The sequence below is a fragment of the Kutzneria sp. NPDC051319 genome, assembly GCF_040682195.1.
Classification (GTDB): Bacteria; Actinomycetota; Actinomycetes; order Mycobacteriales; family Pseudonocardiaceae; genus Kutzneria.
In genome coordinates this window covers 54,338-111,351 of sequence record NZ_JBFBAM010000009.1, presented here as the reverse complement: position 1 = coordinate 111,351, position 57,014 = coordinate 54,338, and the positions used below count along the sequence as shown (strand labels likewise).

Annotated in this window: 53 protein-coding genes and 1 pseudogene (2 of these 54 running past the window's edge); 16 read left to right on the top strand and 38 right to left on the bottom strand. The window is 70.3% G+C overall.

The window, feature by feature from the left end:
* On the bottom strand, positions 1 to 114 hold the 5' end (the start) of the coding sequence (locus tag AB0M73_RS11575; protein ID WP_363889986.1) for a cache domain-containing protein. Its footprint begins 591 nt before the window's first position; the window shows 114 of its 705 coding nt (coding positions 1-114); its start codon is at positions 112 to 114; the stop codon falls past the left edge of the window.
* Between the two features lie 39 nt (positions 115 to 153).
* Complete coding sequence (locus tag AB0M73_RS11570) at positions 154 to 882, bottom strand: GntR family transcriptional regulator (RefSeq protein WP_363889984.1); 729 nt, start codon at positions 880 to 882, stop codon at positions 154 to 156.
* Between the two features lie 223 nt (positions 883 to 1,105).
* Here AB0M73_RS11570 and AB0M73_RS11565 point away from each other — a divergent pair, with 223 nt between their 5' ends.
* Genes AB0M73_RS11565 through AB0M73_RS11545 form a run of 5 tightly spaced genes read left to right on the top strand, consistent with a single transcriptional unit; the run spans position 1,106 to position 6,578 of the window.
* Complete coding sequence (locus tag AB0M73_RS11565; RefSeq protein WP_363889983.1) at positions 1,106 to 2,527, top strand: gamma-aminobutyraldehyde dehydrogenase; 1,422 nt, start codon at positions 1,106 to 1,108, stop codon at positions 2,525 to 2,527.
* A 37-nt stretch (positions 2,528 to 2,564) separates the two neighbouring features.
* On the top strand, positions 2,565 to 3,641 hold the full coding sequence (locus AB0M73_RS11560) for an ABC transporter ATP-binding protein (RefSeq protein ID WP_363889981.1): 1,077 nt from the start codon (positions 2,565 to 2,567) through the stop codon (positions 3,639 to 3,641).
* Between the two features lie 10 nt (positions 3,642 to 3,651).
* Entirely contained in the window at positions 3,652 to 4,851 is a 1,200-nt protein-coding gene (locus tag AB0M73_RS11555; RefSeq protein ID WP_363889979.1) for an ABC transporter substrate-binding protein, read from the top strand.
* 58 nt (positions 4,852 to 4,909) lie between these two features.
* The gene (locus tag AB0M73_RS11550) at positions 4,910 to 5,761 is read left to right on the top strand and encodes an ABC transporter permease (protein WP_363890279.1); all 852 of its coding nucleotides are present in this window, start codon (positions 4,910 to 4,912) and stop codon (positions 5,759 to 5,761) included.
* A gap of 10 nt (positions 5,762 to 5,771) precedes the next feature.
* On the top strand, positions 5,772 to 6,578 hold the full coding sequence (locus AB0M73_RS11545) for an ABC transporter permease (RefSeq protein ID WP_363889977.1): 807 nt from the start codon (positions 5,772 to 5,774) through the stop codon (positions 6,576 to 6,578).
* A 528-nt stretch (positions 6,579 to 7,106) separates the two neighbouring features.
* Here the strand turns inward: AB0M73_RS11545 and AB0M73_RS11540 are convergent.
* The 12 genes from AB0M73_RS11540 to AB0M73_RS11485 all read right to left on the bottom strand — a co-directional run bounded on the left by AB0M73_RS11540 (position 7,107) and on the right by AB0M73_RS11485 (position 17,489).
* Positions 7,107 to 9,401, bottom strand: a complete 2,295-nt coding sequence (locus tag AB0M73_RS11540) for a DNA internalization-related competence protein ComEC/Rec2 (RefSeq protein ID WP_363889974.1) — start codon at positions 9,399 to 9,401, stop codon at positions 7,107 to 7,109.
* Positions 9,394 to 9,606 carry a hypothetical protein gene (locus tag AB0M73_RS11535; protein WP_363889970.1) on the bottom strand — a complete coding sequence of 71 codons (213 nt, stop codon included), beginning with the start codon at positions 9,604 to 9,606 and terminating at the stop codon, positions 9,394 to 9,396. The genes AB0M73_RS11540 and AB0M73_RS11535 overlap by 8 nt, the downstream gene beginning before the upstream one ends.
* Positions 9,603 to 10,346 (bottom strand): ComEA family DNA-binding protein, encoded by a 744-nt coding sequence (locus AB0M73_RS11530; protein ID WP_363889967.1) that lies wholly within the window; start codon positions 10,344 to 10,346, stop codon positions 9,603 to 9,605. Before AB0M73_RS11530 ends, AB0M73_RS11535 begins: the two co-directional genes overlap by 4 nt.
* 172 nt (positions 10,347 to 10,518) lie before the next feature.
* The gene (locus tag AB0M73_RS11525) at positions 10,519 to 11,379 is read right to left on the bottom strand and encodes a DegV family protein (protein WP_363889964.1); all 861 of its coding nucleotides are present in this window, start codon (positions 11,377 to 11,379) and stop codon (positions 10,519 to 10,521) included.
* Between the two features lie 11 nt (positions 11,380 to 11,390).
* Positions 11,391 to 12,107 (bottom strand): diglucosylglycerate octanoyltransferase, encoded by a 717-nt coding sequence (gene octT, locus AB0M73_RS11520; protein WP_363889962.1) that lies wholly within the window; start codon positions 12,105 to 12,107, stop codon positions 11,391 to 11,393.
* Positions 12,104 to 12,712, bottom strand: coding sequence for a histidine phosphatase family protein (locus AB0M73_RS11515; protein ID WP_363889960.1), 609 nt, complete (start codon positions 12,710 to 12,712; stop codon positions 12,104 to 12,106). The genes octT and AB0M73_RS11515 overlap by 4 nt, the downstream gene beginning before the upstream one ends.
* Positions 12,709 to 13,086 carry a ribosome silencing factor gene (rsfS, locus tag AB0M73_RS11510; RefSeq protein WP_363889957.1) on the bottom strand — a complete coding sequence of 126 codons (378 nt, stop codon included), beginning with the start codon at positions 13,084 to 13,086 and terminating at the stop codon, positions 12,709 to 12,711. The genes AB0M73_RS11515 and rsfS overlap by 4 nt, the downstream gene beginning before the upstream one ends.
* 267 nt (positions 13,087 to 13,353) lie before the next feature.
* Positions 13,354 to 13,944: a nicotinate-nucleotide adenylyltransferase gene (gene nadD, locus AB0M73_RS11505; RefSeq protein WP_363889954.1), complete on the bottom strand. Its 591-nt coding sequence runs from the start codon at positions 13,942 to 13,944 to the stop codon at positions 13,354 to 13,356.
* A gap of 115 nt (positions 13,945 to 14,059) precedes the next feature.
* Entirely contained in the window at positions 14,060 to 14,290 is a 231-nt protein-coding gene (locus tag AB0M73_RS11500) for a ferredoxin (protein ID WP_043717976.1), read from the bottom strand.
* A 41-nt stretch (positions 14,291 to 14,331) separates the two neighbouring features.
* On the bottom strand, positions 14,332 to 15,534 hold the full coding sequence (locus tag AB0M73_RS11495) for a cytochrome P450 (RefSeq protein ID WP_363889951.1): 1,203 nt from the start codon (positions 15,532 to 15,534) through the stop codon (positions 14,332 to 14,334).
* 76 nt (positions 15,535 to 15,610) lie between these two features.
* Positions 15,611 to 16,201 carry a TetR family transcriptional regulator gene (locus tag AB0M73_RS11490; RefSeq protein ID WP_363889948.1) on the bottom strand — a complete coding sequence of 197 codons (591 nt, stop codon included), beginning with the start codon at positions 16,199 to 16,201 and terminating at the stop codon, positions 15,611 to 15,613.
* A 22-nt stretch (positions 16,202 to 16,223) separates the two neighbouring features.
* A complete protein-coding gene (locus AB0M73_RS11485; RefSeq protein WP_363889945.1) occupies positions 16,224 to 17,489 on the bottom strand; it encodes a glutamate-5-semialdehyde dehydrogenase in 1,266 nt (421 codons plus the stop codon).
* A gap of 95 nt (positions 17,490 to 17,584) precedes the next feature.
* Here AB0M73_RS11485 and AB0M73_RS11480 point away from each other — a divergent pair, with 95 nt between their 5' ends.
* Positions 17,585 to 19,672, top strand: coding sequence for a RecQ family ATP-dependent DNA helicase (locus tag AB0M73_RS11480; RefSeq protein ID WP_363889942.1), 2,088 nt, complete (start codon positions 17,585 to 17,587; stop codon positions 19,670 to 19,672).
* A 7-nt stretch (positions 19,673 to 19,679) separates the two neighbouring features.
* On the opposite strand, the pseudogene AB0M73_RS11475 reads toward AB0M73_RS11480, so the two are convergent.
* Positions 19,680 to 20,328: pseudogene (locus AB0M73_RS11475) on the bottom strand (pyridine nucleotide-disulfide oxidoreductase); the annotation flags it as partial.
* 10 nt (positions 20,329 to 20,338) lie between these two features.
* Here AB0M73_RS11475 and AB0M73_RS11470 point away from each other — a divergent pair.
* Both AB0M73_RS11470 and AB0M73_RS11465 read left to right on the top strand, forming a co-directional pair.
* Positions 20,339 to 21,121 (top strand): DUF2891 family protein, encoded by a 783-nt coding sequence (locus tag AB0M73_RS11470; RefSeq protein ID WP_363889941.1) that lies wholly within the window; start codon positions 20,339 to 20,341, stop codon positions 21,119 to 21,121.
* A gap of 218 nt (positions 21,122 to 21,339) precedes the next feature.
* Positions 21,340 to 22,065, top strand: a complete 726-nt coding sequence (locus AB0M73_RS11465; RefSeq protein ID WP_363889939.1) for a G1 family glutamic endopeptidase — start codon at positions 21,340 to 21,342, stop codon at positions 22,063 to 22,065.
* Positions 22,066 to 22,567: 502 nt separating this feature from the next.
* Here the strand turns inward: AB0M73_RS11465 and proB are convergent.
* From proB to AB0M73_RS11435, 6 genes are all read right to left on the bottom strand, one after another.
* Positions 22,568 to 23,983: a glutamate 5-kinase gene (gene proB / locus AB0M73_RS11460; protein ID WP_363889936.1), complete on the bottom strand. Its 1,416-nt coding sequence runs from the start codon at positions 23,981 to 23,983 to the stop codon at positions 22,568 to 22,570.
* A gap of 4 nt (positions 23,984 to 23,987) precedes the next feature.
* Entirely contained in the window at positions 23,988 to 25,454 is a 1,467-nt protein-coding gene (obgE, locus tag AB0M73_RS11455; RefSeq protein WP_363889934.1) for a GTPase ObgE, read from the bottom strand.
* A gap of 155 nt (positions 25,455 to 25,609) precedes the next feature.
* Complete coding sequence (rpmA, locus tag AB0M73_RS11450) at positions 25,610 to 25,879, bottom strand: 50S ribosomal protein L27 (protein ID WP_043717995.1); 270 nt, start codon at positions 25,877 to 25,879, stop codon at positions 25,610 to 25,612.
* 15 nt (positions 25,880 to 25,894) lie between these two features.
* Entirely contained in the window at positions 25,895 to 26,203 is a 309-nt protein-coding gene (gene rplU, locus AB0M73_RS11445) for a 50S ribosomal protein L21 (RefSeq protein WP_043717997.1), read from the bottom strand.
* A gap of 274 nt (positions 26,204 to 26,477) precedes the next feature.
* Positions 26,478 to 29,231, bottom strand: coding sequence for a translation initiation factor IF-2 N-terminal domain-containing protein (locus AB0M73_RS11440; protein ID WP_363889930.1), 2,754 nt, complete (start codon positions 29,229 to 29,231; stop codon positions 26,478 to 26,480).
* 148 nt (positions 29,232 to 29,379) lie between these two features.
* The gene (locus AB0M73_RS11435) at positions 29,380 to 30,216 is read right to left on the bottom strand and encodes a TIGR03936 family radical SAM-associated protein (protein ID WP_043718003.1); all 837 of its coding nucleotides are present in this window, start codon (positions 30,214 to 30,216) and stop codon (positions 29,380 to 29,382) included.
* Positions 30,217 to 30,422: 206 nt separating this feature from the next.
* Here AB0M73_RS11435 and AB0M73_RS11430 point away from each other — a divergent pair, with 206 nt between their 5' ends.
* The gene (locus tag AB0M73_RS11430) at positions 30,423 to 32,012 is read left to right on the top strand and encodes a S8 family serine peptidase (protein ID WP_363889928.1); all 1,590 of its coding nucleotides are present in this window, start codon (positions 30,423 to 30,425) and stop codon (positions 32,010 to 32,012) included.
* Here the strand turns inward: AB0M73_RS11430 and AB0M73_RS11425 are convergent.
* On the bottom strand, positions 31,995 to 33,962 hold the full coding sequence (locus AB0M73_RS11425; RefSeq protein WP_363889926.1) for a TIGR03960 family B12-binding radical SAM protein: 1,968 nt from the start codon (positions 33,960 to 33,962) through the stop codon (positions 31,995 to 31,997). The two genes, AB0M73_RS11430 and AB0M73_RS11425, sit on opposite strands and share 18 nt — an antisense overlap.
* A 71-nt stretch (positions 33,963 to 34,033) precedes the next feature.
* On the opposite strand from AB0M73_RS11425, the gene AB0M73_RS11420 reads away from it, so the two are divergent.
* Complete coding sequence (locus tag AB0M73_RS11420) at positions 34,034 to 34,309, top strand: type II toxin-antitoxin system prevent-host-death family antitoxin (RefSeq protein ID WP_363889924.1); 276 nt, start codon at positions 34,034 to 34,036, stop codon at positions 34,307 to 34,309.
* Complete coding sequence (locus tag AB0M73_RS11415) at positions 34,302 to 34,703, top strand: type II toxin-antitoxin system VapC family toxin (protein ID WP_363889922.1); 402 nt, start codon at positions 34,302 to 34,304, stop codon at positions 34,701 to 34,703. Before AB0M73_RS11420 ends, AB0M73_RS11415 begins: the two co-directional genes overlap by 8 nt.
* A gap of 6 nt (positions 34,704 to 34,709) precedes the next feature.
* Here the strand turns inward: AB0M73_RS11415 and AB0M73_RS11410 are convergent, their stop codons facing one another.
* From AB0M73_RS11410 to AB0M73_RS11400, 3 genes are read right to left on the bottom strand one after another with little or no spacing between them, the layout of a single operon-like run.
* The gene (locus tag AB0M73_RS11410) at positions 34,710 to 35,483 is read right to left on the bottom strand and encodes an ABC transporter permease (RefSeq protein WP_363890277.1); all 774 of its coding nucleotides are present in this window, start codon (positions 35,481 to 35,483) and stop codon (positions 34,710 to 34,712) included.
* A 32-nt stretch (positions 35,484 to 35,515) separates the two neighbouring features.
* A complete protein-coding gene (locus tag AB0M73_RS11405) occupies positions 35,516 to 36,283 on the bottom strand; it encodes an ABC transporter permease (protein WP_363889921.1) in 768 nt (255 codons plus the stop codon).
* Positions 36,283 to 37,245 (bottom strand): ABC transporter ATP-binding protein, encoded by a 963-nt coding sequence (locus AB0M73_RS11400; protein ID WP_363889920.1) that lies wholly within the window; start codon positions 37,243 to 37,245, stop codon positions 36,283 to 36,285. Before AB0M73_RS11400 ends, AB0M73_RS11405 begins: the two co-directional genes overlap by 1 nt.
* A gap of 11 nt (positions 37,246 to 37,256) precedes the next feature.
* Here AB0M73_RS11400 and AB0M73_RS11395 point away from each other — a divergent pair, with 11 nt between their 5' ends.
* Positions 37,257 to 37,790: a TOPRIM nucleotidyl transferase/hydrolase domain-containing protein gene (locus AB0M73_RS11395; protein WP_363889918.1), complete on the top strand. Its 534-nt coding sequence runs from the start codon at positions 37,257 to 37,259 to the stop codon at positions 37,788 to 37,790.
* A gap of 46 nt (positions 37,791 to 37,836) precedes the next feature.
* On the opposite strand, the gene ndk is transcribed toward AB0M73_RS11395, so the two are convergent.
* The 9 genes from ndk to AB0M73_RS11350 form a co-directional block, all read right to left on the bottom strand.
* Positions 37,837 to 38,247, bottom strand: coding sequence for a nucleoside-diphosphate kinase (gene ndk, locus AB0M73_RS11390; RefSeq protein WP_211762810.1), 411 nt, complete (start codon positions 38,245 to 38,247; stop codon positions 37,837 to 37,839).
* Between the two features lie 52 nt (positions 38,248 to 38,299).
* A complete protein-coding gene (locus AB0M73_RS11385; RefSeq protein WP_363889915.1) occupies positions 38,300 to 38,998 on the bottom strand; it encodes a hypothetical protein in 699 nt (232 codons plus the stop codon).
* 57 nt (positions 38,999 to 39,055) lie between these two features.
* A complete protein-coding gene (locus AB0M73_RS11380; protein ID WP_363889912.1) occupies positions 39,056 to 39,232 on the bottom strand; it encodes an AbrB/MazE/SpoVT family DNA-binding domain-containing protein in 177 nt (58 codons plus the stop codon).
* A 2-nt stretch (positions 39,233 to 39,234) separates the two neighbouring features.
* Positions 39,235 to 39,600: a DUF4233 domain-containing protein gene (locus AB0M73_RS11375; RefSeq protein WP_363889910.1), complete on the bottom strand. Its 366-nt coding sequence runs from the start codon at positions 39,598 to 39,600 to the stop codon at positions 39,235 to 39,237.
* Complete coding sequence (locus AB0M73_RS11370; RefSeq protein WP_363889908.1) at positions 39,597 to 40,958, bottom strand: folylpolyglutamate synthase/dihydrofolate synthase family protein; 1,362 nt, start codon at positions 40,956 to 40,958, stop codon at positions 39,597 to 39,599. Before AB0M73_RS11370 ends, AB0M73_RS11375 begins: the two co-directional genes overlap by 4 nt.
* 62 nt (positions 40,959 to 41,020) lie before the next feature.
* Entirely contained in the window at positions 41,021 to 41,410 is a 390-nt protein-coding gene (locus AB0M73_RS11365) for a type II toxin-antitoxin system VapC family toxin (protein WP_363889905.1), read from the bottom strand.
* Entirely contained in the window at positions 41,407 to 41,700 is a 294-nt protein-coding gene (locus tag AB0M73_RS11360) for a type II toxin-antitoxin system prevent-host-death family antitoxin (protein WP_363889902.1), read from the bottom strand. The genes AB0M73_RS11365 and AB0M73_RS11360 overlap by 4 nt, the downstream gene beginning before the upstream one ends.
* Positions 41,701 to 41,712: 12 nt before the next feature.
* Entirely contained in the window at positions 41,713 to 44,190 is a 2,478-nt protein-coding gene (gene valS / locus AB0M73_RS11355) for a valine--tRNA ligase (RefSeq protein WP_363889899.1), read from the bottom strand.
* Positions 44,191 to 44,197: 7 nt separating this feature from the next.
* Entirely contained in the window at positions 44,198 to 46,819 is a 2,622-nt protein-coding gene (locus AB0M73_RS11350; protein ID WP_363889897.1) for a valine--tRNA ligase, read from the bottom strand.
* An 87-nt stretch (positions 46,820 to 46,906) separates the two neighbouring features.
* Between AB0M73_RS11350 and AB0M73_RS11345 the strand changes: the two genes are divergently transcribed.
* Positions 46,907 to 47,824 carry a hypothetical protein gene (locus AB0M73_RS11345; RefSeq protein WP_363889894.1) on the top strand — a complete coding sequence of 306 codons (918 nt, stop codon included), beginning with the start codon at positions 46,907 to 46,909 and terminating at the stop codon, positions 47,822 to 47,824.
* Positions 47,825 to 47,867: 43 nt separating this feature from the next.
* The gene (locus AB0M73_RS11340; RefSeq protein WP_363889891.1) at positions 47,868 to 50,168 is read left to right on the top strand and encodes an FdhF/YdeP family oxidoreductase; all 2,301 of its coding nucleotides are present in this window, start codon (positions 47,868 to 47,870) and stop codon (positions 50,166 to 50,168) included.
* Positions 50,169 to 50,351: 183 nt separating this feature from the next.
* Here the strand turns inward: AB0M73_RS11340 and AB0M73_RS11335 are convergent, their stop codons facing one another.
* Positions 50,352 to 51,707: an OFA family MFS transporter gene (locus AB0M73_RS11335; protein ID WP_363889889.1), complete on the bottom strand. Its 1,356-nt coding sequence runs from the start codon at positions 51,705 to 51,707 to the stop codon at positions 50,352 to 50,354.
* Positions 51,708 to 51,855: 148 nt separating this feature from the next.
* Here AB0M73_RS11335 and fdhD point away from each other — a divergent pair, with 148 nt between their 5' ends.
* Positions 51,856 to 52,680, top strand: a complete 825-nt coding sequence (fdhD, locus tag AB0M73_RS11330) for a formate dehydrogenase accessory sulfurtransferase FdhD (protein ID WP_363889887.1) — start codon at positions 51,856 to 51,858, stop codon at positions 52,678 to 52,680.
* 127 nt (positions 52,681 to 52,807) lie between these two features.
* Positions 52,808 to 54,208 carry a dihydrolipoyl dehydrogenase gene (gene lpdA, locus AB0M73_RS11325; RefSeq protein ID WP_363889885.1) on the top strand — a complete coding sequence of 467 codons (1,401 nt, stop codon included), beginning with the start codon at positions 52,808 to 52,810 and terminating at the stop codon, positions 54,206 to 54,208.
* Positions 54,209 to 54,308: 100 nt separating this feature from the next.
* On the opposite strand, the gene clpX is transcribed toward lpdA, so the two are convergent.
* From clpX to tig, 3 genes are all read right to left on the bottom strand, one after another.
* The gene (gene clpX, locus AB0M73_RS11320) at positions 54,309 to 55,589 is read right to left on the bottom strand and encodes an ATP-dependent Clp protease ATP-binding subunit ClpX (protein WP_043718043.1); all 1,281 of its coding nucleotides are present in this window, start codon (positions 55,587 to 55,589) and stop codon (positions 54,309 to 54,311) included.
* A 208-nt stretch (positions 55,590 to 55,797) separates the two neighbouring features.
* On the bottom strand, positions 55,798 to 56,427 hold the full coding sequence (locus tag AB0M73_RS11315) for an ATP-dependent Clp protease proteolytic subunit (RefSeq protein WP_043718046.1): 630 nt from the start codon (positions 56,425 to 56,427) through the stop codon (positions 55,798 to 55,800).
* Between the two features lie 147 nt (positions 56,428 to 56,574).
* Positions 56,575 to 57,014 carry the 3' portion of a trigger factor gene (gene tig / locus AB0M73_RS11310; protein WP_043718048.1) on the bottom strand. The gene runs 931 nt beyond the window's last position, so the window shows 440 of its 1,371 coding nt (coding positions 932-1,371); its start codon lies off the right edge, out of view; the stop codon is at positions 56,575 to 56,577.

Genomic DNA, 57,014 nt, shown 5'->3' with positions numbered 1-57,014 from the left:
CACCTCCACCAGCAGCGACTCCACCGCCACCAGCACCGGCTTCAGCCGGTCGAAGACGTTTTCCACGATCGCCGCGACCTGTTCGACGACCTCGTCACCAGCGTGAGAGCCCATGATGCCCACCTCGGCTGCGCGATTGGCCCGCGCTTAGGGTTACAGCAGGTTCAGGTGCATGTCCACGAGCCGGTCCACCGCTTCCAGGATGTGCTCCTCCGTCAGCTTCCGGGCCAGCTCCCCGTCCTGCCGCGCGATCGCCTCCGTGATCGCCCCGTGCTCCGCGTGCCCGTTGCCGCTCTGCGGTAGCCACAGCAGGCCGCCCTGCTCCCCCTGGAGCTGGATTTCTTGGTGGGTAAGCCTCGGCGACTGCGCCGCCGCCGCGACTTCGAGGTGGAACTGCCGCTCCGCCCTCGCCTGCCCCCGGCTGCCCTGGTCGTTCGTCGCAGCTCCGGCATTGCGCAGGTCTTCGGTCGCCAGCCACAGCCGCTCCACGTCCTCCGGCGAGCTCCGCTCCGCCGCCAGCCTCGCCGCCGCCCCCGCCACCGCCAGGTAGTGGTCCCCGATGTCCCTCAGCTCACTCAGCGACACCGCCCTCAGCCGCTGCTGCCACGACGCCGGCGCCTCCTGGTCCGGCGTGATCACAAAGCTCCCGCCCCCGCGCCCCCGTCTCGTGGCCACCAGGCCCTGCTGTCTCAGCGCCACCAGCGCTTCCCGCACCGTCACCGTGGCCACCCCGAACTGCCCCGCCAGCTCCGCCTCGCTCGGCAGCTGCTCCCCGTCCCCCAGCAGCCCCATCGAGATCGCGTCCGTCAGCCGCGCCGTCACCGCCTCCGCCCGCCCGAGGTCGCCCAGCGGCGCAAACACGTGCGACCTCGCCTGCCCCATGCCCACCCTCACCCTTTCGTCCTCCGACGCCCCGCCCGCGCATTCTCCCGCCGACCCCTTCACCGACGGGCCGAACACCCGCCCACCCGCGCTCCGCTCCCCCGCCTTGCCCAGCCGCTCTCGGCACCCTCAATCCTCCCCCAGACCCTTGCCATATGACATATGGACTCATATGTTTACGTCCATCCCGCTCCTCCGCCACCCGGGACCGCAGGGAGTCGCCATGCGACAGCTGCACCACTTCATCGACGGGGCCCAGGTCGACTCCGCCTCCGGACACCGCGCGGACGTCATCGACCCGGCGACCGGACAGGCGTACTGCACGGCGCCGGTGGCCGAGGCGGCCGATGTCGACGGCGCCCTGCACGCCGCGCAGGCGGCCTTCGACTCCTGGCGGGACACGACCCCGGCTCTGCGCCAACTGGCCCTGCTGAAGATCGCCGACGCGGTCGAGAAGCGTTCCGACGAGCTGGTCCGTGTGGAGTGCGAGAACACCGGGAAACCGTTGGCGCTCACGGCATCCGAGGAACTGCCGGTGGTCGTGGACCAGCTCCGGTTCTTCGCCGGCGCGGCCCGAGTGTTGGAGGGCAAGTCGGCCGGCGAGTACATGCCCGGGCACACCTCCTTCGTACGGCGGGAGCCGGTCGGGGTGTGCGCGCAGGTGACGCCCTGGAACTACCCGCTGATGATGGCGGTCTGGAAGATCGCGCCGGCCCTGGCGGCGGGCAACACGGTGGTGCTGAAGCCCGCGGACACCACGCCGGCGTCCACGCTGCTGCTGGCGGAGATCGCCGCCGAGCACCTGCCGCCGGGCGTGTTCAACGTGATCTGCGGCGACCGGGACACCGGCCGTGCGCTGGTCGGCCACGAGATCCCGGCGATGGTGTCGATCACCGGCTCGGTCCGTGCCGGCACCGAGGTCGCGAGCGCGGCCGCCGCCGACGTCAAGCGTGTGCACCTGGAACTGGGCGGCAAGGCCCCGGTCATCGTGTTCGCCGACGCCGACATAGAGGCCGCCGCCGAGACCATCGCGACGGCCGGCTACTTCAACGCCGGCCAGGACTGCACCGCCGCGACCCGAGTGCTCGTCGCCAACGAGGTGCACGACGACTTCGTCGCCGCCCTCACCACGCATGCCCTGGCGACCAGAACCGGCGGCCCCGACGACGCCTCCGCCGACTACGGGCCCCTCAACAGCGCCGGCCAGCTCGACCGCGTCGCCGGCTTCCTCGACCGGCTGCCCCCGCACGCGACCGTCCACAGTGGCGGCAGCCGCATCGGTGACAAGGGCTACTTCTACGGCGCCACCGTGGTTTCCGGTGTTCGACAGCAGGACGAGATCAGCCAGCACGAGATCTTCGGCCCGGTGATCACCGTGCAGCGCTTCGCCGACGAGGCCGAGGCCCTCGGCGCGGCCAACGGCGTCCCGTACGGGCTGGCGTCGTCGGTGTGGACCACCGACCACCAGCGGGCCATGCGCATGGCCGCCCGCCTCGACTTCGGCTGCGTGTGGATCAACACCCACATCCCGCTCGTCGCCGAGATGCCCCACGGCGGCTTCAAGAAGTCCGGCTACGGCAAGGACCTCTCGCTGTACGGGCTGGAGGACTACACCCGGATCAAGCACGTGATGAGCGCCCTGTAGGCCGTAGACCATCTCCGCAGAGCACCGGAGGCCCGCGATGCCCCACCAAGCCCCCGACGTCGCGCTCGGCGACCACCCGCCGGCCGCCTCCGCCGTGCCCGCGGTCCGGCTGCGCGGCCTGCGCAAGAACTTCGGCCCCGTCACCGCGGTCGACGGCGTCGACCTCGACATCCGACCGGGTGAATTCTTCGCCATGCTCGGCCCGTCGGGCTCCGGCAAGACGACAGTGCTGCGGATGATCGCCGGCTTCGAGCAGCCCACCGACGGCACGGTCGAACTCGGCGGCCAGGACGTGAGCCGACTGGCGCCGTTCGACCGCGACGTGAACACCGTCTTCCAGGACTACGCCCTGTTCCCACACATGAACGTCGCCAGGAACGTCGAGTACGGGCTGCGGGTCAAGGGCGTGCCCAGGGCCGACCGCCGGCGCCGCGCCGCCGACGCGCTCAGGTCCGTGCGCCTCGACGACTACAGCCGGCGCCGACCGTCCCAGTTGTCCGGTGGCCAGCGCCAACGCGTCGCGCTGGCCCGCGCCCTGGTCAACCGGCCCAAGGTGCTGCTGCTCGACGAACCGCTCGGCGCGCTCGACCTGAAACTCCGACACGAAATGCAGGGCGAACTCAAGCAACTACAGAGAGATGTCGACATCACCTTCGTGTTCGTCACCCACGACCAGGACGAGGCGCTGACCATGAGCGACCGGATCGCGGTGTTCAACGCCGGCCGGATCGAGCAGGTCGGCACCCCGCAGGAGGTCTACGAGCGGCCGGCGACCGCGTTCGTCGCCGGCTTCGTCGGCCCCTCCAACCTGCTCGGCGGGCGCGCGGCGGAGACGGTGATCGGCATGGCCGGGCTGTTCAGCATCCGTCCCGAGAAGATCCGCATCGACGGCGACCTGGCCCGCCCGGCCGGTCCCGGCGAGACCGTCGCCACCGGCGCCGTCACCGACGTGGTGTACGCCGGCGCGACCCTGCGCTTCGAGGTCGCCCTCGACGCCGGCGGCCGGTTGTCCGTGGTGCGGCAGAACACCGACGGCGTGCCCGGCTTCACCGACGGCCGGGTCCGCCTGACCTGGCGGCACGAGCACAACTTCCCGGTCACCGGTAGCGAGTGAAAGGTCGATCATGAAGAACACGGCGCTGTTGGCCGGACTGCTGGCGGCGGGCCTCGTGCTCACCGCGTGCGGCACCACCAGCGGCAATACGGCGGCGAGCGGCGGCGGCACCGCCTTCACCCCGCCGTCGCTGCCCGCGCTGGGCAAGCTCGGCGCGGGCGAGGGTCAGCTGTCCGTGCTGGCCTGGCCCGGCTACGCGGAGAACGGCTCCAACGACCCCAAGGTCAACTGGGTCACCCCGTTCGAGCAGGAGTCCGGCTGCAAGGTCAACGTCAAGCCCTTCGGCACCTCCGACGAGGCCATCAGCCTGATGAAGACCGGCCAGTACGACGTCGTCTCCGCCTCCGGCGACGCCTCGCTGCGCCTGATCGCCTCCGGCGACGTGGAACCGGTGAACACCTCGCTCGTGCCCAACTACGCCGACGTGTTCGGGTTCCTCAAGAACCAGTCGTGGAACAGCGTCGCCGGCGTCGCCTACGGCATTCCGCACGGCTGGGGCGCCAACCTGCTCACCTGGCGCTCCGACAAGGTGAGCCCCGCTCCCACCTCGTGGTCGGCGCTGTTCGACCCCAACTCCAAGTACAAGGGCAAGATCACCGCCTACGACTCGCCGATCTACATCGCCGACGCCGCCCTGTACCTCAAGGCGCACCAGCCCGACCTGGGCATCAGGAGCCCCTACGCGCTGGACAGCACCCAGTTCCAGGCCGCCGTCGACCTGCTGAAGAAGCAGCGCCCCCTGGTCAGCGAGTACTGGTCGGACTACCTGAAGGAGAGCCAGTCCCTGACCAGCGGCGACGCCGTCCTGGGCACCGCGTGGCAGGTGACCGTCAACGTCGCCAAGACCGGTGGGGCCCCGGTGGAGTCGACCGTGCCGTCCGAGGGCGCGACCGGATGGTCGGACACCTGGATGGTGGCGGCCAAGTCGCAGCACAAGAACTGCGCCTACCTGTGGATGAACTACATCATCAGCCCCAAGGTCAACGCCCAGGTCGCCGAGTACTTCGGCGAGGCCCCGGCCAACTCCAAGGCATGCGCCCAGACCAGCGACACCAAGCACTGCGAGACCTACCACGCCGGTGATTCGGCCTACGCGTCGAAGATCGCCTACTGGACCACGCCGATCTCCCAGTGCCTCGACGGCCGCACCGACGTCAAATGCGAGGACTACGGCGCGTGGACCCAGGCGTGGACCGAGATCAAGGGTTGACCCGGTGACCACCGCGATCACGAACACGCCGCGGCCCGCGGCTTCCCCGCGCCGCCGGTTGTCGGCGTACCTGCGCCGCACTCCGAGGCTGCGGTTGGGCATCCTGCTGTCCGCGCCCCTGGCCTGGCTCGGCGTCGCCTACCTCGGCGCGCTCGTGGCGCTGTTCGTGACCGCGTTCTGGAGCACCGACGTGTTCACCGGGCGGGTGGTGGTCGGCTGGTCCCTGGACAACTTCGCCACCCTCGCCCGGGACGCCGTCTACCGCACCATCACCGTCCGCACGGTCGGTGTCGCCGTGATCGTCACCCTCGTCGACGCCGTGATCGCCTTCCCGATGGCTTTCGCCATGGCCAAGTTCACGTCCCGGCGCACCCAGCGCCTGCTGGTGATCGCCGTGATGACCCCGTTGTGGGCCAGCTACCTGGTCAAGGCCGACGCGTGGCGGTCCATGCTGTCCGGCAACGGCGTGCTGCACTGGCTGCTCGCCCCCGTCGGCCTCGACGGCCCCGGCTACGGCCTGCCCGCCACCGTGATCACCCTGTCCTACCTGTGGCTGCCGTACATGATCCTGCCCATCTACGCCGGCCTCGACCGCCTGCCCGACTCCCTCCTCGACGCCTCCGGCGACCTCGGCGCCCGCTCCGTGCGGACTTTCCTCTCCGTCGTGCTCCCCTTGGCCCTGCCGGCCGTTATCGCCGGCTCGATCTTCACCTTCTCCCTGTCTCTGGGCGACTACATCGCCGTCAAGATCGTCGGTGGCACCAGCCAACTGCTCGGCAACGTCGTCTACGACAACATCGGCGCCGCCAACAACCTCCCCTTCGCCGCCACCGTCGCCACCGTCCCCGTCATGATCATGCTTGTGTACCTGGCCGCCGCCCGCCGCACCGGCGCTGTCGACACCCTCTAGGAGGCCGGTCGTGACGTTCTCCCGAACCACCAGGCGAGTGTTGTTGGTCGCGCTGGCGCTGGGACTGGCGGTGATCTACTTCCCGCTGCTGGTGGTGTTCCTCAACTCCTTCAACTCGGACACGACGTTCGGCTGGCCGCCGGGCGGCTTCACCCTGGAGTGGTGGGGCCGGGCCGCGGCCAACGACGGGGCGCTGGCGGCGCTGCGCACGAGCGTGGAGGCCGGCCTGGCGGCCACGGCCATCGCGCTGGTGCTCGGCACCATGGCGGCGTTTGCCCTCCAGCGCTACAAGTTCATCGGTCGCAACCCGATCTCGCTGCTCATCGTGCTGCCGATCGCGCTGCCCGGCATTGTCACCGGCATCGCGCTGAACAACGCCTTCCGCACCATCCTGGGCATCAACCTCGGCCTGTTCACCGCGATCGTCGCCCACGCCACGTTCTGCATAGTCGTGGTGTTCAACAACGTCGTGGCCCGCCTGCGGCGCCTGGGCAACAACCTGGAGGAGGCGTCGATGGACCTCGGCGCCGACGGCATCACCACCTTCCGACTCGTCACGTTCCCGATGCTGCGCTCCGCCCTCCTCGCCGGCGGCCTCCTCGCCTTCGCCCTCTCCTTCGACGAGATCATCGTCACCACGTTCACCCTCGGCGCCGGCCTGGAGACCGTGCCGATCTGGATCTACGGCAACCTCTTCCGCCCCAACCAGGCCCCGATCGTCAACGTCGTGGCCGTCGTCCTGATCCTGGCCTCCACCGTGCCGGTCTACCTGGCCCAGCGGCTGTCCGGCGACAGCGCCTCCGGCGGACGACTCTGACTCAGTGGCCGGAGCCCATCACCTCCCGATCTCCGCGCTACCGGTGAGGCACGTAAGGCCGATGAAAGTGCGCCGACAGCCCACAGTCCCGACGGACCGGTCGAGGCGGATCAGACGCACACCGCGCCAGAAACCAGCTGTCGGCCAAGGCCTCTCGGTGCAATCATCGGACCATGACCGCTGTCCGAAGGGCCGATGCCCCGTAGGCCGCCGGCGCGGGTGCGCGCCCAACTCCCCTTCAGCCATCCCGAGTCGCACATTTCGGCCGTGCCCGGGATGTCCACCCGCGGCCGGTGGGCTGTCGAACGGCTGGAGCGGACTCGCTGGTCGCCGGGCGAGGTGTCGAGGAAGCTCCGCCAGTGGGAGGGCTTCGTGCGTGCACCGGCCCACCGGATCTGGGACCACGATGGTCCGGGTTGCGGTGTCGAGGAATGCTGTCCGGACTACCGAATCCTGAGGGACCAGTTGGAAGGCGTGCTCGCCGTGCTCCCTCCTCGCGATGCCAAGCGCTTGCGCCGGCGGTTGGCGCTAGTGGACGACTCGTGGTGATCCACGGCGGGCGATGAGCGGGCCGTCCCGGCTCGCGACGACGGCGACGTCGCCGTCCTCATCGGTGCGCAACACCGTTGCTCCTTCCCGTTTCAGGGCGTCCAGGATCAGCGAACTGGGGTGCCCGAAGGGATTGCCGGCGCCGACGCTGACCATGGCGACGCGGGGATGCACCCGTTCCAGGAAGCGCGGGAGCGAATAGCGGCTGCCGTGGTGGGGCACCTTGAGCACGTCGGCGGAGAGGTCCTCGTTGGTGGCCAACAGGTTGGCCTGGCCCTCCAGTTCGATGTCGCCGGTCAGCAGGATGCGGCCGGCGGCGGTGTCGGCGCGCACGACGAGAGACGCGTCGTTGACGGGGGTGCCCTCGGCGTTGGGGCCGAGATGGCTCGGCGCCTCCTGGGGCGCGATCACGGTCATGTTCACTCCGGGTAACTCGAAGCGTTGTCCGGCAACGATGTCCACCACCCGCACGCCGGCGTCCGAGGCCTGTCGGCGGACCTGGTCCCAAGCCCACGCCGGCTCGTGCAACGGCCCGACACCGACGGCGCCGACGGGATAGTCGCTGAGCACCGAGGACAAGCCGCCGACGTGGTCCGCATGCAGGTGGCTGAGCACTATCAACGGGATGCTGACCACGCCGAGCCGGCGCAGACAGCCCACTATTGAGCTGAGGTCGGGGCCCGTGTCGATCAGCACCACCCGTCCGGGCTGGGATGTCGCCAGCACATGCGCGTCGCCCTGGCCCACATCGCAACTCACCATTGCCCATCCTGTCGGCGGCCAGCCGGAGCCGGTGAGCCGGGCCGGCATCAACACCAGCACGGCACCGACCACGACCACCGTTGCCACGACTCGCAATCGCCGTGACCGCAGCGCAGCCCAGCCGACGACCATCACCGCGGTCAACAGGGCAGCGCCGAGCAAGCCACTCGGCCACCGCACCGTCGCCAGCGGCATCGAGGAGGTGTAGCGGGCGACGTGGATGAGCCACCACGCCTCCGGACTCGTGGCACGGGCCAACATCTCGCCCAACCACTGGTTCATCGGCGTCACCATGGTGGCCAGCACGCCGATGACCGTGGCGGGCGCGACCACCGGCTCGGCCGCGAGGTTGGCGACCACCGCGACCACGCTGACCTCGCCGGACAGGCCGGCGATCACCGGCGCGGTCACCAGGTGAGCGGCAAGCGGCGCTGCTACGGCCTCGGCGACGCCCGGCGGCACACCCCGGCCTCGCAGCCACACCGCCCATCGCGGCGCGACCAGGACCAGAGCCCCGGTGGCGAGCACCGAGAGCGTGAAGCCGGCGCTGAGACCGAGTGACGGATCGATCGGCACCAGCACCACCACCGACCAGGCCAGCGCCGGGAGCAGCGATCTCTCCCGGCCCAGCACCAGGGCCAACAGCGCAAGGCCACCCATCACCGCCGCCCGCAGCACGCTGGGTTCCGGGCCGGCGAGGATGACAAACCCGATCACCGCAAGGCCGGCGCCCACGCCGGCGATGCGAGGTCCCATACCCAGCAATCGGATCGCGAACAGCACGGCGCCGGCAATGATCGCCAAGTTGGCCCCGCTGACCGCGAGCAGGTGGGTCATGCCGGCCACCTTGAACTCGTCGGACACCCGCGGCGACAGGTTCGCGGTGTCGCCGACGATCAGTCCGGGCACGAGGCCCGCCTGCTCGTCCGGCAACACCGAGGTTGCTCGGCGTAGCCCGTTTCGCAGTACGGCCGCGACTTTCTGCCAGGGCGGCGCCGGTGTCACCTCCGTCGGCGATCCGCGGGCCTGCACGACCGCGACCGTCAGGTCGCCGGTCCGAGCCGGCGCGGCCCGACCCGTGACGGTGAGCCACTGGCCCGGCAGCAGGTCGGCCCACCCGGCGGCCTGAGCCAGCACGATCACGTCGCCCGCCGGGACGAGCACGCGATCGGCGCCACCCTGGCGGCTACCGAATCCTTGCGTGCGAAGCGGTTTCGGTCGCTCTGACACCTCGACGCGAAGGGTGACCGTGGCGCCGTGGTCCGCGTCCGACCGTAGCGGGTGCGTTGCCGACGCGTGGATCACGATGGCGATCCAGCAGGTCGCCAACGCTCCGAGGGCGATCACCAGCACCGCCTGTGGGCGCCAACGCAGAGATCGCACGGCCACCACGAAGGCCGTGACCACGGCGACGCCACCGAGCAACCAGCTGAACTGCCAGCCCCAGGCCAGGCCGACGGTCGCGACCGCCCACACCACCAGGGCGACCGGCACCATGCGGGTGTCATTCATGACGGTCCCTCGGCTCCAGGCGGATGCGCATGAACGGCGGCGAGCGAAGGAACCGGACGATCTCGATGCCGACCGCCACCACCGCGACGACGAGCGACCACCAGAACCGTTGCCCGCACAGGAGAGCGATCGGCAGGGCCACCACCGCGACGTGCCGGCGGAATGCCCGCGCGAACCGCGCCGGGCCGGTCCGAGCAGGAGTCATGTCTGCACCAATTCCTTCAGATGGTCGAATCTGGTGGCGCCGATGCCGTCGACCTCGCGGAGCTGGTCGACGGACTGGAAGCGGCCGTTCTTGGTCCGCCACTGGAGAATCCGTTGCGCCATGGTCGGTCCGACGCCGGGCAGCGTCTCCAGGTCGGTCTGCGTCGCGGTGTTGAGGTTGACCTTGCCGGGCGGCTGCCCGGGCGCCGCCTCGGGCTGTGGCACCCCGACGGCGATCTGCTCGCCGTCGGAGAGCTTGCGAGCCAGGTTGAGCTGCGTCAGATCGGCGTCGGGCAGCGGGCCGCCGGCGGCGCGTAGCGCGTCTGCGACTCGGGAGCCGTCGGGCACCGTGACCAGGCCTGGCCTGGCGACCTTGCCGACGACGCTGACGACCAGCGGCCCGGGCCTGCCCGTCCCCGCGCTGTGCGCGGCGGTTGGGGTCGCGGGGACGGGCAGGGCGGGTGGCTGTTCCAGCACGGGCCGGTTCAGCCACATGCCCAGGGCAGCGGCCACCGCGGCGACGAGCACCGCGGCGGCGAGGGCGAGTACCGCCGTTCGGGGTCGGCGGACCCGGGCGCCTCCGGGCAACCAGCGCTCGACCAACGGACCCGCCCGCCCTTCGGCCGTGTCACCGTCGGGCGTGTCCTGCGGTTCGGGCACGGCGTCGCCGAACACCTCGGCCAGACGCTTTCGCACCTGTGCCGAGTGGTCGGTGGCGCTTGGGCGCAGTCGATCGAGCACGGCGTCGACGCTAGGGCGCGGCGGGGCGGGGCCGGGGCGGTTGAAGATCCAGATGTGGACAACTCGGGGGCTGTGGACAACTAGGGCTGAGACGATCTTGGAACGGCCCAGGCGGGCCGGGGCGTGTCATGCTGACGGGTTGGGCGGCCTCGCCCCGACCCCCGGAAAGACGTCAGCCCTGGGGGTTCAGACCGCCGGGGACGACGACGACACCGAGCACCCCGAGGCCGGTGTGGGCGCCGATCACCGGGCCCACCTCTGAGATCAGGCAGCCGGGCGAGTTGGGCAGGCGGGATTCCAGCTTGGCGGCGAGTTCCGCGGCCCGTTCGGGGGCGGCGAGGTGGTGCACGGCGAGCTCCACCGGCCCGCGGCCGGCGGCATTGGCGGCGAGGTCGACGAGGCGGGCAATGGCCCGGCTGGTGGTGCGAACCTTCTCCAGCGGCACGATCCGCCCGTCCTCGACGTGCAGGAGGGGCTTCACCGACAAGGCGGTGCCGACCAATGCGGCCGTGGCGCCGATACGGCCGCCTCGTCGCAGATGCTCCAATGTCTCGACGGAAAAGAACGTCCGCGCCCGGGCGGCCACGCGCGTGGCGGCGCGCTCCACCTCAGCCGGGGAAGCGCCGGCCGCGGCGGCGTCGGCAGCGGCGAGGACGGCGAAGCCGAGGCCCATGGCCGTGGAGCGCGAATCGACGATCCGCACCCGATCGGGCCCGACCTCCTCGGCCGCCATCCAAGCGGCGTTCCACGTGCCGGAGAGCTCCCCGGACAGATGCACGGCGACGACGGCCTCCGCGCCGTCCTCCAGCGCCTTGCGGTATTCGGCCGCGAGCTCGGCGGGGTTGGCCCGAGAGGTGGTGACTGTCCGCCGGTCGCCGAGGGCCCCGGCCAGCTCGGCCGGCCCGAAGTCGACGCCGTCCAACCGCCCGACCCCGTCGACCAGGACGTGCAGGGGAATCACCCGCACCGAACGCCGATCGGCGAAGCCCTCTGGTAGGTACGCGGTGGAGTCGGTGACGACTGCGACGGACACGGCCGCCCAGCCTACGGGTTGACGGGGTCCAGGTGGCGGACCGTGTCCGCCAAGGCCTGGCCCACGGCCCGATGTGCGTCGAACCCCCAATGGATGCCGTCGGGGTTTCCGTGCCCGCCGCGCACGTGCGCGCCGATCAGCGACGGCAGGTCCAGCAGCGGAACGCCGTGCCGACCAGCCCACCTCCGCACGGCGGCCTCCCCAGCGGGGCGGCCGCTGTGCACGTACCCGTACACGGCGGCGCGGTGCACGGGCGGCACCATGCCCACCACGGGCAGCCCCGGCCGCAACGCCCGCACGGCCCGCACGCAGTCGTCCAGGTACCGCTCCGTGAGGTGCGCGGGCAGTGCCACGGGGCGCCCGCCGAGCAGTCGAGCCAGATGCGGCTGCGCGGCCAGGTAGAGCGTCCGCGCACGCCGCCGCAACGAGTCGGGGCGCAGGAATCGGAGCCCCTCCCGCAGGTACGTCGGCAGCGGCGACGGCAGCGTGTCCATGCCCCCGACCGCCAGCACCAGCACGTCAGCGCGCGCCAACGCCGCCCAGAACCGAGGATCCCCCGTCACCGCCCACCACGCGTCCCGGGCGGTCCACCCGAAGCCGGCGATCAGCTCCGAGCGGCCCTCCAGGGACGACGCGGCCACCGACGGCCACAACCGTGGATCATCGGCGGCCAGCGGCCCGACCGGACCGTGGAAGCACAGCGAATCCCCGACGACCAGCAGGTTCACGCGCCGGCGTTGTACGTGAGCAGCCGCCAGCGGCCGTCACCGCCGGGCCGCCGGGCCAGCACTGCCCAGTGACAGTTGCTCAACCCGCCCAGCTGGGGCCAGATCGGCACCGGCATGGTGAGCAACTGCGCGGTCAACGCCGTGATCAGGCCGCCGTGCGCGCACAGCAGCACCGTGCCGGACTGCTCCTCGTCCAGCTCGTTGACGAGCTCATGCGCCCGCGTCGCCACCTCCACCCTGGACTCGCCGCCGGGCGGGGCCCACGTGGGGTCGGACTGCCAGGTGCTGATGCCACCGGGGTAGCGGGCGTCCACCTCGGTGGAGGTGAGGCCCTGCCAGTGCCCGATGTCGGTCTCCCGCAGCCGCTTGTCCAGCCGCAGCGGCAGCCCGCCCGCCTCGACCAGGATCTTCGCCGTGTCAGTGGCCCGCCGCAGGTCGGAGGCCACCACCAGGTGCGGCTCGTACGCCAGCAGCGCGGGCGCCGCCGCCCGCGCCTGCTCCCGGCCCCGCTCGGTGAGCGGCGAGTCCAGGTGTCCCTGCCAGTGGCCGCTGGCGTTGTGCTCGGTCTGCCCGTGCCGCCACAGCAGGAGTCTGCTCAGGGTCATGAACCGTCCTCACTGGACCCGTCGTCGAACGGGATCTCCGGGCAGTCCTTCCACAGCCGCTCCAGGCCGTAGAAGACGCGCTCCTCGGTGTGCTGGACGTGCACCACGACGTCGACGAAGTCGAGCAGCACCCAGCGGCCCTCGCGGGCGCCCTCGCGGCGGACCGGCTTAGTGCCGGCCTCCCGCATCTTCTCCTCGACGCCGTCCACGATGGCGCCGACCTGACGCTCGTTGGGCGCCGACGCGATCACGAAGCAGTCCGTGATCACGAGCTGGGCGGAGACGTCCAGCACCTTGATGTCGTGCGCCTTCTTGTCGGCGGCCGCGTGTGCGGCCACGAGCGCCAGCCGTCGTGCCTCGTCGGTGGCAGCCACGTCACTCCTTGCGTTCTTCACTTACGGGATGAGTGGTTAGGGTACCGTCCCGCGTCCGTCGAAAAACCCGTTGACCTGGGTGGGGCGCGAACGATCAGATATGGGCACACGGCCGCAGTGGGTGGCCCAACCGAAGGGAGGTGTGCGAATGCTCGGGAAGTCTCTCGGCGCGATCGCGCTTCGTCCCGTCGGGCGTACGCGATAGCGCGCCAGGACTGACGAGTACGGGTCCCCCGATCCAGGCGCCGGATCGGGGGATTCCCGTCTTCAGCACTGGTAGAGGCCGCGCTTGGAGATGTACTGCACCACCCCGTCCGGCACCAGGTACCACACCGGCTGACCGGCGCAGACCCGGTCGCGGCAGGTCGTGGACGAGATCGCCATGGCCGGCACCTCGATCAGGCTCACGGACCCGGCCGGCAGGTCGTGGGGGTCCAGCCGGAAGCCCGGCCGGGTGACGCCGATGAAGTGGGCGCGGGTGAACAGCTCGTCGACCCGCTTCCACGACACGATCTGCGAGAGCGCGTCCGCGCCCGTGATGAAGAACAGGTCGTCGTCGGGGTACCGGTCGGCCAGGTCGGCCAGCGTGTCGGCGGTGTAGGTGGGGCCGCTGCGGTCGATGTCGACGCGGCTGACCGAGAAGCGCGGGTTGGACGCCGTCGCGATCACGGTCATCAGGTAGCGGTCCTCGGCCGGGCTGACGTCACGCCCGGTTTTCTGCCAGGGCTGCCCGGTCGGCACGAAGATCACTTCGTCCAGCTCGAACTTGGCCTGGACCTCGCTGGCCGCCACCAGGTGGCCGTGGTGGATCGGGTCGAAGGTGCCGCCCATGACCCCGACCCGGCGCTTGTCGGTCATAACGGCCCAGCGTAGGCAGCCATCACCCGTTCGGCCTGCGGCAGCGCCGAAGTGTGAGCAACGGCTATCCGAGCGGACGGGAGGCGCCGACCGGCAGCCGGCGCCCCCGCGCCCCTCAGTCCAGCGGGGCGACCACCTTGTCGGTGCCGACCTCGCGCACCAGGATCGCCTCCATCGGGCACGACTCGGCGGCGGTGACCACCTCGTCGTCGGCGTCGACCTCGTCGGCGACCGGCGTGCCGTAGCCACCGTCGAGCGTGAAGTACTTCGGCGCGGTGCCGGCGCACACGCCGGACCCGATGCACGTGCCCGAGTCGATCGTCACATTCCAGCGGCCGTCTGCCACCGTGTCCTCCTCAGCCAGTTCAGGAACCCGTCAATCCTGCATCACCAGGTGACGGGCAGCGTCCGCAGGCCTCGGACGAGCCGGCCCTCCTTGAACGGCACCTCCTCGACCGGCACCGCGAACCGCACGGCGGGCAGCCGGCGCAGCACGGATCCGACCGCGACCTGGAGCTCCAGCCGGGCCAGCTGGGCGCCGAGGCAGTGGTGCACGCCGTGACCGAACGCGATGTGCGGGTTGTTCTCCCGGTGGAAGTCGATCTCGTCGGCGTTGTCGAACACGCCGCCGTCGCGGTTGGCCGACGCGGTCTGCGTGATCACGGCCTCGCCCGCCTTCACGAGCGTGCCGCTGAGCACGATGTCCTCGGTGGCGATGCGCGGCAGGCCGGCGGTGTTGCCGAGCGGCGTCATCCGCAGCAGCTCCTCGATCGCGGCGTCGAGCCGGTCGGGGTGCAGCTGGAGGTCGCGCTTGAGCTCCGGCTTGCTGAGCAGGGTGTAGAGGAAGTTGCCGGTCTGGTTGGCGGTCGTCTCGTGCCCGGCTACCAGCAGCGTGACGCCGAACGTGACCAACTCCTGCTCGGAGAGGCGGTCCTCCTCGTCACGGGCGTGCACCAGCACGCCGAGCAGGTCGTCGGTGGGCTGCTCGCGGCGCTGGGCCACCAGGCTCGCCAGATACGTCCGCAGGTTGTCCCGCGCCGCCTGGATCTCGTCCGGGGTGTGCGCGGTCACCGACAGCAGCGCGTCCGACCAGGCCCGGAACCGGTCGCGGTCCTCGTAGGGCACGCCGAGCAGCTCGCAGATCATGGTGATCGGCAGCGGCAGCGACAGGCCCTCGACCAGGTCGGCCGGCGGACCCTGGGCCTCGATCGCGTCGAGCAGGCCGTCGACAACCTCCTGGGCGCGCGGCCGCAGCATCTCGATGCGCCGCATGGTGAACGCCTTGGCCACCAGCTTGCGCAGCCGGCTGTGGTCCGGCGGATCCATGGTCAGGATGCTGGACTCGGTCTGGATCAGCGGCGTCGTCCGGGGGACGTCGACGCCGAGGGTGGCCGCGCGGCTGAACCGCGGGTCGCCGAGCACGGTCTTGACGTCCTCGTAGCTGGTGGCCATCCAGGCCTCGCCGCCGTAGGGCATGCGCACCCTGGCCAGCTCGCCGTTGTCACGCAGCCGTCCGTACTCCGGGTCGAGGTCCAGGCCCTTGGCCTCGCTGAACGGGTACGGACACGCGCCGCGGTCGACTGTCGTCATGTCAGGCTCCCCATAGCCGAACTGAGATGTAAGCTTCCGCTTACATCTCTGACGATAGGCACTTGGTTACCAGGCGTCAACCAACCGGATCGGTGTCGACCCGTTCGAGCAGCACGGACGCGGCGCGCAGCATCAGCCTCGCCACCTCCTCCGGATCGGCGCTGACCAGCGGCTCCTTGCGCACGACCGTGCGCAGCAGGCCCAGGCCGACGACCCAGGCCAGCACCAGATCGACCCGAAGGTCCGCATCCTCGGCGTCGGTCAGCGAGCCCAGCACCCGCGTGTAGTCCTGGCCCCACTGCTTGCGGATGACGTCGGCCGCGCCGTCGTGGCCGCTGGACCGCAGTGCGGCCAGCCACGCGCCGTCCTGGACGCCGCCCGTGTCCGGGTCGAGCATCCGCGCAAGCGTCCTGGCCAGCACCTGCTCGGCGGGCCACTCGGCGATCAGCGTCCGGCTCTCGGCGGCCAGGACGACGTGGAAGAGCTCTTCCTTGTTGCCGAAGTAGCGGAACAGCAGGGCCTGGTTCACGCCGGCACGGTCGGCGATGTCACGGACGGTCGTGCGCTCGAAGCCGCGCTCGGTGAACAGCTCCTGGGCCGCGCGCAGCAAGGCGGCCTTGGTCGCTGATGCGTCACGTCTGCGGTGTTCGGGCGCTTCTGAAGTCACGCCCGTGAACGTACCGGCGCTGTCAGGAGACGGGGCGGACGTGACCGTCGCCCCACACCACCCACTTCGTCGAGGTCAGCTCGGCCAGCCCCATCGGACCGCGGGCGTGCAGCTTCTGGGTGGAGATGCCGATCTCCGCACCGAGGCCCATCTCGCCGCCGTCGGTGAACGACGTCGCGGCGTTCACCATCACCGCCGCCGCGTCCACGCGGGCCACGAAGTCCCGCGCCGCGCGCACGTCGTCGGAGACGATCGCCTCGGTGTGGCCGCTGCCGTGCTCGCCGATGTGGTCGATGGCGTCGTCCAGCGAGTCGACGATGCGCATGGCGATGTCCAGGGACAGATATTCGGTGTCCCAGTCGGCGTCCGTGGCCGGCGTGACGTCAGCGAGCTCACCCGCGCGCTTGTCGCCGTGCACGGTGACACCGTGGATGAGGAGCTGGCGCACTGCCTCGGGCACGAACCGCTCGGCCACGTCCTGGTGCACGAGAACGGTCTCGGCGGAGTTGCAGACGCTGGGGCGGCGGGTCTTGGAGTTGATCAGGATCCGGTGCGCCATGTCGAGGTCGGCGGCACGGTCCACGTAGACGTGGCAGTTGCCGACGCCGGTCTCGATCGTCGGCACGGTCGCCTGCTGCACGACGGCGGAGATCAGGCCGGCGCCGCCACGCGGGATGACCAGGTCGACGAGGCCGCGCGCGGTGATGAGGTGACGCACAGACGCCCGGTCGTGACAGGGCAGCAGCTCCACGGCGTCGGCCGGGAAGTCGTTGTCCGCCAACACCTCGCGGAGCACCTTGACCAACGCGATGTTGGACTGCTCGGCGCTGGAGGAGCCGCGGAGCAGAACCGCGTTGCCGGCCTTGAGCGTGAGGCCGGCGGCGTCGACCGTGACGTTCGGACGAGCCTCGTAGACGATGCCGATGACGCCGAGCGGCACCTGGACCTGGCGCAGTTCCAGGCCGTTGGGCAGGGTCGAGCCGCGACGGACGTCGCCGATCGGGTCCGGCAGTCCGGCGACCGAGCGCAGGCCGTCGGCGATGCCGCCGACCCGCTTCTCACTGAGGGCGAGCCGGTCGAGCAGGGCATCACCGATGTTCGCGTCGCGGCCGGCGGCGAGGTCGCGCTCGTTGGCGGCGAGGATGTCAGCGGCGGCGGCCTCGAGGGCGTCGGCCATCGCCAGCAGCACGGCGTTCTTGCGCTGCGTGTTGGCGGTCGCGAGGAATTTGGCGGCGACTCGGGCCCGCTTGGCGGCGTCGTGGACCTGGTCCCGCAGCTCGTCGGTCACTGTTGAATTGTAGAACAATCTCGCTCGCCCCGAAATATGGGCCTCGACCTCGGGCGGCCGCGGAACTGTCAGATTCGTGGTGTAGGCATGTGCTCATGGACGACCAGGCCTTGCGCGAGCAGGCAGAGGAACACCTCAGGGCCCTCGCCGGCCCGGAGGCGAGACTCCGTGACGACCAGTGGACGGCGATCAGCGCACTGGTGTCGCAGCGCCGGCGTGCGCTGGTCGTTCAGCGCACCGGCTGGGGCAAGTCGGCGGTGTACTTCATCGCCACGGCCCTGTTGCGGTCGTTGGGCGAGGGGCCGACGGTGATCGTGTCGCCGCTGCTGGCCCTGATGCGCAACCAGGTGGAGGCGGCGGCCCGCGCGGGGGTGCGCGCGGCGACCATCAACTCCGCCAACCTGGGCGAGTGGCAGCAGGTCCAGGACGCCGTGACCGGCGGCGACGTGGACGTGCTGCTGGTAAGCCCGGAGCGGTTGAACAACCCGGATTTCCGCGACAACGTGCTGCCGAGTCTGACCGCGAGCGCGGGCCTGCTCGTGGTGGACGAGGCGCACTGCATCTCCGACTGGGGCCATGATTTCCGCCCCGACTACCGGCGCCTCCGCACACTTCTGGGTGAACTGCCGGAGGGTGTGCCGGTGCTGGCCACGACGGCGACCGCGAACGACCGTGTGGTGCGCGACGTCGCCGACCAACTGGGCATCGGTGGCACCCAGACGCTGGTGCTGCGCGGCCCGCTGGACCGGGAAAGCCTGCACCTGGCCGTCGTCACGTTGCCGAGCCCGGCGGCGCGGCTGGGGTGGCTGGCCGAGAAGCTGACCGAGCTCTCCGGCTCCGGCATCATCTACACGTTGACGGTGTCCGCCGCCGAGGACGTGGCGTCCTTCCTGCGCGAGCGGGGCTTCGAGGTGGCGGCGTACTCCGGCAAGACCGACCCCGCCGAACGCGAGCGCGCCGAGGCCGACCTGTTGGCCAACCGCGTCAAGGCGCTGGTCGCGACCTCGGCGCTGGGCATGGGCTTCGACAAGCCGGACCTGGGATTCGTGGTGCACCTGGGCGCACCGCAGTCCCCGATCGCGTACTACCAGCAGATCGGTCGTGCCGGCCGTGGCGTGCAGCGCGCGGAGGTGCTGCTGTTGCCGGGCCGGGAGGACCGGGAGATCTGGCAGTACTTCGCGTCGCTGGCCTTCCCGCCGGAACACGTGGTGCGCCAGGTGCTGGACGGGTTGGCGATGAGCGACCGTCCACTGTCGACGGCCGCGCTGGAGCCGATGGTGGAGCTGTCCCGCAGCCGGCTCGAGGTCGTGCTCAAGGTGCTGGACGTGGACGGCGCGGTGCATCGCGTGCGCGGCGGCTGGGTGTCGACGGGCGAGCCGTGGCAGTACGACGAGGAGCGCTACGGCCGTCTCGGCCAAGCTCGCCGGGCCGAGCAGCAGGCCATGCTCGACTACCAGGCCACCGAAAGCTGCCGCATGGAGTTCCTGTTGCGGCAGTTGGACGATCCGGCGGCGGCGCCCTGCGGGCGGTGTGACAACTGCACGGGCCGGCGGTGGAGCGTCGAGGTGTCGGGGCAGGCCTCGACCGCCGCGCAGGACCGGCTGAACCGGCCCGGAGTGGAGATCGCGCCGCGGAAGATGTGGCCTAGCGGCATGTCAGGGCTGGGCGTGCCGCTGTCGGGCAAGATCCCGGCCGGCGAGCAGGCCGAGGAGGGCCGGGCGCTGGGCCGGCTGACCGATATCGGCTGGGGCAACCGTTTGCGCGACCTGCTGGCCGACAACGCGCCGGACCAGCCGGTGCCGGACGACGTGTTCAACGCCTGCGTGCAGGTGCTCGCGTCGTGGAAGTGGGAGCAGCGGCCGTCGGGCGTCGTGACGATCGGCTCCCGCCGTCGGCCGAAGCTCGTCGCCAGCCTCGGCGAGCGACTGGCGACGATCGGGCGGCTGACCTATCTCGGTGAGATCGAATCAGCTGGCGAGGGCACCCGGCGCAGCAACAGCGCACAGCGCCTGGCCGGCTTGTGGCAGGGCCTGCGCACGCCTGAGTCCTTCTCCCCCAACGGTCCCGTGTTGCTGGTGGACGATCTCGTGGACAGCGGCTGGACCATGACGCTCGCGGTGCGACTGCTCCGGGAAGGAGGTGCGCCCGCGGTGCTGCCGTTCGCGCTCGCCGTCACGAACTAGCGATCCCTTATTGCCCAAGCGGAACAGCGAAGCCGCTTTGCGACGCCGCGAGCATCTCCGAGCGGGACACCACCTTGATCCGCTCGCGGCCGTGCGGCTCGCCGAGCGCCCGCTCGTATGCGTCGAGGTTCCGCCAGCCCTGCCACGTGGTGAACTCGATGCCCCGTTCGTTCAGGTAGGTCACCACGGCGTCCGGCTCCGGCCGAGCAGCCGGCGACAGGCTGGGGGCGTCGACCAGGAGCGCGGCCACGGTCTCGGACGAGCAGCCCTTGGTGTGGCCGATGAGGCCGATCGGGCCGCGCTTGATCCACCCGGACACGTAGGCGCCGGGCACCAGGTCGCCGTCGAGGCCCACGATCCGACCCTCGCTGTGCGGGATCGTCCCGGTGACGTGATCGAACGGGAGATCCGCGAGGTGTGAGGTGTGAGGACAAGTAGCCCACCGCCCGGTACACCGCCTGGACGTCCCAGTCGTGGAACACGCCCGTGCCGCGCACGGTCCCGTCGCCGGTCAGTTCGGTGCGTTCGGTTCGCAGGCCGGTGACCGCGCCGTCCGCGCCGAGGATCTCCACCGGCGTGTGGAAGAAGTGCAGGTGCAGTCGGCGCGGGCGGTTGCCGACGTCCCTGATTTCCCAGTCCTGCAGGGTTTTCACGACGCCCAATCACGTGCCGGCCGCCGAGATCCGAGCGGTACTCGACGAGCACCTGATGGCCGAGGCGATCGCGGTGGAAACACGCAACTTCCGCGAGTTCGACAAACACGCGCGGCCCTACGCGTGGGGTTGGGAGCACATGCTCCAGCACGAACTGTCCACCTGGGACGATCCGGACGCGCAACGCTGGGCGGCGAACCTGACGCCGCTGACCGAGGCGATCACGGACGCGTTCACCGACTGGCTGCCGAAGGCGACCTACCCGGACCGGCAGGGCATGCACCTCAACAGTGCGTTCGGGCTTTCCCTGGCCTTGCCGCACGCCCACGCGCTGAACGACCGGGGCAGCCCGGCGCTGGTGAACGCCATCTCCGACGCCGCGCACCGCTGGTTCGACGGCGACGTCGACTATCCGGCGCGCATGGAGCCGGGCGGGGCCGATTTCCTCTCCCCCGCGCTGTGCGAGGCGATACTGATGTCGAAGCTGTTCGGACCAACCGAGTTCATCCAGTGGTTCGACCGATTCCTGCCGGACATCACGACCAGCGGTCTGTACACACCGGCCGTCGTTACCGATGACTCCGACGGGCAGATCGCCCATCTGCACGGATTGAATCTGAGCCGGGCGTTGTGCCTGCTCCGATTGGCCTCAGTCCTTCCGCCGAGCGACGTCCGCATCGCCGAGATGCGGGCCGCCGCGGCCGCGGACGCCGGGCCGGAACTGGATCTGACCAGCGGGACCGACTACATGGTCAAGCATTGGCTCGCCTGCGACGCGGTGCTGCTACTGACCTGACACAAAGAGCACCAAAACGGATTTATCGCCGCCGGGAACCCCCCGAAAGTAGCTACCGCGGCCCGATGGTCCGTTGAAAGATCAGTACGGGCTCCGCCGGGGAATCTGATCAGTTCCCCGGCGGAATTCCGAGAATTGCGCCTGTCCCTCCACCACCCCTGCAAGGCACTCCCGCAACGCCGATCAGCGATCGGGAGTCGCCGGTGAAAGGATCGGAAATGCTCGCCACTCGTCTCACCCGTGCCCTGGTCGCGGCCGCTCTCGCGGCCGCCGGACTCGCTGCCGGCACGGCCGCCGCCACCACCGGCCCCGCCACGTTCGGCCCGCACGTCAACTTCGGGCACGGCGTGGGCAGCAACTTCTCCGGCGGCAACTGGGGCGGCTACGCCAGCTTCGGCAGCTGGACGACCGCGACCGCCAGCTGGACCGAGCCGTCGATGACCTGCAGGTCCAGCAACGACCTGGTCGCGCCGTGGGTCGGCATCGACGGCGACGGCTCGTCCACTGTCGAGCAGACCGGCGTCGCCACCGACTGCTCCAGCGGCCGCCCGGTCTACCAGGCGTGGTACGAGATGTACCCGGCCGCGCCGGTCTACTACAGCAACGCGGTCAGCGCCGGCGACCACTTCACCGCGACGGTGACTCGCTCCGGCACCAGCTACAAGCTGGACATCAGCGACACCACCAAGGGCTGGACCAAGTCCACCACCAAGTCGCTGAGCAGCGCCCGGCACTACTCGGCCGAGGCGATCATCGAGTCGCCCACCGACTCGTACCCGTCGGTCAGCGGCAACGCCTTCACCTTCACCGGCGTGAATTTCGACGGCAAGACCCTCAAGGCCACCAACCCGTCCGCGCTGAACGCCGACGACCGGGGCACCAACACCTGGATCCCTGGCGCGATCAGCTCCAACGGCACCGGCTTCTCGATCACCAGGCACTGACCAGCGCCTGCGGCCAGACAGCCGCACCCGTCACGGGCGATCCCTGTGGCGGGTGCGGTTTTCATTTGTGCGGGGTGTGGGTGGGGGAAGAAGGTCGAAGTCCGGCGCAGTCGAGAAGTCCGGGTGCAATTGACGACCGCGTGCAGCCGGCCCGACGACGGACGCGAGTCAGCAGACGGGCGCGGGTCAGCAGACGGGCGCGGCGGAGTATGCGAGGCGACTGCGCAGGACGCGGCCGACGACCTTAGTTGGGCGGCGGCCACAGCGGCGGAGTGATTGGTGGGCTGTAGGGGCGCCCCGTGCGGGCGAGCAAACCGGGGCGGACAAGCAAAAGCGGGCGACCGGGCAGAACGGGAGCGGGCAGGCAGAACGGGAGCAGCCTGGCAACCCGCAGCCGGGCAGATCGAGAGCGGGCAGGCAGAGCGGGAGCGGGCAGGCAGAGCGGGAGCGGGCAGGCAGAGCGGGAGCAGCCTGGCAACCCGCGGCCGGGCGCAGGCGGGGGTCAGTTGGGGTGTGGGAGGGGGACCAGGTCGTCGGCGTGGACTACCTCGCGGCGCTGTTCGGGGGCGAGGTGGTGGGTGGAACGACCGATCATGGCGGGCAGTTCGACGGCGTCGAAGGCGACTACGCCGCGGGCTACGACCTTGCCGGCGAGGTCGGTGAGGTCGACCACGTCGCCGGCGTCGAAGTCGCCGTGGACGCCGGCGATGCCGGCGGCGAGAAGGGAGCGGCGGCGGGTGACGACGGCGGTTACGGCGCCGTCGTCGAGGGTGAGGCGGCCGGCGGAGTCGGCAGCGTGAGCGAGCCAGAAGCGGCGGGCCGACAGGCGGGAGCCGGTGGCGGCGAAGGCAGTGCCGACAGCAGCCGGAGCGCCAGCCGAAACGGGGCCGCCGGCAATCAGGGCCGGAACCGAGGCATCGCCAGCAGAAGCCGAGACGTCGGCCGAAGGAGTGCCGGACGAAGCCGCGGGCAAATCCGAAGCAGCGTCAACAGAAGCCGCAGTCACGCCCGAAGCGATACCGGACGAAGCTGGGACCAGAGGCGAAGCAGCGTCAGCAGAAGCCGGGGCTACAGCTGAAAGAGCGCCGGCAGAAGGTGTGGCCGGAGCTGGAGCGATGCTGGCCGAAGCGGCGGGCGGCGGCGAAGGGACACCCGCTGGGGTGGCGGCCAGGGCTGAGGCGGCGTCGGCGGAGGAGGCCAACAACACGGGGATGCCGGCGGAGGAGGCGAGGCGGGCGGCGGCCAGCTTGGAGGCCATGCCGCCGGTGCCGACGCCGGAGGCGCCGGTGGTGCCGGCGATGACGTCGGCGAGGTCGGACTCGTCGACCACCTCGGTAATGCGGCGGGCGTCGGAGCGGCGGGGGTCGCCGGTGTAGAGGGCGTCGACGTCGGAGAGGAGAACGAGGGCATCGGCGCCGACGAGGTGGGCGACGAGGGCAGCGAGACGGTCGTTGTCGCCGAAGCGGATCTCGTCGGTGGCGACGGTGTCGTTCTCGTTGACGACGGGCACGACGCCGAGGGCCAAGAGGCGGGAGAAGGTCCGCTGGGCGTTGCGGTAGTGGGAGCGGCGGACGACATCGTCGGCGGTGAGGAGGAGCTGGCCGACAGTCAACGAGTAGCGGGCGAAAGAGGTGGCGTAGGCGTGCACGAGCTCCAGCTGGCCGACGCTGGCGGCGGCCTGCTGGGTGGCGAGGTCCTTGGGGCGCTTGCCGATGCCGAGGGGGGCGAGGCCGGCGGCGATGGCGCCGGAGGAGACGAGCACCACCTGGCTGCCGGCGGCGGACCGGGCGGCGAGGGCGTCGACGAGGGCGTCCAAGCGGCTCGGGTCGAGACCCCCGACGGCGGTGGTGAGCGAGGAAGAACCGACCTTGACCACGATCCGCTTCGCGGCGGCGACTGCCTGGCGGGCCTGGGACACGCCCTTACTCCTCGTCGATCTCGTCCTCGGTGTCGAACTCGCTCCACTCGCCCGGGGTCCGCCGGGCCTTGCGGGCGGCCTTGCGCTCGGCGGCGCCGATGCGGTTGTTGGTCTCCAACCGGGCATCGGTGCCGCGACCGGTCATGAGTACCGCGACGCCGGCCGGCGTGGTCGGTTCCCAGTCGAAGGTCACATCGCCGATGGTGACGGGGCAGCCCGGCACGGCGCCGGCCTTGGCCAACGCCTCCTCGACGCCCAGGCGGGCGAGCCGGTCGCCGAGGTAGCCGACGGCCTCGTCGTTGGAGAACTGGGTCTGGCGGATCCAGCGCTCGGGCCGGTTGCCGCGGATGATGAACCCGCCCTCGTTCTCGGGGTCGGCCTCGACGACAAAACCGGTGTCGTCGACGGCGACGGGCCGCAGCACGATGCGGGTGGGCTCCAGGATGGGCTGCGCGGCCCGGTGCTCCTCGACGGTCCGGGCCAGCGCGAAGGTGAGCTCCCGCAGGCCGGTCCGGGTGACGGTGGAGACCTCGAACACCGGCAGGCCACGGGCCTCCAGCTCGGGCCGGACGATGTCGGCCAGGTCCTGGGCGTCGGGCACGTCGGTCTTGTTCAGCACGACCAGTCGCGGCCGGGAGGCCAGCTCGCCGCCGAGCGACGGCGTGTACTTGGCCAGCTCGGCCTCGAGGGCGTCGATGTCGGACAGCGGGTCGCGGTTGGCCTCGAAGGTGGCGCAGTCGACGACGTGCACCAGCACGGCGCAGCGCTCGATGTGACGGAGGAAGTCCAGGCCGAGGCCCTTGCCCTCGCTGGCGCCGGGGATGAGGCCGGGCACGTCGGCCATGGTGAAGACGGCCTCGCCCGCGGTGACCACGCCCAGGTTGGGCACGAGCGTGGTGAACGGGTAGTCGGCGATCTTGGGCCGGGCCGCGGAAAGCACGGCGATCAGCGACGACTTGCCGGCCGACGGGAAGCCGACCAGGCCGACGTCGGCGACGGACTTGAGCTCCAGGACGAGGTCACGGGTCTCGCCCTCCTCGCCGAGCAGGGCGAAGCCGGGGGCACGCCGCGCCTTGGAGGCCAGCGAGGCGTTGCCGAGACCGCCGCGGCCGCCCTGGGCGGCGACGAGCCGGGTGCCGGCGCCCACCAGGTCGGCCAGCACCTCGCCGTCGGGGCTGAGCACCACGGTGCCGTCGGGGACGCGCAGCTCCAGGTCGTCGCCCTGGGCGCCGTCCTTGTTCGCGCCCTGGCCCTGACGGCCGTTGGTGGCGTTGGCGTGCGGGCGGAAGTGGAAGTCCAGCAGGGTGTGCACGCTGGGATCGACGACCAGCACGACGTCGCCGCCGCGCCCGCCGTTGCCGCCGTCGGGGCCGCCCAGCGGCTTGAACTTCTCGCGGTGCACCGAGGCACAGCCGTTCCCGCCGTTACCGGCCCCCACGTGGATGGTCACGCGGTCAACGAAGCGAGACACGAGAAGAACTTCCTTTCAGGACCCCGAGCATGAATTCGGGGGTCCGGGGGCTTGCCCCCGGTGTGGGGGTGTGGGGGCCGGGCCCCCACAAAACACGAACGGGCGACGTAGTCCGCTCCGCGGACACACGTCGCCCGTTCGGACGTTCAAATCCCTCAGGCAGAGGCCAGAGCCTCGACCGGGACGATGTTGACGGTCTTGCGACCCCGCTTGACGCCGAACTCGACCGCGCCGGCCGACAGCGCGAACAGCGTGTCGTCCTTGCCGCGGCCCACGTTCACACCGGGGTGGAACTTGGTGCCGCGCTGGCGGATCAGGATCTCGCCGGCCTTGACGACCTGACCGCCGTAACGCTTGACCCCAAGGTACTGAGCGTTGGAGTCACGGCCGTTGCGGGAGCTGGATGCACCCTTTTTGTGTGCCATGGCTGGTCAGGTCCTTTACTTGGTGATGGCGGTGACCTCGACGCGGGTCAGCTTCTGGCGGTGACCCTGGCGCTTGTGGTAGCCGGTCTTGTTCTTGAACTTGTGGATGCGGATCTTGGGACCCTTGGTGTGCTCGACGACCTTGGCGGTCACCGAAACCTTGCCCAGGGCGTCCGCGTCAGCAATGACATCAGAGCCATCGACGACGAGCAGCGCCGGGAAGCTGACTTCGGCGCCCGGTCCACCGTCGAGCTTCTCGACCTGGACGATGTCGCCGACGGCAACCTTGTACTGCTTGCCGCCAGTCTTGACGATCGCGTACATCGGGACGGAAGTCTCCTGCTACTCGACGTTGACGGGGCACGCACGGCCCAAGCGCATGGAGAATTCCTCAGACAAATCCAACACCGAAGAATTCCAACCAGCTTGGACTGGCGCACGACGGGGCCCTCCGGATGGGGGCCAAACAAGAGGTTACGGGCCGGGTGGACGAGAGGTCAAACCGGGGTCCCCGTAGCCGGGTCGGGGTGACCGCGGTCACTCCGGGCAGGGGCCACCGACCCGCGGACGAGCGCCCGCGGGTCGGTGAAACACCTGGTCAGTCCTGCGTCACCGCGCTGGCCGGCGGGCCGGCCGGGCGGGACGCGGCCCGACGGACCCGACGCCGTGTGGCGGACACCACGGGCTCGGCGGCGGGCTCGGGGGTGTGGTGGCCGTTGGCCGCGGCGACGGTCGGCTGCTCCGGGACCTCGTAGGGCACGGAGACGGCCGAAGCGCCGGTGACGGCGGCCGCGGCGACCGCCGGGGCGGCCTCCTCGACAGCGACCGGCTCAGCGGCGACCCGCTCGGCAGCCACGGGCTCGGCGACGGCCTCGACCGGGGTGGCCTCCTCGACCGGGGTCGACTCGGCCTCGGCGGCCGGCTCCTCGGTGCGGTGCCGGTTGCGGTTGCGCTTGCGGCCCGACTTCTCGGCCGGCTTGTCGGCCTGGGCCTGCTGCTGGCCGTTGCCGCCGCCGTTCCCGCTGCCACCGCCGTTGTTGCCGCCACCGTTGTTGCCACCGCCGCCGTTGGTGTGGCCGTTGCCGTTGCTGTGGTTGTGCGTGACCGGCTCGGTGGTGACCACGACGCCCCGCCCGCGGCAGTGCTCGCAGGTGCTGCTGAACGCCTCCAGCAGGCCGGTGCCGACCCGCTTGCGGGTCATCTGCACCAGGCCGAGCGAGGTGACCTCGGCCACCTGGTGGCGGGTGCGGTCCCGGCCGAGGCACTCGGTCAGGCGACGCAGCACCAGGTCGCGGTTGGACTCCAGCACCATGTCGATGAAGTCGATGACGATGATGCCGCCGATGTCGCGCAGCCGGAGCTGGCGGACGATCTCCTCGGCCGACTCCAGGTTGTTCCTGGTGACCGTCTCCTCCAGGTTGCCACCCGATCCGGTGAACTTCCCGGTGTTGACGTCGATGACGGTCATCGCCTCGGTGCGGTCGATCACCAGGTAGCCGCCCGAGGGCAGCCAGACCTTGCGGTCCAGGGCCTTGGTGATCTGCTCGTCGATGCGCTGCTCGGTGAACACGTCGTTGAGGCCGACGTGCTTGCGCAGCCGGTCGGCCAGGTCGGGCGCGACGTGGCGGACGTAGCCGTCGATGGTGTCCCAGGCCTGGTCGCCCTGCACGATCAGCTCGGCGAAGTCCTCGGTGAACAGGTCGCGCACGACCTTCACCAGCAGGTCCGGCTCTTCGTACAGTAGCTGGGGGGCCTGCGCCTTGGGGGCGTCGGCCTTCTCCTTGATGACCTCCCACTGGGCCTGCAGGCGACGCACGTCGCGGCCCAGCTCCTCCTCGGCGATGCCCTCGGAGGCGGTGCGGATGATCACGCCGGCGTCCTCGGGCACGATCCTCTTGAGGATGTCCTTGAGGCGCTTGCGCTCGTTGTCGGCCAGCTTGCGGCTGATGCCGGTGGCGCCGCCGCCCGGCACGTACACCAGGAACCGGCCCGGCAGGCTGATCTGCGTGGTCAGCCGGGCGCCCTTGTGCCCGACCGGGTCCTTGGTCACCTGGACCAGCACGCTGTCGCCGCTGGACAGGGCCTGCTCGATCTTGCGGGCCTTGCCCTCAAGGCCGGCGGCGTCCCAGTCGACCTCGCCGGCGTAGAGCACGGCGTTGCGGCCGCGGCCGATGTCGACGAAGGCCGCCTCCATGCTGGGCAGCACGTTCTGCACCCGGCCGAGGTAGACGTTGCCGACCAGCGACCCGGTGCCGGCCGAGGTGACGAAGTGCTCGACCAGCACCCCGTCCTCGAGCACGGCGATCTGGGTGCGGTCGCCGCGCTCGCGCACGACCATCTTGCGGGCGACCGCCTCGCGGCGGGCCAGGAACTCGGCCTCGGACAGGATCGGCACACGGCGGCGGCCGGCCTCGCGGCCGTCCCGGCGACGCTGGCGCTTGGCCTCCAGCCGGGTCGAGCCGCGCACGCTGCGCACCTCGTTGTTGGCCGCCTCGGCGTCGGCGCGCTCCTCGTCCCGGGTGGGCGGCGCGCTGCGGACGTGCACGACGGTGTTGGGCGGGTCGTCCTCGGCCGCGGCGCTCTCGTCGTCGGCGCCGCCCTTGCGACGGCGGCGGCGACGGCGGCGACGGCTGCTGGAGCCCTCGTCGGAATCGCCGTCGTCGGCGTTGTCGGCCTCGGTCGGCTCCTCCGCCTCGCCCTCGGCGCCCTCGGAGTCCTCGTCGGACTCGGAGTCGCCGGCGGCGTCCTCGGGACCGCCCTTGCCACGGCCACGGCCACGGCGGCCACGGCGACGGCGACGACGGCTGTTGGCGTCGTCCTCGTCACCGTCGTCGTCGACGGCGTCGGAGTCGGCCTGGGTGGGCTCGTCCTCGTCTTCCTCGACGGCCTCCTCGAGCTCCTCCGGCTCGGGGGCGCGACGGCGGCGCGACGGGCGCGGCTCGGCGGCGCCCGGCGGCAGGAAGACCACCGACGGCGGCGCGAAGACCGGGGCCAGGGTGACCGCGATCTCATCGTCGTCGTCGACCGGGGCGGGGTCGTCGTCGTCCGGGCGCTCGGCCAGCAGGCCGGTGAGGTCGGAGTGGGCGACGAGCACGTCGTCGGTGTCGTCCTCCACGTCCTGCTCACCGGTGGTCAGCAGGGTGCGCGCGACCTGCTCGGCGACCTCGCGGCTCACGCTCGACTGCGGGCTGCGCACGACCTCGCCGAGGTCGGCCAGCGCGGCCAGCACCTCGCGGCTGCTCGTGCCCAGCTCCTTGGCCAGCGCGTGCACCCGCAGCTTGGGCGGGAACTCGGGAATGGGTGTGGTTCCATCCCCGCCGGGCCCGCCGGCGGGGATCTTCTTCTTCGACATGTAGCTCCTCCGCCCCCGGGCGCGTCCAGTGTCTGGACGCGGCCACACAGGGGCCCGTTCTCTGTTCTGTCTCCGTCGCCGTCGGCGACGGGAAACCTTGCCTGGCGCCGCCCGGCTTCCTGGCGGGGCCAGGCCTGCGGGCGACAGGTCATTCGACGGCGGGCTGGTCCGGCTCCTGCTCCCTGGCCGGGTCCGCCGTCCCGCGCCCATCTGGGGCGAACGGGTCGACGAGCCCACCCGCGTCGTCTAGCCGGCCCTGCGCCAACCGGGTCGCCTTGGCGGGTACCGGGGGCCGGAGGCCGGCGACGACGCGGAGCGCACTCAGCACGTCATCGGGTCGCACCGCAGGGGTCAGCTGCCGTACCACCATCACGAGTATCCCATACGGACGGGACGCCGCCGTGTCGTCGTCCTTACGCGGAATCGGCGCGTCGGCCAAATCACCCGATGCGCCCACACCTTGATCACTTAGCGTCGCCGTGAGCGAGGTCACATCGCCCACCTCGACACTCACCACGCCCGGGCGCACGTCCATGATCCGGCGCCCGTCCTTGGTGAGCCGCTCCACCTCGACGGACTCGGCCGCCACCAGCGCCTCGACCGCCTTGGCCAGCTCCTCCGGCTCCACCCCCGGCAGCTCGACCAGCCAGCGGCTGGCGTCGATCCGCTCGGCCAGCGAACCCTGCTCGGCCTGCACCGCGTCGACCACGTCGAGACCGGGCGGCAACGCCTCGTCCAGGGCCTTGCGCAGCGCCTCGGGATCGACCCGGTCGACCACCCCGACCTCGACGTATTCCGCCTCGCTGGCCACCCCGGTGGGGGCCGCGCCGATCCAGGAGATCTTCGGATGCGGGCTGAAGCCCTGGGAGTACGCCATCGGCACGCCGGCCCGCCGCAGCGCCCGCTCGAAGGTGCGAGCGACGTCACGGTGGGAGGTGAACCGGAGCCGGCCCCGCTTGGTGTAGCGCAGCCGGAGCTTCTGCACCGCGGCGGCGGACGGGTTGGGCTGGTCGTGGCGGCTCAGGACTACTCTCCTTGGCTGGATCGACGGGTCCGGTAGGACGGTACCCGGCCGGTCCCGGGGACACTGAGCAACGCCGGGGTTGTCCGGCGGGCGGGCGGTGGCTACCGTCCGGCTGATCGCTGACGTGGGCGACCCCCGAACGCCCACCCCAGAGATGGAGGTCCGCAGTGCCTCTGCTCCGCCGGGCACAGCTGGCGGCACTGGGCGCAGCCCTGCTCGCGGCCGGGTGCCTCGGCGCGCCCGCGGCCGGCGCGGACGACGTCACGCCGCCCGGGTGCGTTCAGCCCGGCCCCACCCTGCGCTACCTGGTGGTTTTCGACAAGGGCACCCCCGAGCCGGACGCCGACGCCCAGATCTCCGCCGCCTGCGGCACCACCACCGTGTACTACGCGCCGATCGCCGTGGCCGTGGTCACCTCGCCGGACCCCGGGTTCGGCGACAAGATCGGCCCCGACCGGGCCTACAGCGCGCAGGGCGAGTCCTGGACCGCGACCGGGCAGTCGAGCCGCAAGAAGGCGGACGAGACGATGTCCGCCGCCTCCCTGCTGACCAGCACCGAGTCGGTGCCCAGCGCCGACCTGGGCGACCAGCAGTGGGACATGCGCCAGATCGACGCCAACCTGGCCCACCAGATCACCGAGGGCGACTCGCGGGTCGTGGTCGGCGTGCTGGACTCCGGCATCGACCCCCGCCACCCCGACCTCAAGCCGGCGCTGGACCCGCAGCTGTCGGTGGGCTGCCTCACGGGCAAGCCGGACACCAGCGTGGCGGCATGGGCCCCGACGACGTCCTCGCACGGCACGCACGTGGCCGGCATCATCGCCGCCGCCGATGACGGCAAGGGCGTCACGGGCGTGGCGCCGGGCGTGCGCGTGGCCTCCGTGAAGGTCGTGGACGACGACGGCTACATCTACCCCGAGTACGCGGTGTGCGGCTTCATGTGGGCCGCCACGCACGGCATCGCCATCACCAACAACAGCTACTACGTGGACCCGTGGGAGTACACCTGCTCCGACCAGCAGGGCCAGCGTGTGGTCACGGAGGCCATGAAGCGGGCCGTGGACTACGCGAACTCGCAGGGCGTGCTGAACATCGCCGCGGTGACCAACTCGGCCGTGGACCTCACGCAGCCCGGCACGGACACGCGTAGCCCCGACAACGCCCCCAGCCACCCCGTGCGGAGCATCGGCGGCGACTGCTCGGTGCTGCCGGCCGCGGAGCGCGACGTGGTGGCGGTGTCCTCCGTTGGCGCGAATCAGGTCAAGGCCAGTTACAGCTCGTACGGCCTGGGCGCGGTCGACGTCACGGCCCCGGGCGGCGATGTGCACCAGAAGCCGGCCAACGGCGACAACGCGTGTGTGGTGTCCACGGTGCCCGGCGGCTACGGCAACTTCTGCGGCACGTCCATGGCGGCCCCGCACGTGACCGGCGTGGCGGCGCTGCTGGCGTCCACGCATCCCGGCGACACGCCCGCGCAGCTGACGAAGCTGCTCAACCAGCAGGCCAAGCCGGTGCAGTGCCCCAGCGACTACGACCTCAACGACACCGGCGCGCAGGACGCCTACTGCTCCGGCTACGCCTCGTTCAACGGCTTCTACGGCCACGGCATGGTCAACGCCCTGGCCGCCGTGTCCAGCGGCACCACGCCGAAGCCGCAGACCGGCGTACCGACGACCGGCGTACCGACCCAGACGGACAAAGGGCCGACCGGCAAGGCGATGCCGATCGGCCCCGAGCAGCTAGCCGCCGGTCAGTGACGGGTTCCTGACCGGAGATCCCTTGCCCACCGGGGAGATCGGCAGCAGCGGGCGGCCGGTCGGCCCGACCTGGATGTCGGTGCCCATGGCCGGGCAGACGCCGCAGTCGAAGCACGGGGTCCAGCGGCAGTCGTCCTGCTCCTGCTCGGACAGGGCGTCCTGCCAGTCGGCCCAGAGCCATTCCTTGTCCAGCCCCGAATCCAGGTGGTCCCAGGGCAGGACCTCGGTCTCCTCGCGCTGACGCGTGGTGAACCAGGCCAGGCTCACGCCCAGCGGCTCCAGCTCGCCGTCGGCCGCGTTCACCCAGCGGTCGTAGGAGAAGTGCTCGCTCCAGCCGTCCAGCCGGCCGCCGTCACGCCACACCCGCTCGATGACCCGGCCGACCCGGCGGTCGCCACGGCTGAGCAGTCCCTCGATCAGCGAGGGCTTGCCGTCGTGGTAGCGCATGCCGATGTTGCGGGCCAGGCTGCGGTCCCCCTGGTTCACCTCGGCCCGCAGCTTGCGCAGCCGGTCGTCCACGGTGTCCGGGTCGCACTGCGGCGCCCACTGGAACGGTGTGTGCGGCTTGGGCACGAAGCCGCCGATGGAGATGGTGCAGCGAATGTCCTTGCGGCCACTGGCTTCCCGGCCGGCCTTGATGACCTCCTTGGCCATCCGGGCGATCTGCAGCACGTCCTCGTCGGTCTCGGTCGGCAGGCCGCACATGAAGTACAGCTTCACCTGCCGCCAGCCGTTGGAGAACGCGGCGCTGACCGTGCGGATCAGGTCCTCTTCGGACACCATCTTGTTGATGACGCGGCGGATCCGCTCGCTGCCGCCCTCGGGCGCGAACGTCAGGCCGGACCGGCGGCCGTTGCGGGAGATCTCGTTGGCCAGGTCCACGTTGAACGCGTCGACCCGGGTGCTGGGCAGGGAAAGCCCGGTGTTGGTGCCGGCGTAGCGGTCGGCCAGGCCCTTGGTGATCTCGGCGATCTCGGAGTGGTCGGCGCTGGACAGCGAGAGCAGGCCGACCTCCTCGAAGCCGGTCGCCTCCAGTCCTTTTTGGACCATCGCGCCGATGCCCTCGATGGAGCGCTCCCGCACCGGACGGGTGATCATGCCGGCCTGGCAGAAGCGGCAGCCCCGGGTGCAGCCGCGGAAGATCTCCACGCTCATCCGCTCGTGCACACTCTCGGCCAGCGGCACCAGCGGCTGCTTCGGGTACGGCCACTCGTCCAGTTCCATGGTGGTGCGCTTGAACACCCGGTACGGCACGCGGTCGGTGTTGGGCACCACGCGCTGGATCCGGCCGTCGGACAGGTACTCGACGTCGTAGAAGCGCGGGATGTAGACGCCGCCCGTCTCGGCCAGCCGGGTCAGCAGCTCGTCGCGGCCGCCGGGGCGGCCCTGCGCCTTCCACTCGCGGACGATGTCGGTGATCTCCAGGACGGCTTCCTCACCGTCGCCGAGGACCGCCGCGTCGATGAAGTCGGCGATCGGCTCCGGGTTGAACGCCGCGTGCCCGCCGGCCAGCACGATCGGGTCGTCGTCGGTGCGGTCGGCGGCGTGCATCGGGATGCCGGCCAGGTCCAGCGCCGTGAGCATGTTGGTGTAGCCGAGCTCGGTGGAGAAGCTCAGGCCGAGCACGTCGAACGCCTTGACCGGGCGGTGCGCGTCCACCGTGAACTGCGGGACGCCGTGCTCCCGCATCAGCGCCTCCAGGTCCGGCCACACCGTGTAGGTGCGCTCGGCCAGCACGTCCTCGAGCTCGTTGAGGATCTCGTAGAGGATCATGACGCCCTGGTTGGGCAGGCCGACCTCGTAGGCGTCCGGGTACATCAGGCACCAGCGCACGGCGGCCGAGTCCCAGTCCTTGACCGTCGCGTTCAGCTCGCCGCCGACGTACTGGACCGGCTTGGACACCCGCGGCAGCAGCGGCTCCAACGCGGGGAAGACAGACTCGACGCTCACCCGGCAAGGGTAACGAGCGGGTCCGCGCCCGCCGAGTTGACGCCCGTAGCACTTCGTAGCACACTGTGGTCATGACCCGTCAGATCACTCAGCGAGAGCTGCGCAACGACAGCGCGGCGATCCTGCGTGCCGTTGAGAACGGGGAGAGCTTCATTCTCACCCGCAATGGCACCCCGATCGCCGAGGTTCGCCCGATCCGGCGACGCACGTTCGTGCCCCGCGCCGACCTCAAGCACGCCTTCGCGCACCTCCCGAAGATCGACTTCGAGGAGTTCCGCGCCGACATCGACGAGCACGTCGACCAGACCCCCCTCGACCCCTACGAACGATTCGGAAAGAATGACTGACATCGAACGCGGGATGCTGGACACCTCGGTTGTCATCGACATCCCGACCATCCCAGAGGCGTCCCTGCCGCTGGAGTGCTCCATCAGCGCCATCACGCTGGCAGAGTTGACCGCCGGCGTGGCGAACGCCCAGGACCCGGTGAAACGAGTGATCAGACAGCGTCACCTGCAGGCTACCGAGGCGTCGTTCGAGGTGCTGTCGTTCGATCCCGACGCCGCCCGCGCCTACGGCCACATCGACGTGCTGGTACGGGCGGCCGGCCGCAGTCCACGCACCCGGATCGCGGATCTGTTCATCGCGGCCACCGCTGTCGCGAACGACCTGCCGCTGATCACCCGCAATCCGAAGGACTTCGTCGGACTCGACTCGATCCTGACCGTCGTCGCGATCTGACCTCGCTCAGGTCAGCAGCAGCGTGCCGAGGCGGCGGGCGGCGAACCAGCCGCCCAGGGCCACCATGATCGCGAAGTAGGCGACGTGGCCGAGGATTCCCCAGGTCACGGCCCCACTCGTCAACGCCCGCATGAGCTCGATGCCGTGATAGAGCGGGAAGCACTCCACGGCGATCCGGATCGGCTCCGGATAGACGCCGATCGGGAAGAACGTCGTGGAGAACAGGAACATCGGCATCTGCACCAGCAGGATCAGGTCGAAGTCCTGCCAGGAGCGCATCAGCGTGGCGGCGCCCATGCCGACGGCCGCGAAGCCGAACGCCACCAGCAGCGCGGCGGGCAGGGCCAGCAGGGCCCACGGGCTGCTGATCAGGCCCAGCACGGCCATGACCGCCAGGAAGCCGGCGGCATAGATGCCGCCCCGGATCAGCGACCAGGAGGTCTCGCCGAGCGCCACGTCCGTCGGCCCCAGCGGGGTGGCCAGCATGGCGTCGTACACCTTGGCGTACTTGAGCTTGAGGAAGATGTTGAACGTGGAGTCGTGGATCGCCCCGTTCATCGCCGAGGCCGCCAGCAGCCCCGGGGCGACGTACGCGGCGTAGCTGATGGGACTGCCGTCGGGCCCGGTCAGGTTCCCGACGATACCGCCGAATCCGATGCCCAGAGCAAAGAGATAGAACAGGGGTTCGAACACGCCGGACACCACTAGCAGCCAGTTCCGGCGGTTGACCAGCGCGGACCGCTCGATCACGGCCCGGGCCCGGCCGGCGTAGCTGCCCATCGGCACGATCCGCAGCACCGTCACGTCTCCCCTCAGACCTTCAGCCGTGCGTGGAACCGCTGCCGGGCCACCAGCAGGCCGCCGGCCGTCAGCACCACCAGGTAACCGACGTGGCCGACCGCGGCAAGGGCGCTCATGCCGCCGAACTCGACCGCTCGGGCCAGCTCGTTGCCGTGCCACAGCGGTGTGATCCAGGCGAGCGGGCGGCTCCACTCCGGCAGTTGGCTGATCGGGTAGTAGGTGCCGGCGAACAGCGTCATCGGCACCAGCACGAACCGGAACACGTTGCCGAACGTCACGCCCTCGTCGTTCACCGATGCCGCCAGTGCCAGGATCCAGCTGCCGAAGGCCATGCCGGCCAGCACCGACACCGGCACCGCGAGCAGGACGCCGGCGTTGGTGAACGCACCGAGCAGCGCGGCGGCGGCTACGTAGGCAAGGCCGCTGATCAACACCCGCAACGCCACCCACAAGGCTTGGGCCATCAGGAGTTGGTCCACAGTGACGGGTGTGGACGTGATGGCGTAGTAGCGCCGGTCCCATTTGAGGCTGCCCAGCACGGGGAACGACGACTCCGCCGTCGCCACCTGCACCGCCGCCGCCACCAGCATGGCCGGCGCGAGGTAGACGACGTAGGGCAGGCCGTCGGTGGCCGGCCCCGGCGTGATCCGGCTGCCGAGGCCGAAACCCATGGCCCCCAAGAACATCAGCGGCAGCAACACGGTCGACACCACCGTGGCCCGCCAGTTCCGGCGGTACCAGGTCCAGAAGTGCTCCAGCACCAGAAAGACGGGTCGCATCAGTCCACCAGCGTCCGGCCGGTCAGGCGCAGGAACACGTCCTCCAGCGTGGCTCGGCGGACCAGGCTGGAGGTCGGCCGCATGCCTCGCCGCGTGGCCGCGGCCAGCACGGCTTCGCCGTTCGTGGCATAGAGCAGCAGGCGGTCCGGCAGCACCTCGACCCGTTCGGCGAGATCCTTCACCAGCGGAACATGGTGGTGTTGCTGGTCGATCGGGAACCGCAGCTCCAGCACCTCCCGGCTGGAGTGCTCGGCGATCAACGCCGCCGGCGACCCCTCGGCCACGATCCGACCGCCGTCCATCACCACCAGCCGATCGCAGAGCTGCTCGGCCTCGTCCATGTAGTGCGTGGTCACGATGAGCGTGACGCCCTGTTGCTTGAGCCGGAACAGCTTGTCCCACAACAGATGTCGCGCCTGCGGGTCGAGGCCGGTCGTCGGTTCGTCCAGCAGCAGCAGTTCTGGTTCGTTCACCAGCGAGCGGGCGATCGTCAGCCGGCGCTTCATGCCGCCCGACAACGGTTCCACCTGATCGTCGGCGCGGTCCGACAGCTGCGCGAACTCCAGCAGCTCCGTCGCCCTGGCCCGAACCTGGTGGCGTGACAGGCCGAAATACCGGCCGTACACCTGGAGGTTCTGCCGGACGGTCAGCTCGTTGTCGAGATTGTCCTGCTGTGGCACCACACCGAGCCGACCTCGGATCCGCGGGCCGTGCCGATCCGGGTCGAGGCCCAGCACCCGCAGCTCGCCGGCCGTGCGCGGAGACGTGCAGGCGATCATGCGCATCGTCGACGACTTGCCCGCGCCGTTCGGACCGAGGAAGCCGAAGGCCTCGCCACGCCGGACCTTCACGTCCACGCCGCGCACGGCCTCGAAGTCGCCGAACCGTTTGACCAGGCCGTCCGCCTGCACAAGGACCGCGTCGTCACTCACGGACCCGACGGTAGCGGGCACCCCTGACATATGTTGGCGTCATGCGCGCCGTGGTGCTGGTCGAGGGAGTCAGCGATCAGCTCGCGCTGGAGGTCGTCGCCCGGCGGCGCGGCCGCGACCTGGCCGCCGAGGGCATTCACGTCGAGGCCATGGGCGGCGCCACCAACATCGGCCACTACCTCGACCGCTACGTCCCGCTCGACATCACCGTCGCCGGGCTCTACGACAGCGCCGAGGAACGCTTCTTCCGTCGCGCTCTGGACCGCTTCGGGCTCGCCGACGCCGACCTTGAGGACAGCGGCTTCTTCCGCTGCACCGCCGACCTCGAGGACGAGCTCATCCGAGCCGTCGGCCCGTCACAGGTCGAAAGCCTCGTCGAGGCCGAGGGCCGTCTCGCCTCGTTCCGCAAGCTCCAGCGGCAGCCCGCCCAGCGCGGCCGCAGCCTGCACGACCAGCTCCGCCGGCTCATGGGCGGCCGCTCCGGCGGCAAGTACCACTACGCCCGGCTGATGGCCGAGGCCGTAGACCTCGACCGCATTCCCCGGCCGCTGACCGCCCTGCTCGACCACCTCTGATCGACCCCTGGGCCGGGCCGGCGTCATCCGCCGGCCCGGTGACAGCTCAGAGGTTCGGGAACCAGATCTTGATCTCGCGGTCGGCCGACTCCGGCGAGTCCGAGCCGTGCACCAGGTTGAACTGGACCTCCAGGCCGAAGTCGCCCCGGATGGTGCCCGGCGTCGCCTTCTCCACCGGGTCCGTGCCGCCGGCCAGCTGCCGGAACGCCGAGATCGCCCGCGTGCCCTCGACCACGATCGCCACCAGCGGACCGCCGGTGATGAACTCGACCAGGTCGTTGTAGAAGCCCTTGCCGGCGTGCTCGGCGTAGTGCTCCTCGGCGACAGCGCGCTCGGCGGTGCGCAGCTCCAGCGCGGCGAGCTTGAGGCCCTTGCGCTCGATCCGGGCGATGACCTCGCCGACCAGGCCGCGGCTGACGCCGTCCGGCTTGACCAGCACCAGGGTGCGCTCACTCACGGTGGTCCGAACTCCTTCGGTAAAGGGACTATCCGGCCAGCAGGGTAACCGGTCAGCCGCCGAGCTGTTTCAGGCAGGCGAACTGCCCGGACTTGGGCGACTGGTAGAACCACACGTCGTCGGTGGCCGGCACCTTGTCGCAGGCCGTCTTGGCGTCGGCGCTGCTGACCACGTCGGTCACCTGATACGTCTTGGCATTGGGGGCGCCGGCGGCCAACGGCTTGGTGGCGGAGCACGAGGCACGTTCGACGAAACCGGTGTCGTCGAGGTCGAGCTGCACGCACTGGCCCTTGGGCACGGACAGCGAGGCGCAGTACCGCAGCGCCAGTTTGCCGTCGTACCAGCCGTCGCCGTAGGAGTCGTACGCGTCGGTGTCGGCGCACTTGTCCTGCTGCGGGATCACCAGGTTGATCTGGAGCGCCGCTTTGTCGGAGGTGCAGGACACGCGCTCGCTGGTCTTCACGTCCAGCCACACGCAGTCGTTGACGGCGAACCGGACGCTGCTGGTGTTGGTGGTGCGCGGCGGGCGGGTGGTGGTGCGGGTGGTCTTGGTGGTGCTGGTGCCCGTGCCGCCGGCCTCGGTGCTGTGCCGGCTGCTGATGATGCCGATGACCGCCCAGGTCCCCAGCCCCAGCATCAGCACGACACCGACGACGGTCCCGACGATCGCGCCCGTCTGCGACTTGCGGGGCGGCGGCATCGGCGGGGGCGGCGGTCCCCACGAGCCCGGCTGCTGGTAAGGCCCCGTCATCGTCGTCCTCCCCCGTTCGACTGCGAACCCGAGCATTCTGGCCCCTTGCGGCGGCGCTCAGCTCTCCGGGGTGATCGGCTCGACCGCGTCGGCCCGGACCGGCTGCCTGCTGCGCTTGACCACATGCAGGCCATGCTCGTCGAGCACGAAGTCGACTTCGTCGCCGGGACTCAACCCGAACTCTTCGCGAATTTTGAGGGGGATGGTCACTCGCCCCCTGCTCGTCAGCCTCACTCTTACTGCTGCTGGCTGGGCAGCGTGCCCTCGGCGATGCGTCGCGCGACGTCGCGCCGCACCCACAGCAGGTAGACCCAGACCAGGCCGAACAGCACGCCGACCACGCCGAGCGGGACGCTCAGCACGAAGCCGACCAGGATCAGCACCTGGAGCACCAGGGCGAACGGGACACCCCACGGGCGGCCGAAGAAGCCGGCGGACACCACCATCAGCACCGCCAGCACGGCGACGGCGGTGACGGGCCAGCCGCTGAGGTGGTCGACGCGGGACAGGACGAACAGGCCCAGCCCGGTGACGATGGCCTCCAGCACCATGGTGCCGGCCATGATGCCGCGGATGCCCTTCATCGGGTCGGGGGCGCTCACTCGGGTTCCTTGCCGAACAGGGCGCGCGCGGCGCCGGCGGTGACGACGGAGCCGGTCACCACGACGCCGCCGGCCGACACCGGGCCGTCCTCGATCTCCTCGGCCAGCCGGACGGCCTCCTCGATGGCGTCGTCGAGGCGGGGCTCGACGAGGATGCGGTCCTCGCCGAACACGTCACGGGCCAGGCCGGCCAGCTTGTCGGCGTCCATCGCCCGGGGTGAGCCGTTGTTGGTCAGCACGACCTCGGTGAACACGGGCTCAAGGGCGGCGAGAATGCCCTCGACGTCCTTGTCCTCCATCACGCTCACCACGCCGACCAGCTTCTGGAAGGAGAACTGGTCCTGCAGCGCCGTCGCCAGCGCGCGGGCGCCGTGCGGGTTGTGCGCGGCGTCGACGAACACGCTGGGGGCGTTGCGGACCCGCTCCAGCCGGCCCGGCGAGGTCACCGTCGCGAAGGCCTCGCGCACGGCGTCGACGTCGACCTTGCGGCCGGCCCCCGCGCCGAAGAACACCTCCACCGCGGCCAGCGCCTGCGCGGCGTTCTGCGCCTGGTGCGCGCCGAACAGCGGCAGGAAGACCTCGTCGTACACGCCGCCGAGGCCCTGCAGCGTCAACAGCTGGCCGCCTACCGCCGCCTCCGACGCCAGCACACCGAACTCCATGCCCTGGCGCGCCACCGTCGCGCCCACCTCCGCGCAGCGCTCCAGCAGCACCTGCGCCACCTCGGGGCGCTGCTCGGCCAGCACCGCCACCGCGCCCTCCTTGATGATGCCGGCCTTCTCCGCCGCGATGCCGAGAATGTCCGTGCCGAGGAAGTCGGTGTGGTCGATGTCGATCGGGGTGATCACCGCGACCTTGCCGTCCGCGATGTTGGTGGCGTCCCAGCGGCCGCCGAGGCCGACCTCCACCACCGCCACGTCCACCGGCGCGTCGGCGAACGCGGCGAAGGCCATGCCGGTGAGCACCTCGAACTTGCTCATCTTCACGTCCGACTTGGCGTCCACCATCGCGATGTACGGCTCGATGTCGTGGTAGACCTCCACGTACTGCCGCGCGCTGATCGGCTCCCCGTCCAGGCTGATCCGCTCGGTCGCCAGCTGCAGGTGCGGGCTCGTGTACCGCCCCGTGCGCAAGCCGATCCGCGTGAACAGCGCGTCGATCATCCGGCTGGTCGACGTCTTGCCGTTCGTGCCCGTGATGTGCACCACCGAGTACGACCGCTGCGGCTCCCCCAGCACGTCGGCCAGCGCCGCGATCCGGTCCGTGGACGGCTCCATCTTCGTCTCCGGCCACCGGGTGTCCAGTTCGGACTCGACCTCGCGCAGCGCCGCGAGCGCCTCGGGATCGTTCTGGGGCACGCTGGTCTCCGGTGCACTGGACGACGGGGTACCCACCGATTCTACGTGTGCGGCGTTCCTGCTCAGACAGGCATGCAGACGGGCAGGCCGCGCGCCTGCGCGGCATCGGACAGCCCCTTGTCGTACGCGACGAACCACGTGATGGCCGACCGGAGTTCCTCCGCGGTGGCCAAATGGATCGCGTCAACACTGCGCAGGTGCGGATCCACGTACCGACCGGCGACATCGAGCACGTCATCGGTGACGGACCGCTGGTGCACGAGCGCCAGCACGGAAGGCAACACCATCAACGCGGCCGGATCACTTCGAGTCAAAGCCCGCGCTGTCTCCGTACGTACGAGCGCCGACGACACGAGCGGTGCGGCGCTGGCCGCCAACCACGCGCGCAGAGCATGGGTTTCGGCTTCCTGGCGAACCAGCTTCACCACGGCTGAGCCGTCCAGATAGATCACAAACGGTCCTCGCGGAGCTCCGACACGACGTCGGCCGTGTCGGTTCCGTCGCTCGCCGGATGCGGGGTGATCGCGAGCAGGGCAGCCACGCCGGCCGGATTGCTGGCCGGCGTGAGCTTGCCCTCTCGAATCAACTGGTCGACAACCGGATTCCCGGTGGCCGGCAGCGGCACGAGCATCGCGATCGGCCGGTCGTGCTCGGTGATCACCACGGTCTCCCCCGCGGCGGCGCGGTGCACCACCTGGGAGGTGTGCCGGGTCACCTCACGAATACCCACCGTCGTTGTCATGACAAAATGTTATTACAACTGGACGGTCACCTCGAGCTCGCCGCCGTCGACCTCGCGGTAGCGGAGCTCGCCGATGCGGCCGGCGGCGACGAGGTCGTCGGCGAAGCCGCTGACCAGCGCCAGGGTGGCGGGGTCGGCGGCGATCTCGACGGCGGCGACGTCGGCGCGCATGGAGAGCTTGGCCGTGGACTTGGCCTTGCGAACGGCGGAGATGGCCACGGAGGCGAGGTCCAGCGCCGAGGCGTCACCGCCGCTTCGGATCGCAGCCGGCCACGAGGCGAGGTGCACGGAGCCCTCCTGCCACCAGGACCACACCTCCTCCGTCACATACGGCAGGTACGGCGCGAACAGCCGCAGCAGCGTCGACAGCCCGGTCCGCAGCGCGACCCGGGCCGACGAGCCGTCGGCGCTGTAGGCCCGTTCCTTGACGAGTTCGAGGTAGTCGTCGCAGAAGGTCCAGAAGAACCGCTCGACCCGCTCCAGCGCGGTGGTGTGCTCGAAGCCGTCCAGGGCCGTGGTCGCATCGTCCACAACGGACGACAGGGCCGCGATCATGGCCTGGTCCAACGGATGCGTGATGGTGTCCGAAGAGGACGGCTCGTCGAAGGACAGCACGAAGCGGCTGGCGTTGAGCAGCTTGGTGGCCAGCCGGCGGCCGACCTTCATCTGCCCGGGGTCGAAGGCGGTGTCGGTGCCGGGCCGACCGCTGGCGGCCCAGTAGCGCACGCCGTCGGAGCCGTGCTCGGCGAGCAGGCCGTCCGGCGTGACGACCTTGCCGGCCGACTTGGACATCTTCTTCCGGTCGGGATCGAGGATCCAGCCGGAGATGACCGCGTCGGACCACGGTAGGGCGTCCTGCTCGACGTGCGAGCGCAGCACCGAGTAGAACAACCAGGTCCGGATGATCTCGTGGCTCTGCGGTCGCAGGTCCATCGGATAGGTCAGCGCGAACAACGCCGGATCGTGCTGCCAGCCGGACACGATCAGCGGCGACATCGAGGACGTCATCCACGTGTCCATCACGTCCGGATCGCCGGCGAAGCCGCCGGGCGCGCCGCGCTGCGACTCGTCGTAGCCGGGCGGCGCCTGGCTGGACGGGTCCACCGGCAACTGCTCCGGCGAAGGCAGAATCGGCGCCTCGTAACGGGGTTCGCCGCTGGCGTCGAGCGGATACCAGACGGGGAACGGCACGCCGAAGAAGCGCTGGCGGCTGACCAGCCAGTCCGAATTGAGCCCCTTGGCCCAGTCGTCGTACCGGTTGCGCATCCACGCCGGGTGCCAGCGAAGCTCGGATCCCCGGCGCAGCAACGCTTCCCGGTGCTCCAGGCTGCGCACGAACCACTGCCGGCTGGAGACGATCTCCAGCGGCTTGTCGCCCTTCTCGTAGAAGTTGACCGGTCGGGTCGTCGGCCGCGGCTCGCCGATCAGGTCGCCGGATTCCCGCAGCAGCTCGACGATCCGCTTGCGCGCGCTGAACGCCGTCAGCCCGGCCAGCTCGTCGTACGGCGAGGCCGGCACGCCCTCGGGCGGCTCCGGCAGGAACCGGCCGTCCCGGCCGATCACCGTACGGGTGGGCAACTTCAGCTCACGCCACCAGCGCACGTCGGTCAGATCGCCGAAGGTGCAACACATCGCGATGCCCGCGCCGCGCTCCGGCTCGGCATCTGGATGGGCGAGCACCGGAATCTCCATGCCGAACAAGGGAGATCGCACAGTGGTGCCGACGAGCGCCTTGTACCGCTCGTCGTCCGGATGGGCGATCAGCGCCACACAGGCCGGCAGCAGCTCGGGCCGGGTGGTCTCGATCTCCACCGGGCCGAAGGAGATCCGGTGCCAGGCGCCGGCGTGGTCCCGCGCCTCCAGTTCGGCCTGGGCCACCGCGGTCTGGAACGTCACGTCCCACAGCGACGGCGCTTCCGACTGGTAGGCCTGACCTTCCCGCACCAGCTGGAGGAAACCCAGCTGCGCCACGCGTTGCGCGTACGGGCCGATCGTCGAGTACGTCAGCGACCAGTCGACGGACAGCCCGAGCCGACGCCACAGCGCCTCGAAGACCTGCTCGTCCTCGACGGTCATCCGTTGGCACAGCTCGACGAAGTTCCGTCGCGAGATGCCGACCTGCTGCTTGCCGGAGGTTTCTGCCGGCGCATACGACGGGTCGTACGGCAGCGACGGATCGCAGCGCACGCCGTAGCGCAGCTGCACACGGCGTTCGGTCGGCAGCCCGTTGTCGTCCCACCCCATCGGGTAGAACACGTGCTTGCCGCGCATGCGCTGGAACCGGGCTACTACGTCGGTGTGGGTGTAGCTGAAGACGTGGCCTACGTGCAGCGACCCGCTCACCGTCGGCGGCGGCGTGTCGATGGAAAACACCTCAGCACGGGAATCGGGCCGGTGGAAGCGGAACGTCTCGTCCGCTGCCCACCGGCCCGACCACTTGTCCTCGATGCCCTCCATCGACGGGCGCTGCGGAATTCCGTCACCCGTCATGGAGAAATCACCCTTCCGGCAGTGCGTCCAAACGCGCGGACACCCGCGCGATGTCGGCGACGGCGGCCTCCCGGCGCGCCTTGATCTTGTCTACGACCTGCGCCGGGGCCTTGTCGACGAAAGCCGGATTGTTCAGCTTTCCGTCGCACTGGGCCAGTTCTTTTTCGGCCGCCGCGAGGTCCTTGGCCAGCCGCTTGCGCTCGGCGGCCACGTCGATCGTGCCGGAGGTGTCCAGCTCGACGTGCACGCCGCCGACCTCGAGCGAGGCGCTGGCGGCAAAGCCGTCGGACGGCTCCTCCAGCCGGGCGATGGCGCGGATCGCCGCCAGCTGGCCGGCGATGTCGGCTTCGTCCACACCGGACAGTCGCGCCGGCACCTTCTGGCCGGGCTTGAGACCCTGGTCGGCGCGGAACCGCCGGACCTCGGTGATCAGCTTCTGCACGGTGTCGATGCGCCGCGCGGCAACACCGTCCGCGTCGACCCCGGACACCGTCGGCCACTCGGCGATCATCAGCGACTCGCCGCCGGTCAGCGCGGTCCACAGCGTCTCGGTGATGAACGGGATCACCGGGTGCAGCAGGCGGAGCACCTTGTCCAGCACGTGCCCGAGCACGGCCCTGGTCGCCTCGGCCCGCGCGCCGCCCTCGGCGATCTGGACCTTGGCCAGCTCCAGGTACCAGTCGCAGTACTCGTCCCAGGTGAAGTGGTACAGCGCCTCGCACAGCTTGGCGAACTCGTAGCGCTCGAACAGGGCGTCCACTTCGGACACCACCTGGTCGGCGCGGTCGAGGATCCACCGGTCGGCGTCGGTCAGCTCGTCGCGGGCCGGCACCGGCACGGCCGTGGTCGCTCCGTTGAGCAGCGCGAACCGGCTGGCGTTCCACAGTTTCGTGCAGAAGTTGCGGGACCCGCCGGCCCACTCCTCGGCCAGCGCCATGTCGGCGCCCGGGTTGGCCCCGCGGGCCAGCGTGAACCGGGCGGCGTCGGCGCCGAAGGTGTCCAGCCAGTTCAGCGGGTCGATGACGTTGCCGCGCGACTTGGACATCTTCTTGCCCTGCGCGTCGCGGATCAGGCCGTGCAGGTACACGTGGTCGAACGGCTGCGCGCCGTCCATCGCGTACAGGCCGAACATCATCATCCGGGCGACCCAGAAGAACAGGATGTCGTAGCCGGTGGACAGCACGCTGGTCGGATAGAACTTGGCCAGGTCGGCGGTCTTGTCGGGCCAGCCGAGCGTGGACATCGGCCACAGGCCCGAGGAGAACCACGTGTCCAGCACGTCCTCGTCCTGGTGCCAGCCCTCGCCGGTCGGCGGCTGCTCGTCCGGTCCGACGCAGACGACCTCGCCGTCCGGGCCGTACCAGACCGGGATCCGATGGCCCCACCACAGCTGCCGCGAGATGCACCAGTCGTGCAGGTTGTCGACCCAGTCGAAGTAGCGCTTGGCCAGCTCCGGCGGGTGCACGGTGGTGCGGCCGTCGCGCACGGCGTCGCCGGCGGCCTTGGCCAGCGGGCCCACGTTGACGAACCACTGCAGCGACAGCCGCGGCTCGACCACGGTGTCGCAGCGGGAGCAGTGGCCGACCGAGTGCAGGTACGGCCGCTTCTCCGCGACGATCCGGCCCAGCTCGCGCAGCGCCGCCACCACGGCGGGACGCGCCTCGAACCGGTCGAGACCCTCGAACGGGCCGGCCACCGAGATCACGCCGCGGGAGTCCATGATCGTCATGGACGGCAGCGAGTGCCGCTGGCCGATCTCGAAGTCGTTCGGGTCGTGCGCCGGCGTCACCTTGACCGCGCCCGTGCCGAACGCCGGGTCCACGTGCTCGTCGCCGACGATCGGGATGCGGCGGCCGGTCAGCGGCAGCTCGACCTCGGTGCCGATGAGGTGCTTGTAGCGCTCGTCGTCCGGGTGCACCGCGACGGCGGTGTCGCCCAGCATGGTCTCGGCGCGGGTCGTGGCCACCACGATCGAGGCGTCGCCGTCGCCGTAGCGGATGGAGACGAGCTCACCCTCGTCCTCGGAGTGCTCGACCTCGATGTCCGACAGCGCCGTGAGGCAGCGGGGGCACCAGTTGATGATCCGCTCGGCCCGGTAGGCCAGGCCGTCGTCGAACAGCTTCTTGAACATGGTCTGCACGGCGCGCGAGAGCGGCTCGTCCATGGTGAAGCGCTCGCGGCTCCAGTCCACGCTGTCGCCGAGACGGCGCATCTGGTCCAGGATCTTGCCGCCGTACTCGGCCTTCCAGCCCCAGACCCGCTCGACGAAGCGCTCACGGCCGAGGTCGTGCCGCGACAGGCCCTCGCCGGCCAGCTGGCGCTCGACCACGTTCTGGGTGGCGATGCCGGCGTGGTCCATGCCCGGCAGCCACAGCGCCTCGTAGCCCTGCATGCGGCGGCGGCGGGTCAGCGCGTCCATCACCGTGTGGTTGAGGGCGTGGCCCATGTGCAGGCTGCCGGTGACGTTGGGCGGCGGCAGCACGATGCAGAACGGCGGCTTGTCGCTGGCCGGGTCGGCCTGGAAGTAGCCGTTGTCCACCCACCGCTGGTACAGCCCCTGCTCTACCTCCGCCGGGTTCCAGGCGGCGGGGAGGTCGGTGGTGTACTGCGGCGGAAGGGTCTCGGTCACGCGAAGAGTCTACGGAGGCGCGACGGCACCCAACGAACGGGTGACACCGCCGTTGCTACAGTGCTCGCGCCGAAACGGGGGGAAACCGTGGACGACATCGACCGGCATCCGGATCTGACGGATGAGAAGTGGCTGCGCGCGGCCGAGAAGCGGGCCCGACGCGCGGCCAGGAAGTCGCGCCCGCGCCGACCGGGACCGCGCTACAGCCGCCTGGTCATCCCCGTCGTGCTGGTCCTGTTCTGCGGGGCGCTGATCGTTCTCTACCGGGTCGGCTCGGTCGAGCTGCCGGCCTCGGCGGCCCCGCCGACCACCGCCGCGACGCCGACCACCACCACCGCGCCGGAGCCGACCCGGGCCGAGGCCGACGGGCACGTCGACCTGGCCCAGCCCTTCGCCGCCACGCCGGCCGCCGACTGGCCGACCGACGTCCCGGCGCCGGCCGGCAAGGCGACCGGTCCCTTCACCGCCGCCCAGGTCGCCGCCGCCTACCAGGCCGTGCGGCGCACCACCACCGAGGCGCGGCTGGACCCCGAGGTCATCCTCAAGCACGACAACACGCCGTACCTGGCCACGCTGGCCCCGGGCGTCAAGCTGCCCGACCCCGGCACCCGGCTCACCAAGATCGCCGACGGCTACCAGCTGCTGCCGGCGCCGCCCAAGGTGACCGGTGACATGACCAGTTCCGTGGGCGAGCACGGCGAACTGGTCGTGCACACCAACTTCGTCTACGCCTACGCCTTTCAGCCCGCCTCGCACCAGGCGCCGGCGACGCCGTGGGACATCGTCTCGGTCATCCACGAGAACGCCGACTACCAGATCGTGGACGGCAAGCCGTGGCCGTCGACCGAGAACTCGTACCTCTACGCGATGAACTGCGACCTGGCCCAGCAGGGACTGCTGGGCCCGCTGTACTCCGGCCCCGGGTCCGCGGCGCGGCCCGGCACGGAGTCGCCGCAGGCCTACTACGACCCCAAACACCCCGTGAACACCGGCGACCGCTGCTGACCCGCCTGGCTTTCCACCATGCGACAGGCGGACAATGGCGGTCATGACGCGCAGGCCTCCGCAGCAGGACGTCGACGAGAGCAAGATCAAGGTCGGCGAGCCGAAAACGTACGCGGCCGGGGTGAAGGGCGTGCTGGTGTCGCTCCAGCACGGCTGGGACGAGATGGGCGCCGTGCGCAGCGCCCGCACCCTGCGCCTGCTCAACCAGCGCGAGGGCTTCGACTGCCCGGGCTGCGCGTGGCCGGAGGCCCAGGGGCACCGCAAGCTGGCCGAGTTCTGCGAGAACGGGGCCAAGGCGGTCGCCGAGGAGGCCACCGTCCGGCGTGTCACGCCCGAGTTCTTCGCCCGGCACTCGGTGGCCGAACTGGCCGAGAAGACCGACTACTGGCTGGGCAAGCAGGGCCGGCTGACCGAGCCGATGGTGCTGCGTGAGGGCGCGAGCCATTACGAGCCGATCTCCTGGGACGACGCGTTCTCCCTGGTCGGCGGGGCCCTGCGTGAGCTGGACGACCCGAACGAGGCGATCTTCTACACGTCCGGGCGAACCAGCAACGAGGCCGCCTTCGCCTATCAGCTGCTGGCCCGCTCGCTCGGCACCAACAACCTGCCGGACTGCTCGAACATGTGCCACGAGTCGTCCGGGTCGGCGCTGATCCAGACCATCGGCATCGGCAAGGGCTCGGTCAGCCTGGCCGACGTCACCAATGCGGACCTGCTGCTGGTCGTCGGGCAGAACCCCGGCACCAACCACCCGCGCATGCTGTCCGCGCTGGAGGAGGCCAAGGGCAACGGCGCCACCATCGTCGCGGTGAACCCGCTGCCCGAGGCCGGGCTCATGCGGTTCAAGAACCCGCAGAACGTGCGCGGCGTCGTCGGCAAGGGCACGCCGCTGGCCGACGAGTTCTGCCAGATCCGGCTCGGCGGCGACCTTGCGTTCTTCCGCGCGCTGGGGCACCTGGTGCTCGCCGCCGAGGACGCCGCCCCGGGCACGGTGCTGGACCGGGAGTTCATCGAGTCCAGCACGCACGGCTTCGAGGAGTGGGCGGCCGACATCCGCCGGCTCGACTGGGACGAGGTGGACGCCGCCACCGGTCTCTCCCGCGAGCAGATCGCCCACGTGGCACGGCTTCTGGTCGACTCCAAGCGCACGATCATCTGCTGGGCCATGGGTCTGACCCAGCACAAGCAGTCCGTGCCCACCATCCGCGAGCTGGTCAACGTGCTGCTGATGCGCGGCATGATCGGCAAGCCCGGGGCCGGCGTATGCCCCGTGCGCGGGCACTCCAACGTCCAGGGCGATCGCACCATGGGCATCTACGAGAAGCCGGCCGAGAAGTTCCTGTCCGCTCTGGACACCGAGTTCGGCATCACCTCCCCGCGGGCGCACGGCTACGACACCGTCGAGGCCATCCACGCCATGCGGGACGGCAAGGCCAAGGTGTTCTTCGCCGTCGGCGGCAACTTCGTGTCGGCGACGCCCGACACCGAGGTCACCATGCGGGCGTTGAAGTCCATGGACCTCACCGTGCACGTGTCCACCAAGCTGAACATGTCGCACGTCGTGCCGGGCAAGGTCGCCCTCATCATGCCCACGCTCGGCCGCACCGAGCGGGACGACCAGGCCGCCGGCACCCAGTTCGTCACCGTCGAGGACTCCATGTCCGTCGTGCACCGGTCACGCGGTCGCCTCGCCCCCGCCGGACCGGCGCTGCTGTCCGAGGTCGCCATCGTCTCGCGGCTGGCCCGCGCCGTCTTCGGCTCCTCGCACACCGTGCCGTGGGAGACCTTCGAGGGCGACTACGACGTCCTGCGCGACCACATTTCCCGTGTCGTTCCCGGCTTCTCGGACTACAACGCCCGTGTCCGCGAGCCCGACGGCTTCGTGCTGCCGCATCCGCCCCGGGATTCCCGCTCCTTCCCCACCACCACCGGCAAGGCCAACTTCACGGTGAACCCGGTGCAGGTCATCGCCGTGCCCGCCGGCCGCCTGATCCTGCAGACGCTGCGCAGCCACGACCAGTACAACACCACGATCTACGGCCTCGACGACCGCTACCGCGGCGTCCACGACGGCCGCCGGGTCGTGTTCGTCAATCCCGAGGACCTTGCGGCCCTTGGCATCTCCGACGGCGCGATGGTCGACATGGTCAGCGAGTGGCCGTCCCCCGACGGTCTGGAGGAACGCCGGGTCAAGCACTTCCGCGTGATCTCCTACCCCACCGCCAAGGGCTGCGCCGCCGCCTACTTCCCCGAGGCCAATGCTTTGGTGCCGCTGAACTCCACGGCCTACACCTCCAACACCCCGACGTCCAAGGCGATCATCATCCGCCTCGAACAAAGCTGACCGTTCCTCGACTTTGTTCGTCCACAACAGACACGAAGGGCCGGAACGCATTGCGTTCCGGCCCTTCGTGTCTGTGTTGTCAGCTCTGGAAGAGCTGCGTCACCTTGACGATCAACTGGTAGAGGCCGTACGCGAACGGCAAACCAACCCACAGCCAGGCGACGGTCATGAGCGCGGTGCGGTTCACTTCGCGTCCACCTCCTCGACGGCCGGCGCGTCCGAGTTGGCCGCCGGCTCGTGGTACTTGCTGTCGACCGGCTTGATCAGCTCGTTGGCCACGAAGCCGATGACCAACAGGCCGATCATGATGAAGAAGGACAGCGCGTACAGCGAGGGACCGGACTTGCCGGCGGCCTTCTGCGCGTCGGCGATCCCGTCGATGATCAGCGGCCCGGCCACACCGGCCACTGACCACGCGGTGAGCAGGCGGCCGTGGATGGCGCCGACCTGGTAGGTGCCGAACAGGTCACGCAGGTAGGCCGGCACGGTGGAGAACCCGCCGCCGTAGAACGACAGGATCAGCATCGCGGCCAGCACGAACACGGCCTTGGACGATCCGCCGGCCAGCACCAGCACGAGGTACAGCAGCGCGCCGACCCCGAGGTAGATGCGGTACATGTTCTTGCGGCCGATGGCGTCCGAGGTGGACGACCACACGAACCGGCCGAGCATGTTGGTCAGCGACAGCAACGCGACGAAGCCCGCGGCCGGAGCCGGGCTCACCTTGAAGAAGTCGACGATCATCGGCGACGCCTTCTCCAGGATGCCGATGCCCGCGGTCACGTTCAGACACAGCACCAGCCACAGCAGCCAGAACTGCGGCGTCTTGATCGCGTTGGACGCGCTCACGTTGTTGGTGGTGATCAGCCTGTGCACGGTGGCCTGCGACGGGTCCCACCCGGCCGGCTTCCAGCCGTCGGCCGGCACCCGGACCAGGAACACACCCATCGCCATGAAGATCGCGTACACCACGCCGTGCACCGCGAACGTCGCCGCGATGCCCGAGGTGGTGGTGCCGAAGCCGGCCAGCATGGCCGTCGACCAGGGTGACGCGATCAACGCTCCGCCGCCGAAGCCCATGATCGCGATACCGGTGGCCATGCCCGGACGGTCCGGGAACCACTTGATCAGCGTCGAGACCGGCGAGATGTAGCCGATACCGAGGCCGATGCCGCCGACCAGGCCGTAGCCCACGACGACCAGCCAGAATTGTGACGTCGCCACGCCGAGCGCGGCGATCAGGAACCCAGCGCCGAACGCGACGGATGCCACCGCCATCGCCCATCGCGGTCCGTTGCGTTCGACGAGCGTGCCGCCGAAGGCCGCCGACAGGCCGAGCATGACGATCGCCAGCTGGAACGGCAGGCCGCTCTCCACCCCGTTGAGGTGAAGCGCCTTCTCCAGCGGCGTCTTGAACACGCTCCACGCGTAGGCCTGTCCGATCGACAGGTGCACGGCGAGCGCGGAGGGCGGTACGAGCCAGCGGCTCCATCCCCCCGGCGCGATCGTGCGCGAGCGATCAAGGACCCCGAGTCCCATCTCCACTGCCCTCCCAGATAGTTGAGAATGGAACCTATTGGGATCGGGTGTGACTCGGCACGACCGAGTGGCGCACGTAACGACGAACGGCACCGCTGACGCGCCGAACGGAATGAACCGAAGACTTACGAAACTGGGAGGTTCCGAAATGGGAAGGGTGACCGTCCGACGGCCGGTACTCAAGCTCTCCCACCAGGGCGAACGCTCTCGTCCGGATGCACTAGCGGCCGAAGAACCACTCGAATTGCGGATTGACGGAAAAGCGGTCGCGGTGACGATGCGAACGCCGGGCAACGATGTGGAACTGGCCCATGGCTTTTTGCTCACCGAGGGGGTGATCGGTGATCGCGAGGACATCTCGGCGGCCCGCTACTGCGCCGGAACCGGTCCCGACGGTCGAAACACGTACAATGTGCTCGAAGTCTCACTTTCCCCCGGCGTCGCCCCGCCCGACGTCGGCGTGGAGCGGAACTTCTACACCACCTCCTCCTGCGGCGTGTGCGGCAAGGCCGCCCTCGACGCCGTCCGGCTGAAGACCCGCCACGCCCCCGCCACCGACAACTGCGCCGTCTCCGTCGACGTCCTCACCACGCTGCCCGACAAGCTGCGGGCCGCTCAGAAGGTCTTCGACACCACCGGCGGTCTTCACGGCGCCGGGCTGTTCACCACCGACGGCGAGCTGCTCGTCGCCCGCGAGGACGTCGGCCGGCACAACGCCGTCGACAAGGTCGTCGGCTGGGCCGTCCAATCGGGACTGATCCCGCTGCGCGGCTGCGTCCTCATGGTCTCCGGCCGCGCCTCCTTCGAACTCGTGCAGAAGGCCGCCATGGCCGGCATCCCCATCCTGTCCGCCGTGTCCGCCCCGTCCTCGCTCGCCGCCGAGCTCGCCGACGAACAGGGCATGACCCTCATCGGCTTCCTCCGCGGCGACTCGATGAACGTCTACACCGGCGCCGACCGCGTCCTGCGCTGAGTCGGACGTGTCGGCGACACAGAGCGAAACGGCTGTGAACCGGATTCACAACCATTTCGCCGTGTGCGGCCCGCCACTGCTTGAACGTCACATCGGAGGCGGGCGTGGCGCTGACTAGGGTTGGAGCATGAGCACACACTTCGACGTCGTGGTGGTGGGGGCCGGACCCGGCGGGTACGTCGCGGCGATCCGAGCGGCGCAGCTGGGGCTGCGGACGGCGATCATCGAGGACCGGTACTGGGGCGGCGTCTGCCTGAACGTGGGCTGCATCCCGTCCAAGGCCCTGCTGCGCAACGCCGAACTGGCGCACCTGCTGACCGGCGAGGCCGAGGCCTTCGGCATCCACGCCGAGGGCGGCATCACGATGGACTTCGGCGCCGCCTTCCAGCGCAGCCGCAAGGTCGCCGACGGCCGGGTCAAGGGCGTCCACTTCCTGATGAAGAAGAACAAGATCCAGCAGTTCTTCGGCTGGGGCACGTTCACCGACGCCAACACGATCCAGGTCGCGCTGACCGACGGCGGCCAGGAGACGGTCACCTTCGACAACTGCATCCTGGCCACCGGCGCGACGACGCGGCTGCTGCCGGGCACGAAGCTGTCCGAGCGGGTGGTGACCTACGAGGAGCAGATCCTCACCGACACCCTGCCGGGCAGCATCATCATCGCCGGCGCCGGCGCGATCGGCGTCGAGTTCGCGTACGTCATGCACGGCTACGGCGTCGACGTCACCATCGTCGAGTTCCTGGACCGGCCCGTCCCGCTGGAGGACGAGGAGGTCTCGGCCGAGCTGGCCAAGCGCTACCGCAAGCTCGGCATCAAGGTGCTCACCTCGACGCGGGTCGACGCGATCGACGACTCCGGCGACAAGGTCCTGGTCACCGTCAGCAAGGACGGCCAGCAGCAGGTGCTGGAGGCCGACAAGGTGCTCCAGGCGATCGGCTTCCAGCCGCGGGTCGAGGGCTACGGCCTGGAGAAGACCGGCGTCCGGCTGACCGAGCGCGGCGCGATCGACATCGACGGCCGGGGCCGCACGAGCGTGCCGCACATCTTCGCCATCGGCGACGTCACCGCGAAGCTGATGCTGGCGCACGCCGCCGAGTCGATGGGCATCGTCGCGGCGGAGACGATCGCCGACGCGGAGACGATGGAGCTGGACTACGTGATGATCCCTCGGGCCACGTTCTGCCAGCCGCAGATCGCCAGCTTCGGCTACACCCAGAAGCAGGCCGAGGAGAAGGGCTTCGACGTCAAGGTCGCGAAGTTCCCCTTCACCGCCAACGGCAAGGCGCACGGCATCGGCGACCCCGGTGGCTTCGTCAAGATCATCGCGCACGCCACGCACGGCGAGCTGCTGGGCGCGCACATGATCGGCCCGGACGTCACGGAGCTGCTCCCGGAGCTGACGTTGGCTCAGCAGTGGGACCTGACCGTCAACGAGGTCGCCCGCAACGTGCACGCGCACCCGACCCTGAGCGAGGCCGTCAAGGAAGCCGTCCACGGCCTGGCCGGCCACATGATCAACTTCTGACGGGCGGCCGGCCCGAGCGGCCGGCGCCCGGTCGGGTCCAAGACGAAGGCCCGCCCTCCCGTTTCCGGGTGGGCGGGCCTTCGCGGTTCTGACGGTGCGGTCAGGCCGACTTCTCGCGGCGTTCGCGGCGGCTGGGCTGCCGGGCGACGATGGTCGGATTGACGTTCTCGCGCACGGTCTGCTCGGTGATGACCACCTTGGCGACGTCGGTGCGGCTGGGGATGTCGTACATCACCGGCAGCAGCACCTCCTCCATGATGGCGCGCAGGCCTCGGGCGCCGGTGCCGCGCAGGATCGCCTGGTCGGCCACGGCCTCCAGCGCGGTCTTGGTGAACTCCAGCTCGACGCCGTCCATCTCGAACAGCTTCTGGTACTGCTTCACCATCGCGTTGCGGGGCTCGGTGAGGATCTTGACCAGGGACGGCTTGTCCAGGTTGGTCACGCTGGCCACGACGGGCAGGCGGCCGATGAACTCCGGGATCAGGCCGAACTTGATCAGGTCCTCGGGCATGGTGTCGCCGAAGATGTCGGACGACTCCATCTCGGCCTTGGAGCGGATCTCGGCGCCGAAGCCGAGGCTGCGCTTGCCGACCCGGTCCTGGATGATGCGCTCGAGCCCGGCGAAGGCGCCGGCCACGATGAACAGGACGTTCGTCGTGTCGATCTGGATGAACTCCTGGTGCGGGTGCTTGCGGCCGCCCTGCGGCGGCACGCTGGCGGTGGTGCCCTCCAGGATCTTCAGCAGGGCCTGCTGCACGCCCTCGCCGGAGACATCGCGAGTGATCGACGGGTTTTCACTCTTCCGAGCGATTTTGTCGACCTCGTCGATGTAGATGATGCCGGTCTCGGCCCGCTTGACGTCGTAGTCGGCGGCCTGGATCAGCTTGAGCAGGATGTTCTCGACGTCCTCGCCGACGTATCCGGCCTCGGTCAACGCGGTGGCGTCGGCGATGGCGAACGGCACGTTGAGCAGCTTGGCCAGCGTCTGGGCGAGGTAGGTCTTGCCGCAGCCGGTCGGGCCGAGCATGAGGATGTTGGACTTGGCGAGCTCTACGCCGTCGTCCCGGCCGTCCCGGTTGCGGTCGCCCGCCTGGATGCGCTTGTAGTGGTTGTAGACCGCCACCGACAGCGTGCGCTTGGCATCGTCCTGACCGATCACGTACTGGTCGAGGAAGTCGTGGATCTCGGCCGGCTTGGGCAGCTCGTCCAGTTTGACGTCGCCCGCTTCGGCCAGCTCCTCCTCGATGATCTCGTTGCAGAGGTCGATGCATTCATCGCAGATGTACACGCCGGGACCGGCGATGAGCTTCTTCACCTGCTTCTGGCTCTTCCCGCAGAAGGAGCACTTCAGCAGGTCTCCGCCGTCACCGATACGCGCCATGACCGCTGACCTCTGTCCCCTCCGGTTCGCCGACTGTCGCCGGTCCACCTGGCTGTCACGATGGCCCGACCCACACCGATGGGTCGCGCACGTTCCCCACGACGGTACCCGCCCGCGATCGCGAGCGGGAGGACCAGCGGGCCCCGACCGTGTCGAACCAGGCGATTACTAGCCAGATTCGGCGTGTCGGACGGGGCCGCGGCCCGGTTCAGCTCTGCGCGGACAGCTTCCGGTACGGCAGCACCTCGTCGACGATGCCGTAGACCCTGGCCTCCTCGGCGGTCAGGATCTTGTCCCGGTCGATGTCCTCGGCCACCTGGTCGGGTGTCTTGTTGGTGTGCCGGGCCAGCGTGGTCTCCAGGGCGCGGCGCACCCGCTGGATCTCGTTGGCCTGGATCTCCAGGTCGGACACCTGGCCGTAGAGGCCCTCGGTGGCCGGCTGGTGGATCAGGATGCGGGAGTTGGGCAGCGCGCGGCGCTTGCCGGGGGTGCCCGCGGCGAGCAGCACGGCGGCGGCGGAGGCGGCCTGGCCGAGGCACACGGTCACGATGTCCGGGCGCACGTACTGCATGGTGTCGTAGATCGCCATCAGCGAGGTGAACGAGCCGCCGGGCGAGTTGATGTACATGATGATGTCGCGGTCGGGGTCGACCGACTCCAGGTACAGCAGCTGCGCCATCACGTCGTTGGCGGACGCGTCGTCGATCTGCACGCCGAGGAAGATGATGCGCTCCTCGAACAGCTTGTTGTAGGGGTTGGACTCCTTGACCCCGTAGCTGGTGCGCTCGACGAACGACGGCAGCACGTAGCGGGACTGGAGTGGCTGGTACTGGCTCACTGATGACTCCTGGCTTCGCTTGTCGCTTGGTCGAGCTGGCGGGCCGGGGGCCGGTGTTCCGGCGGGCGGCCCGCGTGTGGCTTGCTTCGACTTTAACGAACGCGGGCGGCGCCGACGTCCCGACGCCGCCCGCGTTCGCTCAGGGCGTCACTCCTGCTCGGCCGCCTCGTCGGAGGCTTCCTCGACGGCGGGGGCCGCCGGCGCGCCGAACAGTTCGTCCAGGTCGATGGTGTTGCCGGAGGCGTCGGTGACGGCGGCCTGGCGGACGACCGCGGCCAGCGCCTTGCCGCGGCGGACGTCGGCGAAGATGGCGCCGAGCTGGCCGGCCTGCTGGGCCCGCTGGACGTACTCGTCGGGGCTGATGCCGAAGCGCTGGGCCTGGTAGACGATGCGCTCGGAAAGCTCAGCGTCGTTGACCTGGACCTGCTCGGCGTCGGCGATGGCGTCGAGCACGAGCTGGGTCTTGACCGCGGCCTCGGCGGCGACGCGCAGCTCGCTGTCGAACTCCTCGGCCGTCTGGCCCTGCTCGGTCAGCCACTCGTTGAAGCGGTCGTCGTCGTGGTCGAAGGCGTGGACCGCGTCGTGCT

Excerpts from the sequence above, each read along its gene's own strand:
- valS (WP_363889899.1), bottom strand. The coding sequence starts at position 44,190 with ATGACGGGTGACGGAATTCCGCAGCGCCCGTCGATGGAGGGCATCGAG.
- AB0M73_RS11535 (WP_363889970.1), bottom strand. The coding sequence starts at position 9,606 with ATGACTCCTGCTCGGACCGGCCCGGCGCGGTTCGCGCGGGCATTCCGC.
- AB0M73_RS11410 (WP_363890277.1), bottom strand. The coding sequence starts at position 35,483 with ATGGGCAGCTACGCCGGCCGGGCCCGGGCCGTGATCGAGCGGTCCGCG.
- AB0M73_RS11565 (WP_363889983.1), top strand. The coding sequence starts at position 1,106 with ATGCGACAGCTGCACCACTTCATCGACGGGGCCCAGGTCGACTCCGCC.
- AB0M73_RS11395 (WP_363889918.1), top strand. The coding sequence starts at position 37,257 with ATGCGCGCCGTGGTGCTGGTCGAGGGAGTCAGCGATCAGCTCGCGCTG.
- AB0M73_RS11360 (WP_363889902.1), bottom strand. The coding sequence starts at position 41,700 with ATGACAACGACGGTGGGTATTCGTGAGGTGACCCGGCACACCTCCCAG.
- rpmA (WP_043717995.1), bottom strand. The coding sequence starts at position 25,879 with ATGGCACACAAAAAGGGTGCATCCAGCTCCCGCAACGGCCGTGACTCC.
- lpdA (WP_363889885.1), top strand. The coding sequence starts at position 52,808 with ATGAGCACACACTTCGACGTCGTGGTGGTGGGGGCCGGACCCGGCGGG.
- AB0M73_RS11405 (WP_363889921.1), bottom strand. The coding sequence starts at position 36,283 with ATGCGACCCGTCTTTCTGGTGCTGGAGCACTTCTGGACCTGGTACCGC.
- AB0M73_RS11495 (WP_363889951.1), bottom strand. The coding sequence starts at position 15,534 with ATGACGACAGTCGACCGCGGCGCGTGTCCGTACCCGTTCAGCGAGGCC.
- AB0M73_RS11400 (WP_363889920.1), bottom strand. The coding sequence starts at position 37,245 with ATGTCAGGGGTGCCCGCTACCGTCGGGTCCGTGAGTGACGACGCGGTC.
- AB0M73_RS11440 (WP_363889930.1), bottom strand. The coding sequence starts at position 29,231 with ATGTCGAAGAAGAAGATCCCCGCCGGCGGGCCCGGCGGGGATGGAACC.
- fdhD (WP_363889887.1), top strand. The coding sequence starts at position 51,856 with ATGGGAAGGGTGACCGTCCGACGGCCGGTACTCAAGCTCTCCCACCAG.
- AB0M73_RS11335 (WP_363889889.1), bottom strand. The coding sequence starts at position 51,707 with ATGGGACTCGGGGTCCTTGATCGCTCGCGCACGATCGCGCCGGGGGGA.
- AB0M73_RS11340 (WP_363889891.1), top strand. The coding sequence starts at position 47,868 with ATGACGCGCAGGCCTCCGCAGCAGGACGTCGACGAGAGCAAGATCAAG.
- AB0M73_RS11560 (WP_363889981.1), top strand. The coding sequence starts at position 2,565 with ATGCCCCACCAAGCCCCCGACGTCGCGCTCGGCGACCACCCGCCGGCC.
- AB0M73_RS11555 (WP_363889979.1), top strand. The coding sequence starts at position 3,652 with ATGAAGAACACGGCGCTGTTGGCCGGACTGCTGGCGGCGGGCCTCGTG.
- AB0M73_RS11465 (WP_363889939.1), top strand. The coding sequence starts at position 21,340 with ATGCTCGCCACTCGTCTCACCCGTGCCCTGGTCGCGGCCGCTCTCGCG.
- clpX (WP_043718043.1), bottom strand. The coding sequence starts at position 55,589 with ATGGCGCGTATCGGTGACGGCGGAGACCTGCTGAAGTGCTCCTTCTGC.
- AB0M73_RS11515 (WP_363889960.1), bottom strand. The coding sequence starts at position 12,712 with ATGACCCTGAGCAGACTCCTGCTGTGGCGGCACGGGCAGACCGAGCAC.
- rplU (WP_043717997.1), bottom strand. The coding sequence starts at position 26,203 with ATGTACGCGATCGTCAAGACTGGCGGCAAGCAGTACAAGGTTGCCGTC.
- AB0M73_RS11570 (WP_363889984.1), bottom strand. The coding sequence starts at position 882 with ATGGGGCAGGCGAGGTCGCACGTGTTTGCGCCGCTGGGCGACCTCGGG.
- AB0M73_RS11480 (WP_363889942.1), top strand. The coding sequence starts at position 17,585 with ATGGACGACCAGGCCTTGCGCGAGCAGGCAGAGGAACACCTCAGGGCC.
- AB0M73_RS11540 (WP_363889974.1), bottom strand. The coding sequence starts at position 9,401 with ATGAATGACACCCGCATGGTGCCGGTCGCCCTGGTGGTGTGGGCGGTC.
- AB0M73_RS11420 (WP_363889924.1), top strand. The coding sequence starts at position 34,034 with ATGACCCGTCAGATCACTCAGCGAGAGCTGCGCAACGACAGCGCGGCG.
- AB0M73_RS11415 (WP_363889922.1), top strand. The coding sequence starts at position 34,302 with ATGACTGACATCGAACGCGGGATGCTGGACACCTCGGTTGTCATCGAC.
- nadD (WP_363889954.1), bottom strand. The coding sequence starts at position 13,944 with ATGACCGACAAGCGCCGGGTCGGGGTCATGGGCGGCACCTTCGACCCG.
- AB0M73_RS11385 (WP_363889915.1), bottom strand. The coding sequence starts at position 38,998 with ATGACGGGGCCTTACCAGCAGCCGGGCTCGTGGGGACCGCCGCCCCCG.